General features: G+C 40.3%; 51 protein-coding genes and 2 pseudogenes (1 of these 53 cut by a window edge). 36 read left to right on the plus strand and 17 right to left on the minus strand.

Features of this window, described 5'->3' with window-relative positions; genetic code table 11:
* Positions 1 to 4: 4 nt before the first annotated feature.
* The 6 genes from A4V03_RS14260 (at position 5) to A4V03_RS14285 (ending at position 6,108) form a co-directional block, all read left to right on the plus strand.
* Positions 5 to 439: a hypothetical protein gene (locus tag A4V03_RS14260; protein ID WP_065539387.1), complete on the plus strand. Its 435-nt coding sequence runs from the start codon at positions 5 to 7 to the stop codon at positions 437 to 439.
* 27 nt (positions 440 to 466) lie between these two features.
* The gene (locus tag A4V03_RS14265) at positions 467 to 1,345 is read left to right on the plus strand and encodes a FecR family protein (RefSeq protein WP_065539388.1); all 879 of its coding nucleotides are present in this window, start codon (positions 467 to 469) and stop codon (positions 1,343 to 1,345) included.
* Position 1,346: 1 nt separating this feature from the next.
* On the plus strand, positions 1,347 to 4,049 hold the full coding sequence (locus A4V03_RS14270) for a TonB-dependent receptor (protein ID WP_065539389.1): 2,703 nt from the start codon (positions 1,347 to 1,349) through the stop codon (positions 4,047 to 4,049).
* Positions 4,050 to 4,056: 7 nt separating this feature from the next.
* On the plus strand, positions 4,057 to 5,055 hold the full coding sequence (locus A4V03_RS14275; RefSeq protein ID WP_065539390.1) for a DUF4249 domain-containing protein: 999 nt from the start codon (positions 4,057 to 4,059) through the stop codon (positions 5,053 to 5,055).
* A 160-nt stretch (positions 5,056 to 5,215) separates the two neighbouring features.
* Complete coding sequence (locus A4V03_RS14280) at positions 5,216 to 5,503, plus strand: LysO family transporter (RefSeq protein WP_065539391.1); 288 nt, start codon at positions 5,216 to 5,218, stop codon at positions 5,501 to 5,503.
* Positions 5,500 to 6,108 carry a LysO family transporter gene (locus A4V03_RS14285; protein ID WP_004307956.1) on the plus strand — a complete coding sequence of 203 codons (609 nt, stop codon included), beginning with the start codon at positions 5,500 to 5,502 and terminating at the stop codon, positions 6,106 to 6,108. The genes A4V03_RS14280 and A4V03_RS14285 overlap by 4 nt, the downstream gene beginning before the upstream one ends.
* 80 nt (positions 6,109 to 6,188) lie before the next feature.
* Here A4V03_RS14285 and A4V03_RS14290 read toward each other — a convergent pair whose 3' ends face one another.
* Positions 6,189 to 7,229 carry a DUF2027 domain-containing protein gene (locus A4V03_RS14290; protein ID WP_065539392.1) on the minus strand — a complete coding sequence of 347 codons (1,041 nt, stop codon included), beginning with the start codon at positions 7,227 to 7,229 and terminating at the stop codon, positions 6,189 to 6,191.
* A gap of 185 nt (positions 7,230 to 7,414) precedes the next feature.
* Between A4V03_RS14290 and A4V03_RS14300 the strand changes: the two genes are divergently transcribed.
* The gene (locus A4V03_RS14300) at positions 7,415 to 8,107 is read left to right on the plus strand and encodes an HAD family hydrolase (RefSeq protein WP_065539393.1); all 693 of its coding nucleotides are present in this window, start codon (positions 7,415 to 7,417) and stop codon (positions 8,105 to 8,107) included.
* 74 nt (positions 8,108 to 8,181) lie between these two features.
* Here the strand turns inward: A4V03_RS14300 and A4V03_RS14305 are convergent, their stop codons facing one another.
* Complete coding sequence (locus tag A4V03_RS14305) at positions 8,182 to 8,961, minus strand: response regulator transcription factor (protein ID WP_065539394.1); 780 nt, start codon at positions 8,959 to 8,961, stop codon at positions 8,182 to 8,184.
* Between the two features lie 81 nt (positions 8,962 to 9,042).
* Between A4V03_RS14305 and A4V03_RS14310 the strand changes: the two genes are divergently transcribed.
* Entirely contained in the window at positions 9,043 to 9,714 is a 672-nt protein-coding gene (locus tag A4V03_RS14310; RefSeq protein ID WP_236588626.1) for a DUF1349 domain-containing protein, read from the plus strand.
* Between the two features lie 108 nt (positions 9,715 to 9,822).
* Here A4V03_RS14310 and A4V03_RS14315 read toward each other — a convergent pair whose 3' ends face one another.
* Positions 9,823 to 10,875 carry a winged helix DNA-binding domain-containing protein gene (locus A4V03_RS14315; RefSeq protein ID WP_065539395.1) on the minus strand — a complete coding sequence of 351 codons (1,053 nt, stop codon included), beginning with the start codon at positions 10,873 to 10,875 and terminating at the stop codon, positions 9,823 to 9,825.
* A 248-nt stretch (positions 10,876 to 11,123) separates the two neighbouring features.
* On the opposite strand from A4V03_RS14315, the gene aroA reads away from it, so the two are divergent.
* From aroA to A4V03_RS14330, 3 genes are all read left to right on the plus strand, one after another.
* A complete protein-coding gene (gene aroA / locus A4V03_RS14320; RefSeq protein WP_065540439.1) occupies positions 11,124 to 12,353 on the plus strand; it encodes a 3-phosphoshikimate 1-carboxyvinyltransferase in 1,230 nt (409 codons plus the stop codon).
* A 12-nt stretch (positions 12,354 to 12,365) separates the two neighbouring features.
* Complete coding sequence (locus A4V03_RS14325) at positions 12,366 to 12,935, plus strand: Crp/Fnr family transcriptional regulator (protein WP_065539396.1); 570 nt, start codon at positions 12,366 to 12,368, stop codon at positions 12,933 to 12,935.
* Positions 12,936 to 13,009: 74 nt separating this feature from the next.
* Positions 13,010 to 13,726, plus strand: coding sequence for an SDR family NAD(P)-dependent oxidoreductase (locus A4V03_RS14330; protein WP_065539397.1), 717 nt, complete (start codon positions 13,010 to 13,012; stop codon positions 13,724 to 13,726).
* Here the strand turns inward: A4V03_RS14330 and A4V03_RS14335 are convergent.
* Both A4V03_RS14335 and A4V03_RS14340 read right to left on the minus strand, forming a co-directional pair.
* Positions 13,707 to 14,723, minus strand: a complete 1,017-nt coding sequence (locus A4V03_RS14335; RefSeq protein ID WP_065539398.1) for a M28 family metallopeptidase — start codon at positions 14,721 to 14,723, stop codon at positions 13,707 to 13,709. The two genes, A4V03_RS14330 and A4V03_RS14335, sit on opposite strands and share 20 nt — an antisense overlap.
* A gap of 36 nt (positions 14,724 to 14,759) precedes the next feature.
* Positions 14,760 to 15,884: a leucine-rich repeat domain-containing protein gene (locus A4V03_RS14340; RefSeq protein WP_065539399.1), complete on the minus strand. Its 1,125-nt coding sequence runs from the start codon at positions 15,882 to 15,884 to the stop codon at positions 14,760 to 14,762.
* Between the two features lie 103 nt (positions 15,885 to 15,987).
* Between A4V03_RS14340 and A4V03_RS14345 the strand changes: the two genes are divergently transcribed.
* From A4V03_RS14345 to A4V03_RS14370, 6 genes are all read left to right on the plus strand, one after another.
* The gene (locus A4V03_RS14345) at positions 15,988 to 16,404 is read left to right on the plus strand and encodes a phospholipase (RefSeq protein ID WP_065539400.1); all 417 of its coding nucleotides are present in this window, start codon (positions 15,988 to 15,990) and stop codon (positions 16,402 to 16,404) included.
* Positions 16,401 to 17,210 (plus strand): metal ABC transporter permease, encoded by an 810-nt coding sequence (locus tag A4V03_RS14350; protein ID WP_065539401.1) that lies wholly within the window; start codon positions 16,401 to 16,403, stop codon positions 17,208 to 17,210. The genes A4V03_RS14345 and A4V03_RS14350 overlap by 4 nt, the downstream gene beginning before the upstream one ends.
* Before the next feature lie 13 nt (positions 17,211 to 17,223).
* Entirely contained in the window at positions 17,224 to 17,637 is a 414-nt protein-coding gene (gene tsaE, locus A4V03_RS14355) for a tRNA (adenosine(37)-N6)-threonylcarbamoyltransferase complex ATPase subunit type 1 TsaE (RefSeq protein WP_065539402.1), read from the plus strand.
* Positions 17,634 to 17,861 (plus strand): immunity 17 family protein, encoded by a 228-nt coding sequence (locus A4V03_RS14360; protein ID WP_065539403.1) that lies wholly within the window; start codon positions 17,634 to 17,636, stop codon positions 17,859 to 17,861. The genes tsaE and A4V03_RS14360 overlap by 4 nt, the downstream gene beginning before the upstream one ends.
* A gap of 71 nt (positions 17,862 to 17,932) precedes the next feature.
* Positions 17,933 to 18,226, plus strand: coding sequence for a nucleotidyltransferase family protein (locus A4V03_RS14365; protein ID WP_004299263.1), 294 nt, complete (start codon positions 17,933 to 17,935; stop codon positions 18,224 to 18,226).
* Positions 18,210 to 18,587 carry a HepT-like ribonuclease domain-containing protein gene (locus A4V03_RS14370; RefSeq protein ID WP_004299262.1) on the plus strand — a complete coding sequence of 126 codons (378 nt, stop codon included), beginning with the start codon at positions 18,210 to 18,212 and terminating at the stop codon, positions 18,585 to 18,587. Before A4V03_RS14365 ends, A4V03_RS14370 begins: the two co-directional genes overlap by 17 nt.
* Here the strand turns inward: A4V03_RS14370 and A4V03_RS14375 are convergent.
* The 6 genes from A4V03_RS14375 to A4V03_RS14400 are packed head-to-tail and all read right to left on the minus strand — an operon-like array spanning position 18,582 to position 24,730.
* The gene (locus A4V03_RS14375; RefSeq protein ID WP_065539404.1) at positions 18,582 to 19,892 is read right to left on the minus strand and encodes a DUF58 domain-containing protein; all 1,311 of its coding nucleotides are present in this window, start codon (positions 19,890 to 19,892) and stop codon (positions 18,582 to 18,584) included. The two genes, A4V03_RS14370 and A4V03_RS14375, sit on opposite strands and share 6 nt — an antisense overlap.
* 53 nt (positions 19,893 to 19,945) lie before the next feature.
* A complete protein-coding gene (locus tag A4V03_RS14380) occupies positions 19,946 to 20,920 on the minus strand; it encodes an AAA family ATPase (RefSeq protein WP_065539405.1) in 975 nt (324 codons plus the stop codon).
* Positions 20,921 to 20,931: 11 nt separating this feature from the next.
* On the minus strand, positions 20,932 to 22,218 hold the full coding sequence (locus tag A4V03_RS14385) for a DUF4350 domain-containing protein (RefSeq protein ID WP_065539406.1): 1,287 nt from the start codon (positions 22,216 to 22,218) through the stop codon (positions 20,932 to 20,934).
* The gene (locus tag A4V03_RS14390; RefSeq protein WP_065539407.1) at positions 22,215 to 22,832 is read right to left on the minus strand and encodes a DUF4129 domain-containing protein; all 618 of its coding nucleotides are present in this window, start codon (positions 22,830 to 22,832) and stop codon (positions 22,215 to 22,217) included. The genes A4V03_RS14385 and A4V03_RS14390 overlap by 4 nt, the downstream gene beginning before the upstream one ends.
* A 16-nt stretch (positions 22,833 to 22,848) precedes the next feature.
* Entirely contained in the window at positions 22,849 to 23,787 is a 939-nt protein-coding gene (locus A4V03_RS14395; RefSeq protein ID WP_065539408.1) for a hypothetical protein, read from the minus strand.
* A complete protein-coding gene (locus A4V03_RS14400; RefSeq protein WP_065540440.1) occupies positions 23,768 to 24,730 on the minus strand; it encodes a stage II sporulation protein M in 963 nt (320 codons plus the stop codon). Before A4V03_RS14400 ends, A4V03_RS14395 begins: the two co-directional genes overlap by 20 nt.
* Before the next feature lie 101 nt (positions 24,731 to 24,831).
* On the opposite strand from A4V03_RS14400, the gene A4V03_RS14405 reads away from it, so the two are divergent.
* Positions 24,832 to 25,557 carry an RDD family protein gene (locus A4V03_RS14405; protein ID WP_065540441.1) on the plus strand — a complete coding sequence of 242 codons (726 nt, stop codon included), beginning with the start codon at positions 24,832 to 24,834 and terminating at the stop codon, positions 25,555 to 25,557.
* Positions 25,558 to 26,145: 588 nt separating this feature from the next.
* Here the strand turns inward: A4V03_RS14405 and A4V03_RS14410 are convergent.
* From A4V03_RS14410 to dnaE, 3 genes are read right to left on the minus strand one after another with little or no spacing between them, the layout of a single operon-like run.
* Positions 26,146 to 26,481 (minus strand): hypothetical protein, encoded by a 336-nt coding sequence (locus A4V03_RS14410; protein ID WP_065539409.1) that lies wholly within the window; start codon positions 26,479 to 26,481, stop codon positions 26,146 to 26,148.
* Positions 26,482 to 26,521: 40 nt separating this feature from the next.
* Positions 26,522 to 26,836 (minus strand): thioredoxin, encoded by a 315-nt coding sequence (gene trxA / locus A4V03_RS14415; RefSeq protein ID WP_004306576.1) that lies wholly within the window; start codon positions 26,834 to 26,836, stop codon positions 26,522 to 26,524.
* Between the two features lie 59 nt (positions 26,837 to 26,895).
* Entirely contained in the window at positions 26,896 to 30,702 is a 3,807-nt protein-coding gene (gene dnaE, locus A4V03_RS14420) for a DNA polymerase III subunit alpha (protein WP_065539410.1), read from the minus strand.
* 161 nt (positions 30,703 to 30,863) lie between these two features.
* Here dnaE and A4V03_RS14425 point away from each other — a divergent pair, with 161 nt between their 5' ends.
* From A4V03_RS14425 to A4V03_RS14435, 3 genes are all read left to right on the plus strand, one after another.
* Positions 30,864 to 31,550: a phosphatidylserine decarboxylase family protein gene (locus A4V03_RS14425; RefSeq protein ID WP_065539411.1), complete on the plus strand. Its 687-nt coding sequence runs from the start codon at positions 30,864 to 30,866 to the stop codon at positions 31,548 to 31,550.
* A gap of 10 nt (positions 31,551 to 31,560) precedes the next feature.
* A complete protein-coding gene (pssA, locus tag A4V03_RS14430; RefSeq protein WP_065539412.1) occupies positions 31,561 to 32,268 on the plus strand; it encodes a CDP-diacylglycerol--serine O-phosphatidyltransferase in 708 nt (235 codons plus the stop codon).
* 67 nt (positions 32,269 to 32,335) lie between these two features.
* Positions 32,336 to 32,626 carry a DUF4834 family protein gene (locus A4V03_RS14435; protein ID WP_065539413.1) on the plus strand — a complete coding sequence of 97 codons (291 nt, stop codon included), beginning with the start codon at positions 32,336 to 32,338 and terminating at the stop codon, positions 32,624 to 32,626.
* Between the two features lie 17 nt (positions 32,627 to 32,643).
* On the opposite strand, the gene A4V03_RS14440 is transcribed toward A4V03_RS14435, so the two are convergent.
* Complete coding sequence (locus tag A4V03_RS14440; protein ID WP_065539414.1) at positions 32,644 to 33,081, minus strand: nucleoside deaminase; 438 nt, start codon at positions 33,079 to 33,081, stop codon at positions 32,644 to 32,646.
* A 30-nt stretch (positions 33,082 to 33,111) separates the two neighbouring features.
* The gene (locus tag A4V03_RS14445; RefSeq protein ID WP_004299215.1) at positions 33,112 to 33,345 is read right to left on the minus strand and encodes a hypothetical protein; all 234 of its coding nucleotides are present in this window, start codon (positions 33,343 to 33,345) and stop codon (positions 33,112 to 33,114) included.
* A gap of 68 nt (positions 33,346 to 33,413) precedes the next feature.
* On the opposite strand from A4V03_RS14445, the gene A4V03_RS14450 reads away from it, so the two are divergent.
* The 15 genes and pseudogenes from A4V03_RS14450 (at position 33,414) to A4V03_RS14515 (ending at position 56,891) form a co-directional block, all read left to right on the plus strand.
* Entirely contained in the window at positions 33,414 to 33,779 is a 366-nt protein-coding gene (locus A4V03_RS14450; RefSeq protein ID WP_065539415.1) for a YraN family protein, read from the plus strand.
* Between the two features lie 113 nt (positions 33,780 to 33,892).
* A complete protein-coding gene (locus tag A4V03_RS14455) occupies positions 33,893 to 34,249 on the plus strand; it encodes an MmcQ/YjbR family DNA-binding protein (RefSeq protein ID WP_065539416.1) in 357 nt (118 codons plus the stop codon).
* Positions 34,233 to 34,991 carry a biotin--[acetyl-CoA-carboxylase] ligase gene (locus A4V03_RS14460; RefSeq protein ID WP_065539417.1) on the plus strand — a complete coding sequence of 253 codons (759 nt, stop codon included), beginning with the start codon at positions 34,233 to 34,235 and terminating at the stop codon, positions 34,989 to 34,991. The genes A4V03_RS14455 and A4V03_RS14460 overlap by 17 nt, the downstream gene beginning before the upstream one ends.
* 67 nt (positions 34,992 to 35,058) lie before the next feature.
* Positions 35,059 to 36,363, plus strand: a complete 1,305-nt coding sequence (locus A4V03_RS14465; protein ID WP_065539418.1) for a zinc-dependent metalloproteinase lipoprotein — start codon at positions 35,059 to 35,061, stop codon at positions 36,361 to 36,363.
* Between the two features lie 232 nt (positions 36,364 to 36,595).
* A complete protein-coding gene (locus tag A4V03_RS14470) occupies positions 36,596 to 37,168 on the plus strand; it encodes an RNA polymerase sigma factor (RefSeq protein ID WP_084081208.1) in 573 nt (190 codons plus the stop codon).
* Positions 37,169 to 37,265: 97 nt separating this feature from the next.
* Positions 37,266 to 38,429 (plus strand): FecR family protein, encoded by a 1,164-nt coding sequence (locus A4V03_RS14475; RefSeq protein ID WP_065539420.1) that lies wholly within the window; start codon positions 37,266 to 37,268, stop codon positions 38,427 to 38,429.
* Positions 38,430 to 38,659: 230 nt separating this feature from the next.
* Positions 38,660 to 40,129: pseudogene (locus A4V03_RS21550) on the plus strand (beta-L-arabinofuranosidase domain-containing protein); the annotation flags it as partial.
* A gap of 348 nt (positions 40,130 to 40,477) precedes the next feature.
* Positions 40,478 to 41,431: a glycoside hydrolase family 43 protein gene (locus A4V03_RS21555; protein WP_065540442.1), complete on the plus strand. Its 954-nt coding sequence runs from the start codon at positions 40,478 to 40,480 to the stop codon at positions 41,429 to 41,431.
* Positions 41,432 to 41,609: 178 nt separating this feature from the next.
* Positions 41,610 to 44,972 carry a TonB-dependent receptor gene (locus A4V03_RS14485; protein WP_065539421.1) on the plus strand — a complete coding sequence of 1,121 codons (3,363 nt, stop codon included), beginning with the start codon at positions 41,610 to 41,612 and terminating at the stop codon, positions 44,970 to 44,972.
* A gap of 67 nt (positions 44,973 to 45,039) precedes the next feature.
* The gene (locus A4V03_RS14490; protein WP_228767201.1) at positions 45,040 to 46,827 is read left to right on the plus strand and encodes a RagB/SusD family nutrient uptake outer membrane protein; all 1,788 of its coding nucleotides are present in this window, start codon (positions 45,040 to 45,042) and stop codon (positions 46,825 to 46,827) included.
* A gap of 105 nt (positions 46,828 to 46,932) precedes the next feature.
* The gene (locus A4V03_RS14495) at positions 46,933 to 48,330 is read left to right on the plus strand and encodes a glycosyl hydrolase family 28 protein (protein ID WP_065539422.1); all 1,398 of its coding nucleotides are present in this window, start codon (positions 46,933 to 46,935) and stop codon (positions 48,328 to 48,330) included.
* A 49-nt stretch (positions 48,331 to 48,379) separates the two neighbouring features.
* On the plus strand, positions 48,380 to 50,263 hold the full coding sequence (locus A4V03_RS14500; RefSeq protein ID WP_065539423.1) for a SusF/SusE family outer membrane protein: 1,884 nt from the start codon (positions 48,380 to 48,382) through the stop codon (positions 50,261 to 50,263).
* A 112-nt stretch (positions 50,264 to 50,375) separates the two neighbouring features.
* Positions 50,376 to 53,153, plus strand: a complete 2,778-nt coding sequence (locus A4V03_RS14505) for a family 78 glycoside hydrolase catalytic domain (protein WP_065539424.1) — start codon at positions 50,376 to 50,378, stop codon at positions 53,151 to 53,153.
* 168 nt (positions 53,154 to 53,321) lie between these two features.
* A complete protein-coding gene (locus A4V03_RS14510) occupies positions 53,322 to 55,565 on the plus strand; it encodes a glycoside hydrolase family 3 C-terminal domain-containing protein (RefSeq protein WP_065539425.1) in 2,244 nt (747 codons plus the stop codon).
* A gap of 24 nt (positions 55,566 to 55,589) precedes the next feature.
* Complete coding sequence (locus A4V03_RS14515) at positions 55,590 to 56,891, plus strand: trehalase family glycosidase (protein WP_065539426.1); 1,302 nt, start codon at positions 55,590 to 55,592, stop codon at positions 56,889 to 56,891.
* A gap of 653 nt (positions 56,892 to 57,544) precedes the next feature.
* On the opposite strand, the pseudogene A4V03_RS14520 reads toward A4V03_RS14515, so the two are convergent.
* Positions 57,545 to 57,671, minus strand: a pseudogene (locus A4V03_RS14520) (hypothetical protein); its annotated part runs 101 nt beyond the window's last position; the annotation flags it as partial.

Raw genomic sequence — 57,671 nt, forward strand, 5'->3', positions numbered from 1 at the left:
GAAAATGAAAAAGCTAAATGACGCAAACATGGGAATCTTTGTCCTTCTTTCAGTTTGTCTGTGCCTGTTCTCATGCAACAATGACAACAACAATTTGCCCAAAGACTATGTAGGATTCGAACATTCGAAGGAAACAGTAGAATGTGAAGGAAACAAATCTGAGTGTGAATTGGAAATTAAAATTGTGGCGATGGAAAAAGCGAAAGAAGACCGGACGGTAGTACTTGCCGCACCTCCTCCGTTAATAGGACAAGCAGCAGTCATACAACTGACGGAAAAGAAAGTAATCATCAAAGCGGGCAAGAAGTCGGCTACGACTATCATTAAAATCTATCCCAAACAGATGGTATTGAATAAACAGAATGTTACTTTATCCTGCACTCCCCAATGGAAAGAAGGAGGAATCAGCAAACTGACCATTCTGTTGAAACGAAAATAACAGATCAAAAGTAATACAGAAAGAACTATGAAATTTACCGATACGGAATTAGAAGAAATACTGAACAAACTCGTCGCTTCCACGCGTTCACCGCGAGGGCGGTTTTCAGCAACAGACAGTTACCCGAAACTAGAAAAAAGACTGAAGTCGCATACCCGGCATCTGACTTTGATACGCACCTTCTCGGCAGCAGCGGCAGTTGCTCTACTTTGCCTATCGGTATGGACAGCTTATTTATATATGCAACCTGCTGCAATACAAACGGTTTCCACTCTGGCAGAGACACGTACAGTCCGTCTTCCTGATGGTAGTTCCGTCATGCTCAACCATTATTCTTCGCTTTCTTATCCGGAAAAGTTCAAATCGGACAAGCGGGAAGTGGAGCTAAATGGGGAGGCTTATTTTGAAATAAGCAAGGACAAGAAACATCCGTTTATCGTGCAGACTGAAACGATGGACATTCAGGTGTTGGGAACTCACTTCAACGTAGATGCCTATCAAAACAATCCGGATGTAAAGACAACGTTATTGTCCGGCTCGGTAGCAGTCAGCAATAAAAGCAAGTCAGTTCGTGTGATTTTGAAACCGAATGAGATTGCTATATATAATAAGGTGGAAGAAAAACTCACCCGCAAGGTTTTAGAAAACGTAGAAGATGAAATTTCCTGGCGGCAGGGAGAGTTTATATTCGACGACCTACCTTTACAGGAGATTGCCCGCGAACTGTCCAACTCATTCGGAGCGACGATCCATATAGCCGATACGACTTTACAAAATTACCGGATCACAGCACGATTCCGCGATGGAGAAGATCTGGCAACCATTTTATCTGTATTACACAACGCCGGTTATTTCAACTACTCACAAAACAATAAACAGATTATTATCACTGCTAAACCAGACTAAGATGAATATTATATTCCAAGATCGCTTCCCTATCAGAGCCATTGTTCTGATAGGGGTGGCGCTCCTTATCACCACGCAAATATATGCACAAAATGCAGAAGCCCGGCTTTCGCTGACACTACGAAACGCCACATTGAAAGAATTCGTCAAACGGATTGAGAATTCAACCGGATATTCTTTTATCTACAGTGAGGAAATTACCATCAAACATAAAATCAATTTGCAGGTAAAGGATAAGCCTTTGCGTGAGATACTTGACCTTGCGTTCAAAAATGAGCAGATCAGTTATCAGTTCACCGGCCGCCATATCCTACTGCAAAAGAAAAAAGAATCAAAAACCGTAGGCCGCAAGTTCACTATCAGCGGATATGTCACGGATGGAACGTCTTCCGAGACGTTGATTGGAACCAATATCATTGAGAGTCATCAAAATCAAGGAACAACCACCAATCCTTACGGTTTTTACAGCATCACCCTGCCCGAAGGAGAAACCGAACTGCGTTTCTCCTATCTAGACTATGCCACAGAAGCGCATCGTTTTACGCTCTCACAAGATACATTGCTGAATATCCGTATGCAGGGAAACACGCAGTTGCAGGAGGTAGTGATCGTTTCCGATAAAACTGAAACGGGCACCATAGCTACCCAGATGGGCTCTATCGAAATTCCGATGACACAGATTAAAAATACGCCGAGCATACTGGGAGAAGCAGATGTCATGAAAGCCATCCAGCTGATGCCTGGCGTACAGGCAGGAGTAGACGGTTCAGCCGGACTGTATATACGCGGCGGCAGTCCGGACCAGAATCTTATTCTACTGGATGGAACTCCTGTATACAACGTAGACCACATGTTCGGATTCTTTTCGGTTTTTACTCCGGAGGCCGTCAAAAAGGTAACACTATTCAAAAGCTCCTTTCCGGCACGTTTCGGCGGACGTCTTTCTTCCGTCATTGATGTCCGCACCAATGACGGAGACATGCAGAAATACCACGGTACACTTAGTATCGGATTACTAACCAGCAAAATCAATCTGGAAGGCCCGATTGTAAAAGGAAAAACCTCTTTCAACATTTCCGCCAGACGTTCGTATGTCGATCTCATCGCCAAGCCATTTATGCCTAATGATGAAGAATATGGTTATTACTTTTATGACATCAATGCCAAAATCAATCATAAATTCTCCGACCGGAGCCGTATCTATCTAAGCGTTTACAATGGAAAAGATCATTTTGCCGCCAATTATGATGGAGATACCGACTCCAAGAATGGAAGCACAATGAATTGGGGAAATACCATTGTTTCCACCAGATGGAACTATATATTCAACAACCGTCTGTTCAGCAACACAACCGTCTCTTACAACAACTATTTATTCGACGTCAACTCATACAACAACAATAAATATGCTAACAGCATGGGAACTTCGATAATCAACCGATATTCAGCCGATTATCGTTCGGGAATCAATGACTGGAGCTATCAGATCGATTTCGATTATAACCCGTCTCCCGCACACCACATTAAATTTGGTACAGGATATATCTATCATCGGTTCCGTCCGGAGGTCATGACATCCAAAATCTCCGAAAAAACAGGAGACAAAGTAGATCGCGACACCACTTACCACAGCATCGCCAACAGCCGGATTTACGGACATGAGCTATCGGCTTACCTGGAAGACAACATCAAGGTGAATGACCGTCTGCGTCTGAATCTCGGATTACACTTCTCCTTGTTTCAGGTACAGAAGCAGAGTTATTCTTCTTTGCAGCCACGAGTTTCCGCCCGTTATCAACTAGGAAAAGACGTAACTCTGAAAGCCTCTTATACACAAATGAGCCAATACGTACATCTGTTATCATCCATGCCAATCGCAATGCCTACGGACTTATGGGTTCCCGTGACTAAAAAAATCAAACCGATGCGCTCCCACCAATATTCATTGGGCGGATACTATACGGGAATCAAAGGATGGGAATTCTCGGTAGAAGGATATTATAAGGATATGTATAATGTGCTGGAATATAAGGAAGGCGTCAGTTTCTTCGGTTCTTCCTCTGGTTGGGAAAACAAAGTGGAAATGGGCAAAGGGCGTTCGGCCGGCATTGAGTTTATGGCACAGAAAACATTTGGAAAAACGACAGGATGGTTGTCTTACACCCTATCCAAAAGCGATCGTCAGTTTGCTAAAGGCGGCATCAACAATGGTGAACGATTCCCATACAAATACGACCGTCGCCATAATATCAACTTGACAATCAACCATAAATTCAGCGAACGTATCGACATCGGTGCTTCCTGGGTGTTCTATACAGGAGGAACAAGCACGATTCCCGAAGAAAAGACCGCTGTCATCCGTCCCAATGATGGTACGAATAATGGGTCTTGGGGAGGGTATGGACATGAAGGTGTTTTCGACTCTGCCATGACTTCACCTACCATTGGAGAAGCTTCTTATGTGGAACATCGTAATAATTACCGATTACCCTCCAGTCATCGGCTAAATGTAGGGATCAACTTCAATAAAAGGACTAAACATGGTATGCGTACCTGGAATATCAGTCTGTATAATGCATATAATGCTATGAATCCTACCTTTATATATCGCAGCACTAGCAAAAACGCTCCCTACAAACCGGTTATCAAAAAGTATACTATACTTCCATTAATTCCATCATTCACTTACACTTATAAATTCTAACCCCATTATGAGAACTCGTATATGTTATCTATTTATCCTGTTAATAGCATTGCTGACAACAGTATCCTGCGAAAACGAACTCCCGTTTAGTGTAAAGGACAATCCTCCCAAACTAGTGATGAACGCACTAATCAACGCAGATAGTCTGACCAATGTTCTTTACCTCAATTTCACGGGAAGAGGATACGCCACTCATGTAGAAAATGCCATGGTGGAAGTACGTGTTAACGGACAGTTATCAGAAAGTTTACGTCCGCTCCCACCCCAAACGGAAGGAGATATGCAATGCCGTTTCCATATTTCCAGCAAATTTACTCCCGGAGATGTAGTTCGTATCGACGCCCTCACAGACGACGGACAATATCACGCATGGGCTGAAGTGACTGTGCCACAGCGTCCACATGAAATAGCCGATATCGATACGGTCACCATTCCAATGACAAAGTATTATTATACGCAGAATTTTCTCCGATACAAAATCAATATCAAAGACCGATCCAACGAAGATAATTACTACCGGCTTATCATGGATAAGCAAATGACAGTGAAAGACTATAATGAAGAAACAGGAGAATTTGTCAGCCGGACAATACATCGCTATCATTTTATATCCCGCGAGGATATTGTGCTGACAGACGGGCAGCCCACCAACAGCGATGACGAAGATAACGGCATGTTCGACACCGTAAAGAATATATATGGTGTATTCGACGACTCACGATTCAAAAATACATCTTACACAATGACGGTTTATAACCAGACAGATATTGACGGATTTCCTGAATACGGCACCAATGTAAAGATGGATATTATTGTACGTCTTTTAAGCATCACGGAAACAGAATATTATTATCTGAAAGCACTTAACCTGGTAGATTCCGACGCTTACGATGAAACAATAAATGAACCAATCAAGTACCCCAGCAATGTGCACGGAGGGGTCGGGATTGTCGGGATCAGTACGGAGACAAGTAAGATCATTCATATAGAAAAGCCACAACGATGAAATGAAAACAAATCATATATTATGGATAGGATAGCAGACTGCGATAAACCGTAGTTTTGAAGATTCATCATCTGTCAATGGGCACGAAAGAAATCGTGGAAGAGATTAGCCAAGATTTACATTTAATACTATCTTTGCAGCCAAAAAGCAGGCACTAACTATGTTTATCATTATTGGAATTATGCTGACAGGCATGCTTCTTGGCTACTTGTTACGCAGTAAAAGACTATCATGGATACACAAGATAATCACTCTCTTTATATGGATTCTCCTCTTTCTTCTCGGAATAGATGTAGGAGGTAATGACTCTATTATCAAAGGATTACACACTCTCGGACTGGAAGCGGTTATCATCACGATAGCTGCTGTCATAGGAAGTATTCTATGTGCATGGGGCTTGTGGTACCTATTATATATAAAGAATAGAGGAAAGGAGACAAAAGCATGAAAGGTAGTTTGATTATTGTCTCTTTCTTCATCATCGGCACTCTCTGTGGAGTTTACCATCTCATTCCATACGACTTCACCGACAGCAAACTTAGTTATTATGCCCTCTGCGGACTCATGTTCTGCGTAGGTATCAGCATCGGTAACGATCCGAACACCCTGAAAAGTTTTCGGTCCCTGAATCCCCGGCTTGTATTCCTACCTATCATGACGATACTCGGCACATTAGCAGGCTGCGCCATAGCGGGAGCTTTTATGAGCCAACGAAGTCCATTAGACTGTATGGCAGTCGGGGCAGGATTTGGTTATTACTCGCTCTCCAGCATATTTATCACCGAATATAAAGGTCCCGAATTGGGAACTATCGCATTACTTTCCAATATCATGCGTGAAATCATCGCTTTGCTGTGTGCACCCTTATTAGTAAAATATTTCGGAAAGCTAGCCCCTATCTCTGTTGGTGGAGCTACGACGATGGATACCACTCTTCCTATCATTACCCGATATTCGGGAAAGGAATTTGTAATCATCTCCATCTTCCATGGCTTTGTTGTCGATTTCAGTGTTCCGTTCCTTGTCACATTCCTTTGCTCAATATCATTTTAATAGTAACAAATCCTAAAAAGTAAAATGATTAATGGTATAAAAAAGGTGGAAGCCGGTTGGCTTCCACCTTTTTTATACCATTATTTAATAGTCACCATCGTAGCCCCAAACCCATATTCCTGGAAAGAAGCATCCTGATAACGGCAATTACTATATTTCCGTTTCAATTCATCAATGACAGCCTTTCGAAGTACACCATCTCCCTTGCCATGAATAAAGACAATCTTTTGTTCACGCTTATTCTTATAGGCTTCCATCACTTCGCGAAACTTATCCAATTGATAATTCAGTATTTCAGCATTGCCCATCCCTCGAGTATCATCCAGCAAAGAATCAATATGAAGATCTATCTCAATAATTCCGTTCTTTCCGCCATGAGTAGTATGGTTTGGTTTCACAATAGGTTGTGACTTCGGTTTATCTACAGACTTCTTCTGTAACAAAGCTTTTTGAATTTCCTCCGCCGAAACATATACTTGTTTGGCAGGCATATCATCTTTCACAATGTCATAAATCAAAGCCGGTTCTTCAAAGAAATCAGAATCGCTAAATGTATGGAGTTTATAGAACTTCACGGTATCGATCCGTAACTCCACACTAACAGCCGGTTTGATAGCCGCAGGCTTACCGTCCTTGAAAGCGATCAACTGAACAGCCACCCGCTCCATATCATTCAATACATCTTTGGTGAACTCTTCCAACAGCAATTTTGTATTAGGCTCCACCAAACCATGCGAACGGTTCTTCCATGCTTTCCCTTCGGCACTCAAATAAGTGTAATACAAATAATAATTGCTATCATTTACCAGATAAGTTTCAAAAGGAGTAGTCATCATCGCTTTTGCATCTTCGGGTACATAAGCCAAAAATACATTCAAAGTATCTCCTCCACGCACCTCCGGTTTTACCGGTTTAACAGGTTCTTCCGGTTTCGGAGCAGACGAACTGGGTTTACGCCTCATATTATAGTCATCTGTTTCAATCACTACACACTCGCGTATCGGCATCGGAATATCAAACCCATCTGCATCTTCTACCAACACAAAATCCTTTCCCTGGAATCCAGTTACGATTCCACCGCCTACCTCACTAAGAAAGCGTACTTTATCTCCTATTTTCATTATTGTATATCCAATTAAAATTCAAACTCAAAAAAAACGAGTAACAAAGATAGAGATTTCTATGAAATTAAATGGAGATTCGGTTCTAAAAACAAACCGTCTGCCTTTATTCCTCTTTTTATTATAACTTTGCAATATAAATACGAAACAGATGATCTAAAATTCACCATTAACGACGAAAACCGATGAAAGAACTTATTAAAGTCATTGCTTTCGATGCAGACGATACCTTGTGGAGCAATGAACCTTTTTTCCAGGAAATAGAGAAACAATATACAGACCTATTAAAGCCTTATGGCACTTCTGAAGATATTTCAGCCATTTTATTTCAAACAGAAATGAATAATCTGAGATATCTCGGCTATGGCGCCAAAGCCTTCACCATTTCTATGGTAGAGACAGCTTTGCATGTGAGTGGACAAAAGATTTCAGGTACAGACATTCAACATATTATTGAATTAGGCAAGTCATTACTGAAAATGCCTATTGAACTATTGCCGGGAGTAAAAGAAACGCTTAAAGTATTGAAAGAGAAAGGTAAATACAAATTAGTAGTTGCCACTAAAGGAGATTTACTCGATCAGGAGAATAAGCTGGGACGTTCCGGATTAGCCTCTTATTTCGATCACATTGAAGTGATGTCCGATAAAACAGAGAAAGAATATCAACGAATGTTGAATATCTTACAGATTGCTCCTTCTGAATTTGTCATGATTGGCAATTCTCTGAAATCGGACATTCAACCTGTTCTATCGCTGGGAGGATATGGCATACATATTCCTTTTGAAGTGATATGGAAACATGAAGTAGTAGACACATTCACACATGACCATCTGAAACAGGTGAAAAGATTTGATGAGTTGCTGCTTTTGTTTTAAATAAGTTCTGTTCTTTCTTCAGATAAGCTTCAAATCTGAAGAAAGAAATCAGTAAACAATGCCATCTTATTGGATTACAAATCCAACAGTTTCATCAATTCAGCAGCCCGACACGCTTCTATCGAATTACCGACAGAGAGTTTCTCCAAAATATTCTGCCGGTGTCGATTGACTGTATTCACACTAATATAAAGGGCAGCTGCTATTTCTTTACTAGATAGTCCTTTACGTATACAGCGAAGTATTTCCTTTTCGCGTTCGGATAGGATATTGCGATGTTCTTCCGAAAGAAAGAGCGTTTCGACCTCTCCACGTTCCATATGGGTAATAGTGGGATATATCCCCTGCTCCGTTCGTTGATCTGCAGACAAGGTATAAAGACAAAAAATCAACCATACACTTCCGGAAGGAGTATTTTCCATAATCTGCACTAAATTATCAATATACTGATAGACTCCTTTCTCATTCATCATACGTATTCTGCATCTTCCCCGGTACTTCAACCGTTCTTCAGAAGACATCGAAAAGGTCTTCTGAAAAAACTGATACTCCAATAACCGCTTTTCTACCAAGTCTTCAGGATGAATACGCCGATAAATACAATCTTCATCCATAGAATCAATCACACTCAAAGCAGCTTCTTCGGGAGTTAAGCCTAGAAAATGCGCCCAAGGATGAACGGCAATGTAACTTTTCCTATTCGAAAGATCTGAAATAACAGCACATCCACCATTAATCTCCGTCAATGAATGAATAAAGCGTTGATGTTGCTCTACAACTCCATTGTCCAATATTTCATCGGCTATCGGTTGTGTCGCATAAACTTCATCTATTTCCTTTTGTAATACGTCCATCTTATAAAATGGTTATTATTCAGTATTGTTGCACACGGAGGTATGACCTATCTTTGCACCACAAAGATAATCAAATAAGAAATGATCATGAAACATTTAAAAATCAAAATCATGTCAATAGCCTTTATGGCAGTAGCAACTTCTTCTATGGCACAAAGTTTGAATAAAATGAATTGGCTGAACGAGCCTCAACAATGGGAAATAAAAGATGGCAAAACCTTAGTGATGGATGTTCCTGCAAAAACAGACTTTTGGAGAATTTCCCATTATGGGTTCACAGTGGATGACGGACCTTTCTATTATGCGACTTATGGTGGAGAATTTGAGGCCAAAGTAAAGATAACCGGCAACTATGTCACCACCTTTGACCAAATGGGATTAATGCTGCGCATCGACCATGAGAACTGGATAAAAGCAGGTGTGGAATACGTCGACGGCAAACAGAATGTAAGTGCTGTAGTTACACACCGAACCAGTGACTGGAGTGTAGTACAATTACCGGATGCTCCCCGTTCGATATGGATAAAAGCAGTCCGTCGCCTGGATGCAGTAGAAATATTTTTCTCACGTGACGACAAAGAATATATTATGATGCGCACGTGTTGGTTGCAAGATAATTGTCCTGTCATGGTAGGATTAATGGGAGCTTGTCCGGACGGCAAAGGTTTCACTGCTATATTCGAAGATTTTAAAGTGACTCCACTGGCCGATCAAAGAAGACTGGAATGGGCCAAGAAGCAAATGAAGAAATAAAAACATATTATACATCATGTGCTCTATTTCCTTTATAAGCAAATAAAGCACATGATAAATTCCCTACATATTCGAATTTATACAACAACAGAGAATACACTTTCCATATTATCGCCAGAACCGTATATACTTATCTTTCTCACGGTCCAACACACCTTCATCGACACAATCATCCAACCGGAACCATGAATGTTCTATCAATGAGCCTCTCTTTTTAGCAGAGTTATCCCAGTTGCCTATCACTTGTCCTTCATGAAGAACAATCGGATAAAACAGCCCATTATTGGTAAATGCTTTCGAGTAATGCTCTTTAGGCAAAACGTCTGTCCGGTCTTTATAGCCAAGCAAATATTCATCATAAGAAGGAAGAAGATGCAAACTGCCGGTAACTTTTCCACGAGTCCGGCAATCTTCATGAATATACCATGTCTGTCCATTCCATTCTTCTGCCGTCAATTCCGAATCAATCAAGTAAATAGCTTGACGTGCATCTGTAATAGGCAACCCCGACCACCAGACAAAATCTTGCAAAACAGCAGGAGCATGACTACGAAAATAGCTTCTAGCCAAACGAGCCAAAGATTCATCTTTGGTCAATTCCGGCATCGGCGGAACACGCTCTTCCAAAAGCGCATACGTACATTTACTTCCTTTATCTTCCCCACTACATACAATCCCCACCTGCTCCGCACGAACCATAAAACGGGTCATACGATGATTATCCGCTACAATCCCCGAACGGTTAAAATACTCGGCAATCTCCTGCCTCGTCAGGCTTTTCTTCCCACAAAGAATTTTCTCCAACAGATTATGACTTTTCGTATAGAGTTCTTCAGAAATTTCCAAGTCATGCCCTTTCGCATAAGACTCATTAGCAGATATAATGCGCCCAGCGGAAAGTTTCAACATCCACCGGATATCTTCTGCTGCTACAAGATGCCATGTCGGACGCATTACATGAGTCCGCAGGATTTCACCGTCACGCAGTGCTTTTTCCACAGTTTGAATCGTCGCCGACTTCAAACGCATCCCCACTGCCCATTTCACCATGGAATAATTCTGTGCCTGCATAGCTCCCATCCAGGACACAAGTTCCTTGGGTTGAGAGAAAAGAGGACTTAATAACTGTTGGTTGAGTAAACGTATATTCGGTATTTTCATTTTAATTTATTGCTATTTTATCAATATAAAACAATAAGGCACACAACGATTTTAGTTTCGTGAGCTTATTATTAGTATATTGCAAATATAAAATTTCTTTCCATACAAATCATTGTTAATGATAAAAAGAATAAATAAGAAGATACAGATATTGACTCAACTCCCTAGTCAAGAGTCAAAGCTAGTTGGAAGTCTCCGAATAAATCTCTACTTTTGTACTCCATAACAAAAGAATAGATCAAGAAATGATGCTCTATAAACTCATCCCTCCTTCAGTAGTAACAGCAACTATCCAGTTGCCGGCTTCTAAAAGTATCAGTAATCGTGCATTAATCATCAATGCGCTGGGCAAAGGTATTTATCCTCCTGAAAACCTGTCCGATTGTGACGATACACAGGTGATGATAAAAGCTCTCACCGAAGGGAAAGAGACGATTGACATTATGGCTGCGGGCACTGCTATGCGTTTCCTTACCGCCTATTTAAGTGTGACTCCGGGGGAACGGACAATCACAGGAACAGCCCGTATGCAGCAACGCCCGATACAGATATTAGTCAATGCGCTTCGTGAGTTAGGAGCTGAAATAGAGTATACCCGCAATGAAGGATACCCTCCCCTCCGCATCAAAGGTGCAGAATTGAAAGGAAACGAAATAACACTGAAAGGAAATGTCAGTTCCCAATATATATCTGCTCTATTGATGATAGGTCCGGCACTCAAAGACGGTTTGACTTTGCATTTAAGCGGTGAGATAATTTCCCGTCCTTATATCAATCTTACATTGCAACTGATGCAGGACTTTGGAGCCAAAGCCGCATGGACTTCTCCCAATAGCATTTCCGTTGCCCCACAGCCCTATCAGAGTATTCCTTTCAAAATAGAAAGTGACTGGAGCGCAGCTTCCTATTGGTATCAGATTGCCGCCTTATCTCCCAAAGCAGAAATTGAATTATTGGGGTTGTTTCATAACAGTTATCAGGGAGATAGCCGGGGAGCAGAAGTTTTCTCACGCTTAGGTATAACTACCGAATTTACATCACAAGGTGTGAAACTGAAAAAAACAGGCAAAGCGCCGGAAAGACTGGAAGAAGACTTTGTCGACATTCCGGATTTGGCACAGACATTCGTTGTTACCTGTGCCTTGCTGAATATCCCTTTCCGCTTCACCGGATTACAAAGCCTGAAAATAAAAGAGACTGACCGTATTGCCGCCCTGCGAGCCGAACTTAAAAAGCTGGGATATGTGATCGAGGAAGAAAATGACAGTATATTAATGTGGAACGGCGAACGATGTGAACCGGAAGAAACTCCGGTGATTGAAACCTACGAAGACCATCGGATGGCAATGGCATTTGCACCGGCAATTATCCGCCATCCCAATTTACTCATTGCCGACCCGCAAGTCGTTACCAAATCATATCCCGGATACTGGGAAGATTTGAAACAGGCTGGATTTCAGGTTATAAACGAAGGCTAATTTTCATACGCTTTGGAAGATTTCAACAAATACACTTCCCACATCAACTACTCCCCTATTGTAGATTTTGTATTACAACAGGGGAAGCAGACCTATTATAAGAAAGGAGACTACTTTTCCCGCCAAGGAGAAGTATGCAAAACAATGGGGTTCGTCAGTTCCGGTTCTTTCCGGTACTGTTGCACCAACAGTGTAGGCGAAAACAGCATTGTAGGCTATACTTTCGATCATTCTTTTGTTGGCAACTATCCGGCTTTTCAGTTACAGAACCAATCAAATGTAGATATACAAGCCTTGTGTGACTGTTCGGTATACGTAATCAATTACCAGCAAATGGCAGACTTCTACGATACCAACGACGCTCACCAAAAATTGGGGCGTCGCATTGCAGAAACTTTGCTGTGGGAAGTCTACGACCGGATGATTTCGATGTACAGCCTGACACCGGAAGAACGCTATCTTGAAATTATCAACCGTTGTCCCGACTTACTGAAACTGATAACTTTAAAAGAACTAGCTTCCTATCTTCTGATTCGTCCCGAAACATTAAGTCGTATCCGAAGAAAAGTCGTACAAAAATAAATTCTTGATTTCAATCAAGAGTTTATTTATTCCCTACCCTTACTTTTGCGGGCAAACAAAGTATACGGTATTTCATGAAAAAAATTATAATTATAGGTGCAACTTCCGGCATCGGTCGTGGATTGGCAGAAGTCTATTCTCAAGAAGATTATCTTATCGGCATTACCGGTCGCAGAGAAAATCTATTAGAAGAGGTATGCGCCCAGGACAAAAACAAACTATTCTATCAAGTGTGCGACATCACCGATACACAAGCTACCATTTCATCCCTCGAAACTCTCACTCAAAAGATGGGTGGAATGGATATATTGATTATCTGTGCCGGGACCGGAGAACTAAATCCCGAACTCTCCTACCAATTGGAAGAACCTACCTTACTAACGAACGTGATAGGATTTACCAACATCGCAGACTGGGGTTTCCGATATTTCGAACAGCAAAAAAGCGGGCATCTGGTTACCATTTCCTCTGTTGGAGGTACGCGCGGCAGTGGCATCGCTCCTGCCTACAACGCGTCGAAAGCCTATCAAATCAACTATATGGAAGGACTACGACAAAAAGCAACTAAATCTCCTTATTCTATTTACACTACCGATATTCGTCCCGGATTTGTAGACACCGCTATGGCAAAAGGAGAAGGATTGTTCTGGGTTACTCCCGTTGAGAAAGCCGTGAAACAAATTAAAAAGGCTATTTCTAAAAAGAAAAAAGTAGCTTTCATTTCCAAAAGATGGAGATATGTAACTATCCTGTTTCGTCTGTTGCCATCTGCTATTTATTGCCGGATGTAAAACTCTTCTCATTTGCCATCTTCCACATATTGAGAAAAGAGGCTTTGGTGATTTCTACAACCTTATCCCAATTCAGCTGGTCTGCATGATCGGAAGGCTGGTGATAATCAGGATGCCCGTCTGTATGATACCAGATGATCGGAATACCTACTTTGGCAAACGAACCGTTATCACTTCCTCCTATCGGATTTTCCCAAGCACGGTAATCCGGTTCCAATTGCAAACCGTATTTTCTGATATCCTCTTTCAACCAATCCTCAAAGACCGGATGGGCGGCTGTGTAGAAATAAACGACCTGTTTGGGCTGTTGAGGTTTGTTGTTACGGCCAATCATGTCAAAGTTCAGATAGCCTTTGATTTGAGACAGGAAAGGACAAGTTTGTACAAAATATTTAGAGCCAAGCAGTCCTTTTTCTTCTCCATCCCAAAAAGCAAAAATTACATTTCTTTCGGGTTGCTGCCCACTGGCTAAAAAGGCTCTTGCTATTTGCAACACTGCCGATACACCGGAAGCATTATCGTCAGCCCCATTGTATATTTGGTCGCCATCGAGTGCAGGATCAATACCTAAATGGTCGAAGTGAGCCCCCACAATCACATATTCTTTGGTGTTTTTGCCGGGAATCATACCCAACACATTCCTCATGGAAAGCTTTTGGTGAACTTCCTGTTTCAGTTTAGCTATAGAATCTGGATGCACTTCCAGACGTCCTTTTTTCTGACGTTCTTTACGGTAAGCATCAAAAGGCTGGAAATAGCTGTCAGCCAAAGGTGATACTCCCATCCATTGCAACAAAGAAACAATATATTCCGAAGTCACACGCGAACCGTGAAACCCAGCCTCACGCCCTTGCAATTCATCACTAGCCAAAAAATTGATAGTAGCCTCGGCAGAGAAACGGTTGATACTCTGCAACCCTTTTTCTACGTTAGTTTGGGCCGATAACAACAATGGAAAATTACACAAGAGAGAAAGAAGCAAGATATTTTTCTTCATGATGTATATAAGATAAAAAAAACAATCGCCTATACTTTACTTATTTTCAATTATCCAGTTTTTATCATTCAAGATATTTCTATTACAATCATCTGCTCCCGGATTATCATTAAAAGAAATCCGATATTGGCGGGGAGGAGTCGGATAATAAATAGCAGGTTCCGGCACTTGCCCCAAGGAATCAAACAGGGTATTCAAAGCATCCTCATCCAACTGATTCGAGTGACAATAAAGATGTCCCAACAGACTTCCTTGCGGTACCATTAAACGAGTTAGCTGATTATGTTCACAACGCAATTCACTGATATTAGGATGATCGGATAGATCAAGTTCGGTCAATTTATTGTATGAACAACTTAATTCCCTTAAAGAAGGGCAACATTTCAATATATCAGTAATTGATTGGAAAGCACACCCTTGTATCAATATCGCAGAAATTGAAGTATTCTCGTTCAATTCCAAATGGGACAATACTTCATTAGAACTCAAATCAATATCGCGCAATGCCGGCAAGTTTTTAAGGGAAAGGGAAGAAAAACCATTATAAAAACAATATAAACTTCTCACTTCCGGATGATTGCCAAACTCTATTGAAGCCAATTTGGGATTAGAATAAACGTGTATAGACTGCAATCGGAAACAATCCTCAATCTCCAAATGCTCCAAATCAGCGAAACTACCGATATTAATACTTTCCACATTAGGACAGAAGGTATTCAAGTCCAATTCGCGAGTATCAGAAATGCTATTCAAAGCTAGAGATTTCATTCGCGGCATATTTCCCAAATAAAGATTACTCAAAGGAAGAAGCAAACCACTTATATCGATAAGTTGCAGCTCTTCAGCCCAAATCCTCACTTCATATACTCCTTTATTTCCATATTTATATCTCACTCCGCCATTCATTGAAGAAGGATCTTCTATTTTCTGTATACGACCGTTTCCCCAATCTATCACCATTCGTCCCCCACTTGCTACGATGTCCAACTGCCGCCAGTCTCCTACAACATTTACTGTAAAGCGAATCGTGTTTTCATCTGTCAATGCCGGAAAATCAAAATCATCTCCAAACACTCTGTTATCAGTATCTTTACAGGCAGCAAGAGTAGTGAATAAGATAACCACCCACATACTCCGAACGAATACACTCTGTCTTTTCATCTTGTATTTAAGTTGGTAACATACAAAAGTACGAAAGAAATAGATAGCATACAAAATTTATAAGTAACTTTGCACAGAATTGATTGGTAACTGTTATATTATCATGTGGATACTTATTATAAGTCTGGTGTTGCTGGGTGTCATTGCACTGATAGCCGGGATCATCCGCAACAAAAGACTGCAAAAGAAAATAGAAAAAGGCGAACTGGACCGTATGCCGGAAGTGAAGGAAGTAGATGCGGAATGCTGCGGACAACACGAAGTATGCGAACGGGATAGCCTGCTGGCAGCTGTCAGCAAAAAGATAGAATACTACGATGACGAAGAACTGGACCAGTTCATTGGCAGGACAGGAGATGCGTATACAGAAGAAGAGACAGAAATGTTTCGGGATGTATTGTATACGACACTGGATGTAGAAGTGGCGGGATGGGTACGTAGCCTTCAGCTCCGTGGCATTGAATTACCGGATGATCTCAAAGATGAGGTCTTTCTGATTATCGGAGAAAGAAGAACATGAATCTACTACAATATACATTCTTTCAACATGCCCTGCTGGGAAGTCTGTTGGCGAGCATCGCCTGTGGGATTATCGGTACATACATCGTAACCCGCCGCCTAGTATTTATCAGCGGAGGAATCACTCATGCTTCTTTCGGAGGAATCGGATTAGGATTGTTTGCCGGAATTTCCCCGATACTCTCGGCAGCCGTATTTTCGGTATTATCTGCTTTTGGTGTCGAGTGGCTTAGCAGGAGGAAAGATATGCGCGAAGATTCTGCCATTGCAGTATTTTGGACGTTAGGGATGGCACTCGGAATTATGTTCAGCTTCCTGTCACCGGGATTTGCGCCCGACCTGTCGGCTTACCTCTTCGGCAATATCCTGACCATCAATCCAATCGACTTATGGATGCTCGGTATATTGGCACTGATACTGACCGGATTCTTTTATTTGTTTATCCGCCCTATCGTATATATTGCCTTTGACCGTGAGTTTGCACGTTCGCAAAAGATTCCGGTAGAGATATTCGAATATGTGTTGATGATGTTCATTGCGCTGACCATTGTAGCCTGCCTGCGTATGGTAGGCATCGTACTCGCCATTTCTCTTCTCACCATTCCACAGATGACAGCCAACTTGTTCACTTATAGTTTCAAGAAGATTATCTGGTTATCAATCGGCATCGGTTTCTTGGGCTGCCTGGGTGGATTATTTATTTCTTATCACTGGAAAGTTCCTTCGGGAGCTTCCATCATATTCTTCTCTATCCTGATTTACGCCGTTTGTAAAATCGGAAAGAGTTGTTGCAGGAAAAAGTCATAATAATAGATAGTATATGGAAATCAAAATTCAATCACTGGAAAGTATCCATGAAGCAGCCCGTGAATTTATCGCTGCTATGGGCGACAACACTGTATTTGCTTTATACGGAAAGATGGGTGCCGGCAAAACGACATTTGTCAAAGCGCTTTGCGAAGAATTGGGCGTAACGGATGTTATCACTTCTCCTACTTTTGCTATTGTCAACGAATATCGTTCGGACGAAACCGGAGAATTAATCTATCACTTCGATTTTTACCGTATCAAGAAACTAAGCGAAGTGTATGACATGGGGTACGAAGATTATTTCTACAGTGGCGCTCTCTGCTTTATCGAATGGCCGGAACTTATAGAAGAATTACTTCCGGGAAATGCCGTAAAAGTAACGATTGAAGAACTGGAAGACGGAAATAGAGTAATCAGACTATGACCGGACAATATATCGTACAAGGAATCTTTGCGCTAGCAGGAATCGTCTCCCTGCTGGCGTCATTGTTGAACTGGAACTGGTTCTTTACAACGCGCAACGCACAAACCATTGTCCGGAATGTAGGACGCAACCGGGCACGACTCTTCTATGGAATACTGGGAATTATCATCATTGGAATGGCTATATTCTTCTTTGTGGAAACACGGAAAGCCATAGAAGGATAATATGTTTTTAAGAGAATCCTTTTGTTTTCTTCCCTTTTTTTACTATTTTTGTATGAAAGGAGGATAGAAAAGTGAAAACTACCAATGAATATCTTACAAAAATTCGCCAATTCAAACAGCAGTTTGCCGAGAAATATGGAATTATTTCTATCGGTATCTTTGGTTCTGTTGCCCGTGGAGAGCAACATGAAGAGAGCGATTTGGATGTTTTTGTTGAACTAAAAGATCCGGACCCTTTTATTATGTTTGATATCAAAGAAGAACTGGAACGTATATGTAACTGCAAAATAGACCTCCTTCGTTTGCGTAAAAACCTCCGTTCACTTATTTCCCAAAGAATAGCAAGAGATGGAATATACGCTTAAAGAAGAAATCCAAGACAAGTTTCTCCAAATATCAGAATCAATATCTATCATTGAAGAAAGGTGTAAGAACATTCAGAATGTAGATGATTTTTTGTTATCACCTTGGGGAATGACCATCTTGGACGCATGCATCATGCGAATCCAAGTGATAGGAGAAACAATTAAAGCTGTTGACGACAAAACACAAAAGAACTTTCTTAAAGATTATCCCCAAATCCCATGGGCAAAGGTTATTGGATTAAGAAATATCATTTCTCATGAATATGCCAACATTGACTACGAGATTATCTGGGTAGTCATACAAAAACATCTTCCTCCTTTAAAAGAGACAGTTGAACAAATTATAAAAGACTTATCATAACAGTTGTCGTGACTTCATCTCCAGATACTTATTAATCACATCAATCGAAAGATTCTCCGGTGTAGTTAATAAAGAATAGATTCCATGTTGTTTCAAAGTAGATACAATCAGCCGCTTCTCATAAGCGAACTTTTCTGCAATCACGTGCCGATAATACCCTTCCGTATCTTTTGCCGGTTGAGCGATATATTCCTTCAAATCGGCATCTTCAAAAAAGACTACGAGCAAACGGTGTTGGCGGTTTAGTTGTTTCAGGTAAGATAATTGACGGTTCATTCCTCCTATACTCGAAAAGTTAGTATATAGTACCAGCAAGCTACGTTTACTGACATGTTTGTTCAAATGAACGCAAAGAGCCGAGAAGTCTGTCTCCCCAAAAGTGGTCTGCTGGCTATAAAGACTTTCCAGCAATGTCTGCATATATCCCGATTGCTTCGAAGCAGGCACAAAAGTATCAAAGTGTTCATCGAAAGTCACTAATCCGGCTTTATCTTCTTTCCGCATGGTAACATACGAAAGCACCAGCGAAGCATTAATTGCATAATCCAGCAAAGTCATTCCACCGAAAGCTTGCTGCATCACTCTACCTTTATCGATCACATTATAAATCTGCTGCGAGCGTTCGTCCTGGTACACATTCACCATAAGTTCATGCCGACGGGCACTTGCTTTCCAGTTAATCGTACGATAATCATCCCCCTTTACATACTCTTTAATCTGCTCAAACTCCGTATGATGCCCAACCCGGCGAATACGTTTTATTCCCAGTTCTGTCAGATTATCACTTATTGCCAGCAATTCATATTGATGGAGCATCAGATATGACGGGTACACTTTGATGTCCAAAGGTTCTGCACAAGTATAGCGCCGAGACACCAAACCAATTTTTCCGGTCACAAAAACTCTGATATGCCCGAAAGAATAAACACCACGATGAGTAGGTCGAAGACGATAAGTAACTGTTTTTCCCTCGTTTGCTCCAAGCTTCACCTGAAAGTCGACATCACGTTTCTGAAAGATAAAAGGTATCTCATCTATGATTTCTAAAGATACAGGATGCGGATAACTACTTTCTACCCGAATACTTACTTCATTTTCGTCGCCATTAGAGAAACGGTCGGCACACTGGCGGAAAGCACGGATTCCACGAATACGATAAAGAGAATATACGTCTGCCAGTACCACCAAAAGCAAGACAAAGAGTGACCACTGCCCGATAACAAAGAACGGAGCAAAAACATATCCGCTACCCAACAACAGGATAACCAGGACAAGGGCAATATAAAAACGACGAGCTAGAAACAAATGATTTATGATTTATAATTTCTTGGGTTTACGATTTCTTTGGACTTATCTTTTCATTTTGGTACTTCCACTTTATCAATTAAGCGTTGCGTCACTTTCACTGGAGAATAGCCTTCCATTTCAGCTTCCGCAGTCAGGATCAGACGGTGCTGAAGTACATAAGGAGCTACAAACTTGATATCTTCCGGTGTCACAAAATCACGTCCCTGCAAAAGAGCATACGCTTTCGACGATTGCAGCATGGCTACAGATGCACGTGGAGAAGCTCCCAAATATACAGCTTTGCTGGTACGAGTCTGCTGTACAATCAATGCGATATATTGGAGCAACGTGCGGTCTACAAATACCTGATTCATGAAAGCACGGAGCGACAGCAGTTCTTCTTTGGTAATAGCAGGAACGATGTCGTCCAACTTCACCAATGCGGCATTGGTATGATGACGTTCCAGGATATTCACTTCCTCTTCCAATGAAGGATAATCCATCGTTATCTTCATCAGGAAACGGTCGAGCTGTGCTTCGGGAAGTTTGTATGTTCCCTCCTGCTCTACCGGATTCTGGGTAGCCAAAATCGTATAAAGATTTCCCATCCGGTGAGTCGTTCCATCAATACTGATCTGGCGCTCTTCCATTACCTCAAACAAGGCAGCCTGTGTCTTGGCAGGAGCACGGTTGATTTCATCGACCAATACAATATCCGCAAAAATCGGTCCCTGATGAAAATCAAAACCATTGGTTTTCATATTAAACACAGTCGTACCTAATACGTCACTCGGCATTAAGTCCGGAGTGAACTGGACACGACTGAAGTCTGCATCAATCAGCCGAGCTGTCAAACGTGCCAACAGTGTCTTCGCAACTCCCGGAACACCTTCTATCAATACGTGTCCATTCGCCAAAATCGCTGTCAGTACCAAATCCACTGTCTGCTCCTGTCCTACTATGACGGAAGCAATCCGGTCTTTCAACTCTTGTATCTTCTCGGAAAAGAGAGTTAAATCTACTCGCTGTTCTGTATTCTCTTCCATAAATTTCTTCTTTAGATATGATGGATTATTTCATTCATTTTATCGATATATACCTTCATCTGCTCCGCATCAATAACACGTCCTCCGTAAATCACGGGTCTGACTTCGCAGATAAATTTAGCAATCTCTTCGGCATCCATTCCGGTTTTCCGGGCAATCCGGTGGAAAGAGCGTTCATCGTCGGCCACTTCCTCAATATCCACCTGAATCTCTCTCCGCAGTTCTTCGGCCAAATAGGAAAACTTCTTGCGAACTAAATCCGCATGGTCTTTCTTCTGAAAGTAAAGCGTTCCTATCAGTTCGGTAAATTCAAGAGATTTATTCGCCGGCTCGTGCATAACAGGGATCACCCGTTGCCGCCTCTTCGCTGTGAATATCATAAAGAGTATGATGGTAATTATCGTCAGATACAAAGCCCAACGAAGCGGTTCATGTGCCAGAAAATAACGGAAAGGTGATTGCTGCACCTGCGCCGTTTCTTTCATGTACCCCTCCGTGCGAACGATAGGAAGCTTTCCCATCTGCGACAACAAACGGAAGATATAGGTTGCATTCTTGCCATCCAACATTCCGTAATTGGTAAAAATCAAAGGAGTGGAAACTAAAATAACTTCTCCTTTCTCCCACCGACGGGACATCGCTACAGGCATATAAACAAGACTATCCGTTGTCAACGAATCCACTTCTGTTTCATACCGGAACTCATTCGACTCAAAAACTCTTTGTGCCAACACCCTTTGTGCCAACACCCTTTCCGGGAGTGAATCTCCCCAAAAATAAGAGGAACACAACTGGGGATAAAAATAGAAAGTCTGACGAGGATAAACCGTCGAATCTCCTATCCAATGCAAGCTATCCTTTTTCAAAAATGAAGTTGCATATTTCTTCAAAGCCATCGGACTGAAGTAAGAACAGTAAGACCTGAACCGCAAAGTATCTTCCAAATATCTGCCGAACAAGGTACTCACCAACATGATCTTATCTCCGCGTTCCGCCATTTTCAACAGAGCGTTTACATCGACGTCCGACAATCGCAAATTATCAGAGATAACCAATATACCTCTGCGCTGCGTCGTATCTTCCTGTTCCAATTGATAGAGGCTTTTCCTCGAAAAAGTGTAGCCCTGTGGCAAAGAAGAAGACAATACGCTATCGAATACTGCACATCCGAAAGGTTGCTCGTCATAATGACTGAAAGTGGGCTTCCACACAAAATTCTTCGGCAAATGATATTCTATTGCAAACATGATGGATAGAAAAGCGACAATAAAGACAATGAACCAGCGACTTCCTTTCATAAGACGCCTCCTTTCCCTATTTCTTCCTGCAAGATCTGCATTGCCCGGAAGAGTTCTTCCGTCGCCTCAAAGTTGCCATAACGTACCCTCAGGAAATGATTGGTCAGTTGCCTGAAAGCCGGTAGCCGGACTTCATTGATATACTGGGTAGGCGTTTTATAAAGTTGCCAGTCAATACGTTCAGCATCACTAAGTTGTTTCAAAGTTTGCAGATAAAGCAGACGTATTGCTTCCCGGTAATTCTGACGGGAAAGCGCTTCCGCAATCCCTCCCGGAAAATCCACACCGTAAATGGTGTCCTCTTCAACTGTATAAGGCAACGCATTTTTATGCGAGGTCATAAACAATTCCGGGCGTTTCCGGTAGACAAACCAAACAATCAGCAACAAAAGAAGAATGGCAATACATACCAGGATAAGCCCTGAATACTCTTCAGCAAAATGACTGCCGAATATTTTGCGCAACAACTCCCCAAACTGCCGACTGATCCACTCAAAGACATTCATCTCCGGAGTAATCAGTTCACGGTTATAGTTGTATGCCGAATCAGACTGCCAGAGGGCAATCTGCACCGTATCACAGACTAGTGTATCAGCCGGGGAAGTGAGATTCATCTAGTGGAGGTTCGTTTTAGAGTTTATCAAAATTGTCAATATCACTTTCTACCGTTATGCTGTCTACCACTTCCGATGCATGGCCATACTGATAAACCAGACCGACGATACCGAATATAGCCGATAAGTAAGAACCATACAACATCAGAATAGAGAACAAATATTGCGCAAAGTTCAGTCCGACTGATGAAGAGGTCGCACCTCCGTCACTCATCGTAAAGATCATTTTTACAATATAGATCACATACCAAGGTATAGAAACGATTCCTTGTAACACACTGGCAATAATCCCCATCACAATTAAAATTAGAAAGACGCCTCCCCAGGTAGCGAATCCCAACCGGAATGTTTTTGCAAATGCCTTACCCAACGAAATGTCTTCAAATAAGTAGATGGGAGCCATTAATGCCAAAGGAACCATAAACGCGAATAAAAGCGGGATGGTCAGAATGAGTGTGAAAGGTGTCAATACAGCCAATAAGACAATAAAGATCACCGCAAAGATGAATAAAAAGCCGCAGGCGATCCCCATCAAAAACAGTCTTTTAATATTACGGAGTAACAACGATTTTATATCGCCGAATACAACCCCGTTCAGGCGTTCTTCCCGTTCATTATACAATCGTACCATCGCATAAATCAAGGAAGTCATCAACAAAGCTCCCAAACATGAAAAAAAGACAACTCCTGCATAATTGAGTGCAAACGAAGGTCCCAAAGCAGCTAAAGGATTATCACTTATTCCTCCGGACGTCTGCATAGCAGTAAGATCTGTCATACTTCCCATTAAACCGCTAAAGTTTGCAGCTTGAATTAAGCATATAGGGAGTATCAGATAAGTTGAATACTTAAACAATTGTTTCCAATTCTCTTTTATAAAATCAAAAGAAGCGTTCAACTTCTCACCGAAAGGACGTTTCACATACATCGCAATCTTAGGTTTCTGTGATTCCATGTTTTTTTCTATTTGGTAAATAAATATAGTAGAATATAATAAATGCCAGAGAAGTGAATATCACGCCAAGTCTCAACACATCGGGAAGCTCTGTGTGCCGGGTAAGAAAACCTTCTATAAAGCCTGCCATAATGAACACCGGAACAGTGCCGATCACTATTTTCAAGCCTCGCTTCGCTCCTCTTCTGAAAGATTCCAAGCGGGAATAGGTGCTGGGGAACAACCAGCCGTTGCCCAAAGCCAATCCGGCGGCACCGGCCACGATAATCGCCCAGATTTCAAGCGTTCCGTGCAACCAGATGGCAAGACTGGATTCCCACAACAAATCGTGTTGATAAAAGAATGTTTGAAAAGCTCCTACCATGATACCATTGGAGAGAAGCATATACCCTGTTCCAAAACTAGTCAGCAATCCCATTGCAAAGCAGTTGAAAGAGACCATCACGTTATTAAGTGTAATGCCCAAGAACATCGGTACTTCGGAAGAACCATTATATACGGCCATCGGCTCCCCATTGGCAATATTGTCGAGTGTCATATCCACATAACCGTTTCCCAATATCAGCCGGACAAAATCCGGGTCATTCGCTGCTGATAATACGCCGATTAATGCGCTGGCAACAAAAATCAAAAAGGAGGTCAGCAATTCGCGCCGTGCATCGTGCATGGTTCGTGGCACTTCCTGTGTCCAGAAGGTAATAATCCGTGTCCACTTCTCGCGTTTATTGCGGTAGATTTCGTTGTGCAACGCTGAAGCCAGATTATTCAGATAAATAGTAATACGGGAAGTTGGGAAATGTGTTTGGGCAAATGCCAGGTCAGCTGTCAAGTCCGTATACGCATCGGCTAGTTGGTCGGGGGACAGACTTGCCGCCCGCTCCACAACTTTCTCTGTCTCCTTCCATTTTTCAATGTTCCGACGAATAAACGTTACTTCTTTCATGCTTTTCAATAGATTTCGGATAAGTTTTGTCCGAAACCGGAAGCAAAAATAAGAGAATTATGATATATTTGCAACGGAATCCTAAAAATGTTTATCCTGAAATGGCAGAATCTACGATAATAACCGGACAATTCGTTCGTATCAGCCAAACGCCCGCCAGTATCGGCGAACGACTGATGGCTTTAATCATCGATTATTTTCTGATCGGGCTTTACATCTTGTCCACAGCTACGCTCTTGTCCAAATTAAGTTTGCCGTCAGGATTCAGTTTGTTCTTTTTTCTGTGCGTCGTTTATTTACCGGTTCTCGGTTATTCTTTTCTTTGTGAGATGTTCAATCACGGACAAAGCTTTGGCAAAAAACTCATCAATATCCGTGTCGTAAAAGTAGACGGTTCTACTCCTAGCATCGGCTCTTATCTGTTACGGTGGCTTCTTTTCTCAATTGATGGTCCCATCACAAGCGGTCTTGGACTTCTGGTCGTTTTATTGAATAAGAACAATCAACGATTAGGAGATCTGGCTGCCGGTACGATGGTGATTAAAGAGAAAAACTATCGCAAGATACATGTCAGCCTAGATGAATTCGATTATCTGACCCAAAATTATCATCCGGTATATCCGCAGTCGGCAGATCTATCTCTCGAACAAGTGAATGTTATTACCCGGACTTTGGAATCAGGTGAGAAAGACCGGGCAAGACGTATCACGGCACTTGCCAAGAAAGTACAGAAATTACTTTCCGTTACTCCTCGTGACGATAATCAGGAAAAATTTCTTCAGACTGTACTTCGCGATTATCAGTATTATGCATTGGAAGAAATATAGGGTCCCAGGAAAGATTTATAACTTCATTTCTCATATTCTCATCATTTTTCATCAAATATCACATTATCTTAGTATCTTCATTCATTTCTCATAACCAGATACCTACTAGTCTATTATCAATCTATTCTCATTTTACATGACGTCCTGCTATCTCCTTCACGTAAGCAACTGCTGAATCACTTGTGTTCCACTTGATAATGCCACATTTTTGAACGAACATCATAATCGTTCCACTCCAATGCACAGGTCTGTTCACTAGAGTGGAAGGATCTGTCTACTAGAGTGAAAAGAACCGTTCACTCTAGTGGAACGAATAGGATGTTGATTCGACAATAAACGAATAAAGACAAGATGTACTAAGGATACCAGTACATAACATACCAATAACCATTAAATGGAAAATAGAGTTATGTAATTTGAAGTTTAAATCCTCCACAAGGAAAAGAAGAATAAGAGCCTGGTTATCATTCACAGGTAGCTATGTATACATATACTTTATATATTTTTCTATCAACAAAAAAAGAGATATACTTATTTACAAAGTATACCTCCTTTTTTGATTTTATCTACAATGAGACCGTACATCGTTTAGTCCACCTGACCCAGAGAGTTTCCGTATTCCATTTCTCCCTGAACCACAAAGAGGACTTCTTCAGGATCGTATTCTCCCATTTCATCCTTTTTGGCTTCCTTTACAATGTAAGCCACAACCTCTTCCAAATCGATGTTAACATAACCGTCTTCATCGGGTTGAGCGTCAAGAATGCCACTTTCAGAGTAATACTCGTCGATTAAATCGAGAAAATAATACAATTCATCGTCCGAGAACTTCTCTTTCAGTTCTTGAGGCAGATAGTTTTTGATAAACTCGATGGTCTTTTCGTCATCGGCATCTGCTAATAAAAAATCGTCTTCCAGTCCCATTTTTTTTAAATATTAAGTGATAAGTATTAAGCATTATCGACTATAAAAGCTTCTTCACCTTTTCTGCGAATACCGGTTTGCCAACTGCACCTACCTGTTTGTCTACTATTTCACCGTTCTTGAAAAACAATACAGTAGGAATATTACGGATACCATATTCAGCAGCCATATCACCATTTTCGTCTACATCGCACTTACCGATGATTACTTGTCCTTCAAACTCCGCAGCCAATTCTTCAATGATAGGAGCCACCATCTTACAAGGGCCACACCAAGGAGCCCAAAAATCTACAACAACCGGTTTTCCTTCTGCAAGAACCTCTTTATAGTTGCTGTCTGTAATTTCTAAAGCCATTTTTTTAAGTATTAATTGTTAAATGTTATTTCGTTAGCTTATTCTCGCCACAAATATAATCAATTTATATGAAATCCCAGTTCCGGACGTTCCTTTAAATATGTTATTAAATCCCGCCCCACTGAAAGCTTGATCGGACGGGAAATCAAATCAATTGACATGTGGCTTACATCGGCATCATCCGTCACTTTAAAATACAATTCCGTATTTCCCGGATGTTCCTTGGTCAGAGTGGCAAGCTCTGTAACCAAAGCCGAGTTCAAGACTGACAGAGGAATGATAATCGTGATCTTCTGCACCAGTCCTTCTTTCACATCGGGAAGAAGTTCCATAGAAGTGATTTTCACTTCCAATTCATCCTGTCGCCATTGTTTCGCTTGGCAACGGGCTTTAATATATAGGAACGTTCCTTCGTTGAGATATCCCTGATAAGTCACCCAGTCATTTCCCCAGAATGGGATTTCGGTAGAACCGGAATAATCTTCAATCTTAGCAATACCATACGGATTTCCATTCTTGCTGACTCCGCGACGAACACTAGTCACAATCCCTCCCATCGTTATTTCACGACCAACAAGTGCAGCTTTATCTTCCAAATCCGCCATCCGTGTATTGCAGACATGTTCCAATACGATAGAAAATTCATCCAACGGATGAGCAGAAAGATAGATACCTACCAAATCACGCTCACGATTCAGACGATCGAGATCACTCCAACGTTCTACACCTTGAGGAATTTCAGGAGTTGCAACATCAATAACGTTTTCACCACCGAACAAAGAATTGACAGCAGCTGCCTTATCTGCCTGATAGCGGTTACCATAGCGCATCAATGTTTCCAGAAATACTTCACCCTTAGAATTTACAGCAAAATATTGCTCCCGCTTCAGTTCAGGGAAACTATCAAACCCTCCGGCTAATGCCAGACACTCCATATTCTTCTTGTTGCAGGCATTCAGGTTGACACGTTGCACAAAGTCGAATATACCGAGGAAAGGACCATTCTTACTACGTTCCTCCATAATGCTATGGACGGCAGCTTCACCTACACCTTTGACAGCCCCTAGTCCGAAACGGATATTACCATCATGGTTTACTGTAAACTTCAGGTTACTTTCGTTTACATCTGGCCCCAGCGTCTGAATACCCATTGCCTTACATTCGTCCATCAATTTCGTAATATCGGTAATGTTCGACAAGCTTCGGCTCATCACAGCAGCCATATATTCAGGAGGATAATTAGCTTTTAGATAAGCTGTTTGGTAAGCTACCCACGAATAACAAGTAGCATGTGATTTATTGAAAGCGTATGACGCAAACTTTTCCCAGTCGGTCCAGATTTTTTCAAGAACTTTCGGGTCGTGTCCGTTCTTTCGTCCACCTTCAATAAATTTAGGTTTCATGTGGTCTAGCTTGTCACGCAACTTCTTACCCATCGCTTTACGGAGTGCATCAGACTCACCGCGGGTAAAGTCCGCCAATAAGCGCGACAGAAGCATCACCTGTTCCTGATAAACCGTTATACCATACGTATCCTTCAAGTATTTTTCCATTACCGGAATATCATACTCAATCGGCTTACGCCCATGTTTACGGTCGATAAAATCAGGTATATAATCCATCGGTCCCGGACGATAAAGGGCATTCATGGCAATCAAATCTTCGAATGTAGAAGGCTGCAATTCGCGCAGATATTTCTGCATGCCGGCAGATTCAAACTGGAATGTACCAATCGTCCGTCCGTCACTATATAATTTATAAGTAGCCGGATCGCAGATGTCTATCGCATCGACGTCTACTTCAACATTACGGCTTAAACGGATATTTTCAACGGCCTCTTTGATAATAGACAAAGTTTTCAGACCAAGGAAGTCCATCTTAATCAATCCGGTATCTTCAATCACCGAACCTTCATACTGGGTAACAAGCATTTTTTCGCCCGTTTCCTTATCATCAGCAGTGCTGACAGGTACCCAGTCGGTGATATCGTCACGACAGATAATCGTACCACAAGCATGTACACCTGTACCACGTACGTTACCTTCGAGCATCTTAGCGTACTTGATCGTATCCCGTACCAACGGATCGGATGATGCTTCCGCAGCTTGTAGTTCGGGAACATATTCAATCGCATTCCGCAAGTTCAGTTTCTTATCAGGAATCTTATCCGGCACTAATTTAGCCAGTCGGTCAGACTCCGATAGAGGCAGCTTTTGCACACGGGCAACATCCTTGATAGCCAACTTAGTAGCCATTGTACCATAAGTGATGATATGAGCTACTTTTTCCTGACCATATTTATTCGTTACCCAACGAAGTACCTCTCCACGACCGTCATCATCAAAATCCACATCGATATCGGGCAAGGAGATACGGTCCGGATTCAAGAAACGCTCAAACAGCAAATCGTACTGGATAGGGTCGATTTTCGTAATTCCCAGACAATAAGCCACTGCCGAACCGGCAGCCGAACCACGTCCCGGACCGACCGACACACCCAATTCCTTACGTGCCGCATTGATGAAGTCCTGTACAATCAAGAAGTATCCTGGGAAACCCATTGTTTTCATGATATACAGTTCGAAGTTCATCCGCTCTTTAACTTCTTCGGACAGAGGTTCACCATAAATTCTTCTGGCTCCGTCAAAAGCTAGTTTCGCCAAGTAATCTCCTTCAAGTTTAATACGATAGAGTTTATCATAGCCACCCAAGCGTTTGATTTTTGCCTTCCCTTCTTCTTCACTCAACACCACATTACCATGCTCATCTTGGGTAAACTCATCATAAAGGTCCTTTTCCGTATATTTAGCCCTATATCCCTCTTCCGTCCCAAAGTCTTCGGGAATAGCGAAAGTAGGCATGATAGGCGCATGGTCGATGGAGTAATATTCTACTTTGTCGAGGATTTCCAACGTATTGCTCAAGGCTTCCGGCACATCGGCAAAGAGTTCATTCATCTCCTCCCGTGTTTTCATCCATTCCTGTTTGGTGTAAAGCATACGGCTTGGATCATCCAGGTCCTTACCGGTGCTCAAACAAATCAGGCGGTCGTGCGCTTCGGCATTCTCTTCATCCACAAAGTGGACGTCGTTCGTACAAATCAGCTTGATGTTGAACTTCTGAGCATATTCCATCAGGTATTTGTTCACATTCACCTGCAATGGGTAACATTCGTGATTGGCACGGGGAACAGTTGCCTTATGGCGCTGCATCTCAAGATAGAAATCATCACCAAACAAGTTCTTATACCATTGTATAGCTTCTTCAGCTTCCGCAAATTGTCCGGCAGTAATCCGTTTTGGTATCTCACCACCGAGGCAGGCGGAGCAGACAATCAGTCCTTCATGATACTTTTCGAGTTCGCTGCGGTCCGTACGCGGACGCATATAATATCCGCGCGTCCACGCGTGCGATACTAATTTAATAAGGTTATGATAGCCTTTTTCGTTCTTAGCCAATACAATCAAGTGATAACCGCTTTGGTCCGGCTTTCCTTCTTTCAAATCCATTGTGCGGCGCGCCACATACATTTCACAACCGATGACGGGTTTGAAAAGTTTGTTTTCCGCTTCCACTATCTTGGCTTTGCAAGCGGCAATCTCCGCTTCTTTGTCCTCACACTCTATGGTACCGGCTTCAATTCCCGCTATCCGCTTTTTCAAGTCCTTGACTTCACCTTTCGGACCGCTATTCTTCTTATTGACGTAGTTCGTAAATTCCTTGATACCGAACATATTCCCATGATCGGTCACGGCAATACCCTTCATTCCATTCTTCATCGCCTTATCGACCAGACGAGCCACGCTTGCCTGACCATCCAAGAGAGAATACTGGGTATGGACATGTAAATGAACGAAATCCTGCATAATGATAAGTAGTTAATTTGAAGGCATAAAAGTACGACCTCTTGGGTTATAAACAAAAATAATCCTCAAAAAGTTATCAACATTCACATTTCTATGCTCATTTACTTGCTGATTTTTTAAATTAAGTATATTTTTGCAGACAATATCATTAAACAGCACTCATGGGTCGACTAAAGAAATTGAAGAAAATACGTATCCACCGCGAAGGAACACATATATTATGGGCTAGCTTTTTGCTATTGCTACTGATGAATACAGCTCTTTATTGGGGAATCGATTGCAAAATTCCATTTTATGTGATAGCAGTAGCGAGTATCGCAATCTATCTGCTAATGGTGAACTTCTTCCGTTGTCCGATCCGTCTTTTCGGGCAGGACACCGAGAAAATAGTCGTGGCACCTGCCGATGGTAAAATCGTTGTTATCGAAGAAGTCGATGAGAACGAATATTTCCACGACCGCCGATTGATGATTTCTATCTTTATGAGCATTGTGAATGTTCACGCCAACTGGTATCCGGTGGACGGTACCGTCAAAAAGGTGGCTCACCATAACGGCAACTTTATGAAAGCCTGGCTTCCGAAAGCCAGCACAGAAAACGAACGTTCTACGGTAGTGATCGAAACTCCCGAAGGAGTGGAAGTACTCACCCGCCAAATCGCCGGTGCTGTAGCACGCCGTATCGTAACCTACGCGGAAGTAGGCGAAGAATGTTATATTGACGAACACATGGGATTCATCAAATTCGGCTCCCGCGTGGATGTATATTTGCCTATCGGCACAGAAGTATGTGTCGGCATGGGGCAATTAACAACCGGTAACCAAACGGTTATCGCCAAACTTAAATAATCCTGTCACAATGACAAACGTTATTAAAAACAGTATTCCGAATACCGTCACCAGCCTGAACCTTTTCTCCGGTTGCATTACTTGCGTCATGGCTTTTGAGGCAAAATACGAGCTGGCATTGCTTTTCATTATCCTAAGTGCCATTTTCGATTTCTTTGACGGATTGTTGGCCCGTGCGCTCAATGCACATTCCGTTATCGGAAAAGATCTGGACTCATTGGCAGATGATGTCAGCTTCGGTGTGGCGCCTTCACTGATTGTATTCTCTCTGTTCAAAGAGATGTATTATCCGGAAAATATAGAATTCATCGCTCCTTTTCTACCCTATTTAGCATTCCTGATTTCCGTTTTCTCAGCATTACGCCTAGCAAAATTCAACAATGACACACGACAAACCAGCTCTTTTATCGGGCTGCCGGTACCTGCCAATGCTCTGTTTTGGGGATCATTAGTAGCAGGGGCACATGAGTTTCTCATATCAGACAACTGCCATCCTGTCTACCTTCTTATACTTGTCTGTCTGTTTTCATGGATGCTGGTATCAGAAATACCCATGTTTTCCCTGAAATTCAAAAATCTGTCATGGGCTGACAATAAAGTCAGCTTTATTTTCTTGATTATTTGCATTCCTTTCCTTGTTTTTCTGGGAATCAGTAGCTTTGCAGCCATTATTGTATGGTATATTTTACTTTCACTTTTTACAAGAAAAAGTAAATAAACAATCTCTTGGCACATTTGTTGTACTATGAGTCTTATCAAAGTTACAACGTAAAAATCATAGCCCGATGCATATACTTTTATTCATACTTATCTTTATTATTGCCATTGTCGTATTTGGCCTTTCTATTGTCGGCTTCATACTAAGAACGATTTTCGGATTAGGACGTGGTTCTTCATCATCCCGCCCGCAACAAACGGAATCCAAACGTACGAGTCAACAGGATTATGACCAGGCAAGTCGCCGTTCAAATGATGATGAAGAAGAAATATATTCCGAGAATGTTCCAGGAAAAAGACATAAAAAAATATTCACCCAAGATGATGGTGAATATGTAGATTTTGAAGAAATCAAATAAGCATCATGCTGCCACTTTCATCTTCGCTTCGCAGCAAAAAACTCTTTCATAAGCGTGGCACATTCATCGGCCATCAGTCCTTTAACGACAACAGTTTTAGGATGCAGAGCCGAACCGGCATATTTCTGATAGCCACGTTTCTCATCTTCGGCGCCAAACACAAGTCTGCCCGTTTGTGCCCAGGCGACAGCTCCGGCACACATCACACAGGGTTCAACTGTGACATACAGAGTACATTCATTGAGATATTTACCCCCAAGAACATTGGCTGCGGCAGTAATCGCCTGCATTTCGGCATGGGCCGTCACATCATTCAATGTTTCCGTGAGATTGTGGGCACGCGCAATAATCCGCTCTTTACAAACCACAACAGCCCCCACGGGCACTTCCCCCCGCTCGGCAGCCTTACGTGCCTCCATCAAAGCCTGTTTCATGAAATAAGTATCGTCCAGCACTCTCTTTAATTTTTAATCATAAACTATCCTCTATCGTCTCATATCGTGCTCACCGAAAAGGGTCGGATAATCTTCTTCCATATTCTTATGGATAAACATGAGAATGGTTTCGCGAAGCCAACGTGACTTATTCGTTATCTTGTACTTTTCAAGATAACGATCTACAATCAGTTGCTCTTCATCGCTCAACAAAATGCTCATCCGTCGTTCTCTTTTAGTACATTCGACGTGCATTTTCAGGCACTTCTTACTTCTTTTTCTCATATCTTCTGCAAAATTACTTTTACTTCTGTAAAAACAAAGAATAAAAGCAGTAAATTTGCAAAAAAAAGATGGCTGAACATAATGATTTAGGAAAATCCGGAGAAAATGCCGCTGTAGCTTATCTGGAGCAGAAAGGTTATCTTATTCGTGACCGGAATTGGAGAAAAGGACATTTCGAACTAGACATTGTAGCTGCAAAAGACAATGAACTGGTTGTAGTAGAAGTGAAGACGCGCAGTGACACTCTGTTTGCGGCACCGGAAGATGCTGTAGATTTACCCAAAATAAGACGCACAGTACGTGCGGCGGATGCCTATATCAAATTGTTCCAGATTGACAATCCTGTACGCTTCGATATCATTACCGTAGTAGGCAACGACGGGAATTTCAAGGTTGAACACATAGAGGAAGCGTTTTATCCTCCTTTATATTAAAATGCTGTGGCTTTCATATTTATCATTATTAAAAGCCGTAAGCTTCATGCAATCCGTGCTTAAATTTATGATATAAACTAATTATGAAAACATACTATAATTATTAATTTATTATGAACGTAGAAACTGTCAGAGAATATTGCTTAAACAAGAAAGGAACTACCGAATCTTTTCCTTTTGATGAGGTATCACTTGTTATAAAAGTAATGAACAAGATGTTTGCCCTTATTGACCTGGAAGAAGCAAATCACATCTCATTAAAATGCGATCCGGAAAAGGCGATTGAACTACGCGAACATTATTCCGGAATTGAAGGAGCTTACCATTTCAACAAGAAGTACTGGAATAGCGTCCGCTTTGACAGTGATGTAGATGACAGGCTTATGAAAGAACTCATAGACCACTCTTACGATGAAGTAATCAAAAAATTTACTAAAAAATTACGTGCAGAATATGATGCTCTCCCCTGATTTATTTCCGGTTCCATTGATTCATATCAGCGAAACAAATTCTACCAATAGCTATTTACAAACCTTTTGTGCCAAAGAAAAAACAGAAGAGTTTACAACCGTAGCTGCCGACTACCAAACCTCCGGACGGGGACAGCGTGGAAATTCATGGGAATCGGAGCCGCACAAAAATCTCCTTTTCAGCTTTGTGCTTTTTCCCGAGTTTCTGGAAGCACGCCGCCAATTTCTTATTTCCCAAATTGTGTCTTTAGCTATCAAAGAAGAATTGGATACATATACCGATGATGTTTCTATCAAATGGCCGAATGATATTTACTGGAAAGAGAAGAAAATATGTGGCATATTGATAGAGAATGATTTGATGGGGCGGAATATCAGCCGGAGTATTGCGGGAATCGGAATCAATATCAACCAGGAAGAGTTTCACAGCCCGGCTCCCAATCCTGTCTCATTGTACCAAATCACAGGAAAGCAATATGATATTTATGAGGTATTGAAGAATATTATGTTGCGCATACAGTCTTATTATAATCAGCTTAAAAAGAATGATACTTCATCAATTGTTGCCCACTATGAAAAATCGCTTTTCAGAAAGGAAGGGATGCATCGGTACAAAGATGCTGACGGAGAGTTCCTTGCACGGATTGTATGTGTAGAACCCGAAGGAAGATTGATTCTGGAAGATGAAATGCAGACAAAAAGAAGATATATGTTTAAAGAAGTAGAATATTTATTGAAATAAGTAATCTACTAATTGATTAAAAACATTATCTTTGAAACCTATGTTTATAGAAAAAACTCTCTCATTTATGAAAACAAGATTAATTCTCCTGCTTCCGTTATTATGGATATTAATAGGCTGTAGTGATTCAAACTCTGATTCAGCAACTTTAGAAATTTCCCAATCTACATTTGATGATGTCAGTCCGGAAGGAGCTACCATAAAAGTATCCATCACATGCAGTTCTACTTGGAGAACAAGCAGTAACCAAAATTGGTGTATTCCAAATTTACAAAATGGTAGTAATGATGGAGAACTCGTCTTGACTATACATGCCAACAATACGTCAGAGGAAAGGAATGCGACAGTCACCATCATGGCAAAGAAAACGAACAAGACTATAAAAATAACTCAATCCCCTTCTACAAGTACAGCCAATGAACATCATTATAAATTGCCCGTTATATTCCACGTCCTTTATAAAAGCCGCAATGATAGAAACCAATATGTAACCAAAGGCCGTCTCGCCCAAATCATTAACGCTTGTAACTTGACGTATAAGAATAAGATATATCAAGATTCAAAATATAACATCAGCCAAGATATGAATCTTGAATTTGTCATGGCAACAGAAAAGCCGGACGGGACAATTTTGGAAGAAGCAGGAGTTGAACGAATAGAATGGGATGAAGTTCCGATGTCTTGCGAACAATTTATGGATGGAAAAGATAAAAACCAAGCTAAGAAATATGCGGAAATGCTCTGGAATCCTAAAGTATATATCAATATTTTTGTATATCCATTTAGCGAAAACAACATTTTAGGAATTGCACATTTACCTTACTGTTTATCATCATATCCGTTAGATGGTTTAAACAATGGAAATTATTTCTTAAGCCATGAGGTAGAATACCCTCATTGTGTGTCTATCAATAGCAACTATATTTATGTAAACGGTGACAATAGTTCCTACTATACGGCTGATGTTTACAATACTCTTGCACATGAACTAGGACACTACCTTGGATTACATCATGCCTTTTCCGAAGATGGAGATAATACTGATTTGTGTAAAGACACCGATTATTGCACCGACACCCCTACCTACAACATTACTGAATATACAGAATGGGTTAACGGCATAGACGATTTCAACAAGTATTCATTCGATGAATTGTGTACAAGAACAAACTGTGAGGGCGACACCTTTATTTCTCACAATATCATGGACTATGCTTTTTGTTATTCAGACCAATTTACATTCCAGCAACGCAAACGTATCCGCCACGTATTATCTTACAGCCCTCTTATTCCCGGGACAAAGGAATACACATCAGCAGATACCCGTTCTTTAAGTTGTGACGAACAACCACCAATACAGTTTAGATATTAGTATTTGAAATAAGCTAAAAGAGGTACATTGTAAGTATCCTTTATTTTCGAAGGTTAAACTATCCTGTCCCTATCAATTTGTAACTTGATAAATAGCAAAATGCATATTGATAGTAACAGATGGAGAGGAAATTATTTTTTTTCTTGAAGATTTAATTATATTTGCAACGAATTACTAATTTATAAACACAATATCTTCTGCTTTTCTGATGCAATATACCTTATATCAAAATATGAAAGATGTGGCTTTATGGAACCTTGTATTGAAGGGCGATATGAAAGCTATGTCTTTATTGTATAAGAAACATTACGAATTATTACTTAACTTTGGTCTGAAATATACTTCAGACGAAGAATTCGTAAAGGATTGCATTCAGGATGTTTTTGTAAAACTTTGTACAAGTAAACGATTGTCATCGACGGAGTATGTACGTTCTTATCTTTTAACTTCTTTGAAAAATGTTATATCTGATAAATTGTCATCAATGAGATTGACGGAAGATCTGAATGAACATTTCTTTGAACTGAAAATAGAAGATGCTGCTTTAGAATCCCTTTTTAATGGTAATGATGAAGAACTTCAATTAAGCAAAAAATTGATAAACGCCTACAAAAGTCTGCCTGAGAACCAGCGGGTGGCAATCTATCTTCGTTATGTCAAAGGATTGTCCTATAAAGAAATGGCAGCTGTCTTGAACATAAATCCCCAGTCTTCCATGAATTTGGTTTCTCGTGCATTGACCAGTTTACGGTCAAAAATGACTTTGGATGAGTATTTACTATTTATTATTTTATTCTTTTCCTGACTATATTACTCTTTTTTTTATAAATACTCTATTTTTTTTCGGAAAAAGTGAGTAGACATTTGCATTATCATCGTTTTAAAGATAAAGACGATGAAAAATGGAGAAAAGAAAGTTTAAAATACGCCACCATGTTGCACGAAAATTGATCGAGCACGCCAGAGAACAGGAGAGACATGTCACTCCTGAAGAACTGGACGACTTGTGGAAACGTGTAGAAGAACAAGTATTCATAGAGAAAAGAAAGAACTCACGACGCCGTATCCTGTATGACACCATGGCTTTATCGGCTGCGGTTATCTTCTTCTGCATGTTCTGGTTAGGCAAACAATTCATTGCTTATTATGCGGATGATGATTCAATTGTTGATTTTGCCCAATACACACAAGCCGAAGAAGCAACCAACAAGGATATTCGATTACTGATACCAGGCAAGAAGGAAGTAGAAGTGAAAGAAACAGATGCAAATATCATCTATTCGCAAAATGGAACGGTGGTAGTCAATTCTGATACAATTACTCAGCGAGAAACACAGGAGAAAGAAAGAGAGTTCAATCAATTGATAATACCGAAAGGAAAAAGAACCCGATTGACCTTGGCAGACGGAACACGTTTATGGGCAAATTCAGGGACACGCGTCGTTTATCCCGGTCATTTTGAAAAAAATCGCCGTGAGATTTATGTAGAAGGAGAAGTCTATCTTGACGTGTTTCGTAATGAGAATGCTCCTTTCATCGTCCGGACTAAAGATTTTCAGATACAGGTCTTGGGGACATCTTTTAATGTCTCTGCATATCCGTCGGAGGGCGTTTCATCTGTCGTGTTGGTTGAGGGAAGTGTGAATGTAAAGAATCAGCAGAAAGAACAAGTGATACTTGCTCCAGGGCAACTGGTTGATATAGAAACGGGACGGTTGCATTCTCCCCGCAATGTAGATGTTGAGCCATATGTATGCTGGGTGAAGAATATGCTGATGTATGTAGATGAACCTTTGGATAAGGTATTTAGAAAATTAAATTTGTATTACGGCAAAGAATTTATCTTGGAATCCGGCGTGGCAGAGCTGCTAGTTTCCGGAAAACTGGATTTGAAAGAAAAATTAGAAGACGTTTTACATACTATTTCTTTTTCTGCTCCTATATATTGCGAAGAAATAGAAGGGAGAATATTTGTAAGAAAAAAAAATAGATATGAATCATTTATAGTTAACCCTTTAATGTATAATTTTATGAGAAACAAAAGTTCTGAAGAAAAGGTTGGATGATACTGCAATTATCATTTTGTCCTAAAATGATTAATTATTATTTTATAGACAATTGTTATTTTCCCATTTTTTAATATCAGTCCATTTGTACAGATATAAGTAAGATTTAGAGTTATGAAGGGATTATTTGATATTTTTCAATAATAATAGAAGAAAATTAATAACAACCATTCATTCTATAGCAGAAATACATTATTAAAATTAGATATACAATGAAAGTGATTAAGTGGATGTTAACCTTAGGTATATTGTTACCGACGTATGCCTTTTCACAATCCGGAATCGAACGAATTAAAATTGATGGATTTATTGGAGAACGAATTAATACCTGTATCGAAAAGCGGGTAAAGGCACAGAACGTGCCAGAATTGATACATCCTTTCCGGCATATGACAGAAGGCGGATGGTGGCAATCTGAATTTTTCGGCAAGTGGATGCTTGGAGCTACTGCTTCCTACCGATACACTGCCGATCCAGAATTGCTTCAAATAATCAAAGATGCCGCATCGGATTTTATGGAAACACAGCAATTGGATGGCTACATCGGAAACTATAAACAGGAAGACAGACTGACCAATTGGGATATTTGGGGACGTAAGTACTCATCTCTTGCCTTATTGGAATATTATCGGCTGACCAAGGATGGAAAGGCTCTGAAAGCTGTGGAACGGCTGATCGACCATTTAATAAAAGAACTGGAAGAAAGGAATGTCAATATTGCAGCAAGCGGATTTTATTACGGCATGGCAAGTTGTTCCATATTAGAACCTGTAGTCTATTTATACAAGGAAACAAACAAGCCCCGATATTTAGATTTTGCAAAAATGATTGTTGGGGGCATTGAGCAAGCAGGAAGTTCGCAGCTCATCACCAAGGCACTTCAAGATATTCCCGTATCTCACCGTTCTCCATTTCCTAATCAATGGTGGTCTTTTGAAAACGGACAAAAAGCCTATGAAATGATGTCCTGTTATGAAGGACTGGTAGAATTAGGAAAAGTGCTGAATGAACCGCTTTATTTGGAAGCAGTCCAAAAAACAGTTGACAATATCCTTCAGGAAGAGATAAACATTGCAGGCTCCGGTGCAGCTTTTGAATGTTGGTATGAAGGAAAAAAGAAACAGACAATACCTACTTATCACACAATGGAGACTTGTGTGACTTTTACTTGGATGCAACTTTGTGCACGTTTGTGGCGGGAAACTGCCAATCCGATGTATATGGACGAGTTCGAACGCACGATGTATAATGCATTAATGGCGTCCATGAAGAGAGATGGTTCGCAAATTTCGAAATATAGTCCGTTAGAAGGACGGAGGCAACCGGGTGAGGAGCAGTGCGGAATGCATATAAATTGTTGCAATGCTAACGGACCGAGAGGATTTGCGTTGATTCCGGACATTGCCTACCAAGTAAAAGACAATCAAATATATGTGAATCTATATTTGAATTCGGATGCTGTTGTTGCTTTAAACAAAAACAAGATAGCGCTCCATATGCAAACTCAATATCCTTTGGATGGGAAAATCGAGTTGGCAATCAATCCTCAAAAAGAAACGACCTTTGGATTTGAAATCCGTATTCCTTCGTGGGCAGGCAGAAATTTCCGTATTTTGGTAAATGGTGAGCAGCAGAGATATTTCCATAAAGGCAGCTATCTTTCACTTTATCGAAAATGGATGAAAGGTGACCGGATTACCATGGACTTTGATTTGGAAACCCGTGTAGTACATCATGAACATTCGCAGGCTGTGACACACGGACCGCTTGTATTTGCCAGAGACAGTCGTTTTAATGATGGTGATGTAGATGAATGTGCAGTTATTCAGTGTGACCGGGAAGGAGTCGTCCAAGCAACACTCAAAAACACCTTTGAAAGCTCATTCGCATGGATAACAATGGAAGTTCCCATGATTTTGGGCACTGACTTGGAGAATCCGGGAAATAAGGCTGTTCGGATGATTCATTTTTGCGATTTTGCTTCATCTGGCAATGACTGGGCAACTACAGGACGTTATCGGGTATGGATTCCTGAAACACTTCATGTTATGTCCGAACCTTTTTACAAATATTCGGAGTTGCCAAACAAGAAAGAAAAAAGTGGCAATCCGATATTCAGTGGTTGGTATGCAGACCCTGAAGCGGTAGTGTTTGATAATAAATACTGGATTTACCCAACTTCATCGCTTCCTTTCGAACAACAATTATATATGGATGCTTTTTCATCTGAAGATCTTGTTAATTGGGAAAAGCATCCTAAAGTCCTTTCTATAGAAAATATCAGTTGGCTAAGAAAGGCACTATGGGCACCTGCTGTCATTGAAGCAAATGGCAAGTACTATTTCTATTTTGGAGCAAATGATATAAAAAATAATGAAGAAATCGGTGGAATTGGCGTTGCGGTTGCCGATACTCCGATAGGACCGTTCAAAGATGTATTGGGCAAGCCGTTGATTGGTAAAATTGTCAACGGTGCCCAACCGATTGACCAATTTGTCTTTAAAGACGATGACGGGCAATACTACATGTATTATGGTGGCTGGGGACATTGTAATATAGTGAAAATGGGAACTGACCTAATTAGCATAGTGCCTTTCGAAGATGGCAGTATGTATAAGGAAGTGACTCCTGAAAATTATGTGGAAGGTCCGTTCATGCTGAAACGAAACGGTAAATATTACTTTATGTGGTCGGAAGGCGACTGGAACGGTCCTGATTATAGTGTTGCATACGCCATTGCTGATTCACCGTTTGGTCCTTTTAGAAGAATGGGACAAATATTAAAACAGGACAAAAACATTGCTACAGGTGCTGGACATCATTCAATTATCAAAGGTCTGGATAAAGATGAATGGTATATCGTCTACCATCGTCATCCTTTGGGGGATACCGATGGAAATCATCGGGTGACTTGCATTGATCGGATGTATTTTAGTCAGGACGGAAGTATTTTACCCGTTGAAATGACTAATACAGGCGTAAAAGCCGCTTCATTAAGATGAACTTAATATTTAAATAAAAATCACAAGAAAAAAGTAGATATGATTTACAGTTAATTAATACGTATTTATGAAAAACAGAAGTCCTTAAAAAATAGGCTGAATGGTAGTTGCGATATCATCCAGCCCTAAAATTAAACAACAATTGATTATTTAATTTTATAAAATTCGTTGCTAATATATGAAAAATAACAGTAGTATATTTTCTGCGGGAACGAGAGTTACTCGCATATTATTTCTTTTTAGTTTTTGTTTTCTTTCTTTGTATACCTATGCTATAAACGCAAGTAAATATGCTCAAGAGAAAACGCTAACAGTAAAGGTACAAAATAAAACTGTCAAGGAGGTACTCGATTATATAGAAAAAAACAGTGAGTTTATTTTCTTTTACTATAACAAAGCGATTGACACGAAGCGAAGTGTCAGTATGCATGTAAAAGACAAACCTATCACGACAATCTTAGATAGGTTGTTTGAGGGGACAGATGTGCAGTACGAGATAAAAGACCGCCAAATTTCTTTAAAAAAAGGATCTGTACAGCAACGTCCACAGGATAAGAAGCAACAGAAACGTAAATTGACAGGGAAAGTAGTGGATGAAGAGACAAACGAACCTTTAGTTGGGGTTAGTATTGTTGCTGTAGAAGAAAACAGAGGTATCATCACAGGAATAGATGGAAGTTTTTCAATAGAGGTATATAATAATACAAAATTACAGTTTTCATACATCGGATATAAAAAACAGATCCTTTTAATAGAAAACCAACCAATATTAAATGTTAGGATGCAACCAGACAATGCAATGCTGAATGAGGTGGTTGTTGTGGGTTACGGAAGCCAAAAGAAGGGCAATTTGACAGGATCGATATCAAGTGTAAAATCAGAAGACCTGACAGTAGCTCCTATAGCAACAGTTTCCAACTCATTGGCAGGACGGTTGCCAGGATTGATTGCCACTCAATCCAGTGGACAGCCTGGTTCTAATTCAGCTGCACTGAATATTCGTGGATTTGGCAATGCCTTGGTTATTGTTGATGGAATTGAAGCGTCTCTTGACAACATTGATGCTAATCAGATAGAGTCTGTATCTATACTGAAAGATGGAGCTGCATCGATTTACGGCGCCAGAGCTGGTAATGGTGTTATATTGGTTACAACAAAGCGAGGTATTAATCAGAAACCCATAATCACGCTTAACAGTACATTCACTTGGCAAGGGGCAACCAGTATGTTGAAGCCTGCCAGTGCGGGACAAAGAGCAGAAATGGAAAGAGAGAAACATCTCCAAGCCGGATTGCCGGAATCTTCTGCTCCTTTTACGGAAGAAGCCGTGCAGAAATATTACGATGGTACAGACCCTCTCTATCCTAACACTGACTGGTATAAAGTGTTAATTAGAGATTGGGCACCCGAACAGCAGCATAACATCTCAGTCCGTGGTGGAAGCGAAAAAATTAAATACTATGGATTTTTCGGTTACTTGAATCAACAAACAATGATTAAGAAAAATGGAGGTAAATATGAAAGGTTCAATTTCCAATCCAATGTTGATGCCAAAATATTGGATAATCTGACTTTACAAATAGACCTTGGATACACTCAAGAGCAGCGTGACTATACAACACGCGATATGTCTCCGGGGTTGAATAATATGTGGCAGGATTATTGGAACACATTACCTTATTATCCTGCCAGTCTGCCGGATCCGAACAAGGTATCATACGCTTACGGAGCAGGAACAGGTGGTCTGCATGTTAGTTCTAATAGGGAATTAAGCGGATATTCGGATACTAAAAATGAAGATTTGCGTGGTACAGCCTCATTGGAATATAAGTTTAAAGCAGTGAAAGGGTTGTCGTTGAAAATATTTGAAAGTTACAGGAAGGTTAATATGTTTGGCAAGACGTTTACTAAGCCAGTGCAGCTTTATACATATGAACCCAACAGTGATACTTATACATTGGCTGGAACATCTGGTGGAAACAAGGCTACTTTGAGTCAGTCTGTGGTGCAGGAGTCTACGTTTACTCAACAATATTCTCTTAATTATGATAACCATTTTAAAGATCATCATTTAACGGCAATGGCATTGTTGGAATGTATTGATTATTCAAGCAATACATTACTTGCAGGAAGAAAAGACTTTATGACTACTGCCATTGACCAAATGTTTGCAGGAAGCGCAGTAGGAATGACCAACAACGGATATGCATCGGAGATGGGACGGATGAGCGTTGTCGGACGAATCAATTACAGTTATATGGATAAATACTTGTTGGAAACCATTCTTCGGGCCGATGCTTCAGCTAAATTCCCTCCTGGAAAGCGGTGGGGATATTTCCCAAGCGTTTCTTTGGGATGGGTTATTTCCAAGGAAAAGTTTATGTCCGGTATTGATTTCATCGACAATCTGAAGCTGCGTCTTAGCTATGGACAGTCGGGAAATGACGGAGTGGGAAATTTCCAATATTTGTCGGGCTATAGTTATGGGCACGCTTATTTATTTGGTGACGAATCTATGCAAGGCATTTCTCCCACAGGGCTGGCAAATCCTAACTTAACGTGGGAAAAAATCAAGATAAGCAATGTCGGCATTGATTTTTCTTTCTTCGACCGAAAACTTTATGGAGAAATGGATGCATTTTATCGTGAGCGCACAGGGATTCCGGGAAACCGACTTGCTTCTTTGCCATCAACCTTTGGCGCTGGTCTGCCCCCAGAAAACCTGAATAGTCTCAACGATAGAGGATTCGAGATAAAATTGGGAACTTCGGGACAGTGGAACGAACTGCTTTATGATATAAGTGGAAACATATCATGGTCGCGTGCGAAGTGGAAATATCTTGAAGAAGCAGAATTGACCGATCCTGACCAAGCAAGAATTTATTTGAAGAGCGGAAAATGGACTGATCGCGTATTTGGATATGTATCTGACGGATTATTCACCAGTCAAGAAGAAATTATGGAAGCACCACATTATGAGTCCTTAAACGGAAACGCTACTCTTCGTCCAGGAGATATACGGTATAAGGACTTGAATGATGATGGAATTATTAACTGGAAAGACCAAACTGATATAGGAAAAGGTACTACTCCCCATTGGATGTATGGTTTTAATGTAGCATTGGCATATAAAGGATTTGACCTCAGTGCACTTTTTCAAGGAGCTTTCGGTTATAACCAGCTTGTGGCAAGCAATCAATTATCCACTCTGCTTTATGAAGAAAGATGGACTTCAACCAATAATAACTCTAATGCTTTGTTCGCTCGTTTAGGTGGTTCCTCAAGCAATAGTTGGCAATCCGATTTTGCTTCTAAAAAAGCCGGTTATCTTCGTTTGAAGGTTGCATCTTTAGGATATAATTTGCCGAAACATTTTATAGAAAAGTGCAAGCTAAGTAATGTAAGACTCTATTTGTCGGGAACAAACTTACTGACATTCAATAAACTTGGTAAATATGGAATTGACCCGGAAGCGCCGAACGTTGGTTGCTATTATCCGCAACAACGTACTATCAGTCTTGGAGTAAATGTTTCATTTTAGAATAATAGATGCAATGAGAAATTACAAAAAAAGTATATTGTTAGTCTTTTTTACAATAACTACCACAATGACATCCTGTTTGGATGTACTTGACAAGGAACCGTTGGATATGATTTCCGATAAGGCTGTTTGGAATGATCCTGTATTGATAGAAAGTTATCTTTCAGAGTGCTATTATCAGACTTCAGTATTCGTAAACGAAACACCCACTTATTTTTCCAAGGACTTTGATAGTTTTTGGCAAAGTGAAGCAGGAATGGGAATGCATTGGATTAATGAGATTGCTGACGAGGCTATGGCGCATTGGAAATACAATACAGATGCTGCTCCTGTTTTTAAAGCCGGCGGATTGAATATAGGAGGCGGGCTACTGGAATGGTGGGAACATTCTTACGTTATTATCCGTAAATTGAATGAATTTTTGCAACGGTTATCTTCATCTCCGATTGATGCCAATCTAAGAAACCAACGAATGGCGGAGGCTCGTTTTCTAAGAGCATTCAATTATTTTGCAATGGTAAAGCGATATGGTGCGGTTCCATTGATTACAGTTCTTCAGAATATGGATGATCCGAAGGAAGAGTTGTACGTCAAACGCACCCCGGAAAAAGATGTATATGACTTTATACTTTCCGAAATGGACGATATCATTAATAATAACTATTTGCCTGATGTGGCGGATTCAAAAACAGGGCGTCCCACTAAGTATGTTGCATTGGCATTGAAAAGCCGTGCGGCTTTATATGCCGGAAGTATTGCACAATTCGGTAAAGTGCAATTAGAAGGTTTGCTGGGGATTCCTTCTTCGGAAGCAGAAGGTTATTATCTTCAATCGTATCTTGCTTCGAAAGAGATAAAAAAGAAATTTTCTTTATATAACTCTGACTCCGATAAGGTAACGAACTTCAAGAATATATTTCTTGTGAAAAACAACAACGAGGTGATTTTTGCCAAGCATCATAATAGTTCACCAGCTTCTATTGATTCAGGTCAGTATAGTGGAGGACACTGCTGGGGATATGATTTTGCTCAGTGCCCGAAACCACACGCATGGAATGCCGGAAACAAAGACGCTCCTTACCTTGAAATGGCAGAGGAATTTGAATATACGGACGGACGCCCCGGCACGTTGAACAGACAACAAATTACGAATAGAGAGTGGACTACAGAAGAACTTTGGAAAGATAAAGATCCACGCTTTTTTGCCACCATTTATACACAAAATACCGAATGGAAAGGAACAAAAGTTGATTTCCATAACGGACTGCGTTTGTCAAATGGAACTATCCTCACCGAAGGAAGCTATGAGGGTGTACAAGCATTGGGCACCCAGTCTGTTGACAACAGTTTTGGAACAGGTTTCGGAGTGATGAAATATCTGGATGAAAACAGTAATACGCTTCAAATGCCGGGAATTTCGAGTACCGACTATATTATTTTCAGGTTTGGAGAGATTCTACTAAACTTTGCTGAAGCTGCTTTTGAACTGAATAAGCCGGAAGAAGCTTTGGATGCAATTAATGCCCTGAGAACGCGGGCAGGTATTGCAGAATTGGAAAACATCGATCGCGATAAAATACGTCACGAACGAAAAGTGGAGTTGGCTTACGAAGGGCATCGATACTGGGATGTAAGACGTTGGAGAAAGGCTACAGATGTTCTATCGAGGCCCAATTCCGGATTACGTTATATATTGATACATGGTACAAATCCGCCCAAATATAAGTTAGAGGTATTGGATAATATAGATGGTGCTGCAAATGCTCCCAAATTTTATGAACATCAATATTATTTCCCTATTACGTTAGGACGCACAGGTAATAACTCTAATTTAGTGGAAAATCCTGAATACTAGCAAATTGAAAAATAAACAGAGTGTCTGAAGTTCTGTTATACAACTTCAGGCACTCAAATAAATCTAAAAAACATGTTGAGAACAGTAGTAATTTTTTTTAAGTATATGCTTATTGCAAGTTGCTGTTTGCATATCACGAGTTGTGAAAGTAAGACAAAAGATGAGGCGGTCGACAAACTTTTAGGAGAATTGAAGGTTGAAGTTAACGGCACTTCGGTGACGGTCCATCAGGCGCGAGTTTCCAAATATCCTATGAATATGGTTTGGGAAGGGTATCAACGTCCTGTTAATCAGACGGAAATTGCAAATTTTGCTTACTTCGATTTCAAAAAGAATGCGGTGGTGAAAATTACCTCTTCAGAAGATATAAAAGACTGTAAAATACGTCCTACAGAATTCGGTATTACTCCCGTGGTGAAAGGTAAAAGTGTTGAGTTTACATTAACAGAGCCCTGCCAGTTTGTAGTTGAATTCGATGGACATCATGAAGCCTTGCATCTGTTCGTCAATCCAGAAAAACTGACTGTCGACAGAGATGCTAATGCGCGTTATTTCGGTCCAGGTATCCATGAAGCCGGCGTTATTACAATGAGAAGCAATGAAATGGTATATATTGACGAAGGGGCAATAGTTTATGGAGCCATTCAAAGTGAAAACGCTTCCAATATAAAGATTGTAGGGAAAGGAATTCTTGATTCGAGTCATATGAATTCCGGACATATAGTTTCTTTGAAGGGCGTTAGTAACGCACATATTGAAGGTGTAATTTTGAAAGACCCGGCCGGTTGGGCGGCAGTTCCCTATTATTGTAATGGAGTAACTTTTGATAATGTCAAGTTGATAGGTTTCTGGCGATACAATGCAGACGGAATAGATATCGTTAATAGTAGCAATGTGACAATCAAGAACTCTTTTCTCCGAACATTTGATGATTGCATAGCAATCAAAGGGCAGAAAGCAGTTTATGACAAACAAAAAATTATAGAAAATATAAAAGTGGATAACTGTGTACTTTGGAATGACTGGGGGAAATGTTTTGAATTTGGAGCTGAAACAGTAGTGGATATTATTCGTGATGTCACTATTTCGAATTGTTATATTCCTCACTTCACAATGGTGGCAATGTCTATGCAGAATGGCGATAGGGGGCACATTGAAAATGTTCGTTTTGAAAATATCTCCATTGAGGAGCCAATAAAAGAAAATGCTATGTTAAAAGATGAACCTATGGATACAAGCTGGTGGGGAAAAACGATTGGTTTAGGAATTACCGGTACTCAATGGTCTCAAGATAACATCCGAGGAAGTATAAATAACGTAAGTTTTCAGAATATTCGTCATATAGGTTCCGGTTGCACCGGAGTCGACTTGTCCGGATATGACAAAGACCATAAAGTGACCAATATAAATATAAAAGACTATTATGTGAATGGTACAAAAGTAACTAAAACGTCAAATCTCATCCATACAAATGAATTTGTATCCGGTGTTACTGTTGAATAAGGGAGTCTTTAACAGTCCCAAATATCAAAAATTTTAATCATTAATTATTATGAAAATGAAAAAAATAGTTTTTTACTTTTCAATATTTGCTGCTATTGCATTAAATTCTTGTAATAAAGAGAATGAATCTGATATATTGCCTCCTGATGCTCCGAGTATTCTGACCGGTGATTATGAAATTATAGCCAATGGCAATTGGGAAGCCGAAGATCAGGTTTATGTTTGGCATGGCGGTTCGAAGGGGTTTGTCGATGATGGCAAGTTTACGCTTTCAGATCCATCAACCTCGACTTTCAAGGGCACTTTAGCTGAATCTCTTGTTAGCGGAACCGAGTACAACTGGTATGTGGTAAGTCCTTCTGCCGAAGGTTCTCCAGCTTCATGCACTATCCCTGTATCAGAAAAATCCCAATACGGCAAGATAAAAGCTATTGCTGGTGAGAATGCTCCTTCTGTTAATATGCTTTCATTAGTAGCATTTGCTAAGGTCAATATCAAGAACACTACCAATCAGGCTATCATATTCAACTCTGCATCTCTTTCCTGCGGAAATCCCGTATTTGGGAAAATGTGTGTGGATTTTACTGATGAAAAAGTAAAATACATCGACTGCCCCGCTGCATCCCAATCAGTATTGATTTCAGAAACAGAAAGTCGTTTGCCTGCAGGGGAGACTATGACATTTACTATCGCTGTAAAGCCTTTTACCGCAAATGAAGAGGTATTAAAACTCGAACTAGATAACTTTGAACTAACTAATGCATTAAATGAAATTTCCTTTGAAGCAGGTAAAACAGTTGATGTGAATTATGAAATCAATGCTCCAGATGTTCCAGAAATTGAAGAAGGAACAGTATTAGCAGCATCAGGTACAGCCTCACCGGTAGCGGATGATCTCATTCAAGATTGGATGGCTTTTCAGTTGACTACCGGTGTTTATGAATATGTTTATAGAGGATGGCTAAATCAGGGAACATTCTTCTGTTTTGGCAAAAATAATGAGTCTATAAAGTATGTTTTCAGTGCAACAGACAATGGCGCTGAATTTGGAGAACAGGGAGGTGAGAGTGCAATGACGATTACGGAAGCATTATCCGAACCGTCAACATACAACAAATGGACTGTGACCAAAGAAGGTTATTATGAAATAGTCCTTGATTGTTATACTTCAAAACTTAAGGCAACTTATCTCTGTGATGCCGCTTCTGTATTTTCCAAAATCGAAGTAGAAAAACTCTATTTGAACGTTAAATACAATGATCAAGAACAGTTTGGAATACGTGCTGACCAAATGATTGAAATGGAAAAAACAGGAAATGGAGTATTCAAGGCCAAGGTTTCTGTTCCAGAAGACAAAATATCCGGGCAGTTCAGATGCCAAATGGATCTTGGTGGGCATTCACTTCCGGTCATTCTTCCTTCTGACAGTGATAAATCGGTTGCTGAGTGTGATGGAGGATTGGCCAAAACGCCATTTGTGCTCACGATGAATGGAACTACAAACTTTTGGCTACATACTGATACTCCGGGACATTCGTATGTGATTACCGTTGATCTTAAACAGGGATTGATTTGGGCCAACTGTGACCAGCCTTCTATAGAAGCTTCAGACATTCTTTTGTCAGGACCAGCTATTGGGTATGACTGGGGGAATTTTGCTCACATGAAGAAGACGGATAATCAATTTGTTTTTGAATTTGAAGTGGAAATATCGGGTAAAGATGAAATGTTTACCATACATCTTGATGGTGAACAAAGGTCTCTTATACCATTCAGTGGTGGAAATGAGGTGTTGAGTTTGGGCGAAAATAAATTCAAATATCGTGATGCAGCGGCTGATTGTGGATGGTTTGTTCCTAATATTCCTGCTGGGAAATATAAATTGACAGTCAATCTTCAAGATTATACATTGACCGTGACGAAAGTAAATTGAAAAGTTTATATTCCTAACAACATTGTAGTCTGCCCTATCTGTAATGATAGGGCAGATGATAATGAGGTCGTAACTGCAAAAAAGAAATTACCGATATATTGAATGCAATAAAATGAAAAAGAAGATACAGAAAATAGTTTTTATATTCGTTTGGTTTATTACTGCAAGTGCGTCGGCTACCCCTTCATTCTCGGTATACGACCTTATGGTAGAACTGGCGGAAAGGCCTATTGGAATAGAAACCTTAGAACCGCATTTCAGTTGGAAAATATATGCACAAGAACGAAATTTTAAACAAAGTGCTTATCGTATATGTGTTGCAGATTCTCCTGTAAAATTGGAGAATGGTGATCCCAATGTATGGGACAGTGGTAAAGTTCTTTCTGACAATTCAATTTTTAATCCATTTAAAGGAAAAAAATTGTGCTCTTCAACCACCTATTATTGGAAGGTAAAGGTTTGGAATGATAAAGGAGAAGAATCCGTATGGAGTCGAGCAAATACTTTTACGACAGGACTTCTGAATGAAAGTGATTGGGGAACTTCCAGTTGGATTTCAATGGAAGCAGACCAACTGAAAATAAAGGGAATTCATTATCAAAACAAGGATGCCTTGCCCGCTTCTAAAACAGGTATGTATAAAATGCCTCAGTTTCGCAAAGAATTTCAAGTAAAGAAAAATATACAGAAGGCTTTTATCTATATCTCAGGTGTAGGACATTTTGACTTATTTTTAAATGGATCCAAAGTAGGAGATCATTTTTTGGATGCAGGGTGGACTTTGTATGACAAGGAGGTCTTCTATGTTTCATTTGACGTAACAGATCTGTTGCAGAAGGAAGATAATGTTCTTGGAGTTATGCTTGGAAATGGTTTTTATAATATGCCACAAGAACGTTATTTCAAATTATTAGTATCATATGGCTCTCCCAAACTGAAATTAATACTAAAAATAACATACAATGACGGTACATCGCAGGAGATTGTTTCGGATAACTCTTGGAAAGTAACAGAGAGCCCTATCACATACTCCAGTATATATGGTGGAGAGGATTATGATGCCACTAAACAAAAACAAGGCTGGATGCAAGTAGGTTATGACGATGAAAATTGGGAAAATGCCCTTGAAGCAAACTATCATCCTAAAATGATTTCTCAACAAATAGAACCACTAAAGGTAAAAGAAGAAATTCCAGTAGTCAGATGTTATAAGAATAGTAAGGGGAATTGGATATACGATTTTGGACAGAATTTTTCGGGAATAGTCCGTCTTCATGTATCGGGGAGAAGATTCCAGAAGCTTAGTCTTGTTCCTGCCGAACTGCTAAACAAGAACAATACCGCCAATCAGACAGCTTCCGGACATCCTTTTTGTTATAATTATACATTGAGGGGGGATAGCATTGAAATTTGGCAACCGCAATTTACATATTATGGGTTTCGCTATGTAGAAGTAAAAGGTGCCGTTCCTGCGGGAGAAAGAAATCCAAGGAACCTTCCTGTTATAACCGAACTTGTAGGATTACATACAAGTTTATCTGCTTCTCAATCCGGAACTTTCTTTTGCTCCAATCCATTGTTCAACAAGATACATAACCTTATTGATTGGGCTATGCGCAGCAATATGGCCAGTGTATTAACCGATTGTCCTCACAGGGAAAAATTAGGATGGGTAGAACAGGCATACTTGATGCAATATTCATTGCAATACCGCTATAATATGTCAAGGATGTATAATAAGATTATAAAAGATATGTATCTGTCGCAGACCGAACAAGGCATGATTCCGTCCATTGCGCCTGAGTATGTGAGGTTTAAAGACGGTTTTGAGGATACACCAGAATGGGGAAGTGCTTTTATTATTTCCTCTTGGTATACATATTTATGGTATGGCGATGATAGATCGTTGAAAAAATATTATCCTATGATGAAAAAATACATGGATTACTTAGCTTCCCGCGCAAACGACAATATCATAGCATATGGATTGGGTGATTGGTTTGACATAGGTCCAGATGTTCCTGGAAATTCCCAGCTGACTTCAAATGGTTTAACCGCAACTGCAACTTATTACTATAACGCTACTATTATGCAAAAAATCGCACATTTATTGGCCCAACCGGATGATGTGGAAAAGTATGGAAGATTGGCAGTTGAAATTAAAGAATCATTCAATCGCAGTTTTTTCAATTCTTCCACTAATACTTATGACCGTAATAGTCAGACTGCAAATTCGATAGTGCTATTTATGGGATTAGCAGATGAAACATATAAACAATCAATCATTAACAATCTGGTTTGCGATATAGAGAAACGAAATTATTCGTTAACTGCGGGTGATATCGGTTATAGATATGTATTGCAAGCTTTAGAAACCAACGGTTTGTCAGAGTTGATTTATAAGATGAATTGTAAATACAATGTACCAGGATATGGTTGGCAGTTAGCACATGGAGCAACGGCACTTACTGAATCATGGCAAGCGTTTGGATTTGTATCCAACAATCATTTTATGTTAGGACATTTGATGGAGTGGTTATATGGTGGCATAGGAGGAATACGTCAGACAGAACAATCATTGGCTTATAAAACAATACAGATTGACCCTCATGTCGTTGGAAACATCACTTCTGCATCAGCTTCTTATGAGTCACCTTATGGTCGGATTTGTAGTGAATGGAAGAAAAAGCAAGAAGGTTTCGAATTGAAAGTTTCTATTCCTGCAAATAGCGAAGCGGTGATTCTTTTACCAACGAGAAACATTGAGAATATAACAGATTATGGAGTATGTTTGCATCTGTCTAAAGATATCGTTTTTTTAGGAGTCGAAAGTAATAAAACAAAAATAAAGATAGGTTCCGGCAACTATTTGTTCTTCGTAAAAAACTGAGAAAACATGTAGTAAATCAGAGAGTACAAGCTACTCTTCATGATGCACTTGTTGTGTGGTAAATCACACAACAAGATGACTTTAGAATCATTCTCGTCAATGAACATTGAAAAGAAACTTCAAAAATAAATATATAATTAGAAAACAAATCTTATATCAGAAATAAATATGAAATTTAAAGCAATGCTATTGGGCTTGGCTTTAATGCCTGTATTGTCAGTTTTGGCACAAGTACCTGTGTATCTGAATGCAGACAAGCCTATTGAAGAGCGAGTAAAAGATGCGCTGAGTCGTATGACTCTTGAGGAAAAAGTGAAGATGCTTCATGCACAGTCAAAATTCAGTTCGGCAGGCGTAGCTCGGCTTGGAATCCCCGAGATATGGGCTACCGACGGTCCTCACGGTATCCGTCCGGAAGTGTTGTGGGATGAATGGAATCAGGCCGGATGGACAAATGACTCTTGTATCGCTTACCCTGCATTGACTTGTCTTGCTGCCACATGGAATCCGGAAATGTCTCATCTCTATGGAAAAAGTGTAGGTGAAGAGGCTCGCTACCGCAAGAAAGATATCTTGTTAGGACCCGGTGTGAACATCTATCGTACTCCTCTGAATGGGCGTAATTTTGAATATATGGGTGAAGATCCGTACCTGTCCGCCACTATGGTAGTTCCTTATATCAAAGGAGTACAGGAAAATGGTGTAGCCGCTTGTGTGAAACATTACGCTTTGAATAATCAGGAAACCAATCGGCACACTACTAATGTATATCTGAGCGACCGTTCCCTTTATGAGATATACCTACCTGCGTTCCAAGCCGCTGTTCAAGAAGGTGGAGCATGGGCAATTATGGGTTCTTATAATCTTTATCAAGGAGAACATGCTTGCCACAACAAACGTTTACTTAAAGATATTCTTCGTGACGAATGGAACTTTGACGGTGTGGTTGTATCCGATTGGGGCGGAGTACACAGTACGGAACAAGCTGTTTACAATGGCTTGGATCTCGAATTCGGGACTTGGACAGACGGTCTGTCAAACGGTACACGAAATGCTTATGATAATTATTTTCTTGCTTTCCCTTACCTGAAGCTGATAAAAGAGGGCAAGATTGAAACAAAGGAACTGGACGAAAAAGTAAGCAATATTCTCCGACTGATTTTTCGGACTTCAATGGCTTCACATAAACCATTCGGTTCTTTGGGGTCTCCTGACCACGGGAAGGTCAGTCGTAAAATAGCTGAAGAGGGAATCGTTCTTTTACAGAACAACAACAATATACTGCCTATCGATTTGAATAAAACAAAGAAAATAGCCGTTGTTGGTGAGAATGCAATCAAGATGATGACAGTGGGTGGTGGTAGTTCTTCCTTGAAAGTAAAATATGAGATTTCTCCGCTGGACGGATTGAGAAACCGTGTGGGAGATAAAGCGGAAGTGGTTTATGCACGTGGATATGTAGGAGATTCATCGAGTGAATTAAATGGAGTAACAACAGGACAGAACTTGAAAGACGACCGTTCGGAAGACGAACTTCTCGCTGAGGCTCTGCAAATGGCCGAAAACGCGGATTATGTTATTTTCTTCGGTGGGCTAAATAAGAGTGAAGGACAAGATTGTGAAGGTTCAGACCGTATTTCTTTGGGATTGCCATATGCGCAAGACAGAGTAATCCGTGAATTGGCTCAGATTAATAAGAATTTGATTTTTGTCAATATTTCCGGTAATGCAGTAGCCATGCCTTGGGTGAACGAAGTTCCCGCCATTGTTCAAGGCTGGTTTTTGGGTTCGGAAGCCGGAACGGCCCTCGCTTCTGTATTAATCGGAGATATTAATCCTTCCGGTAAGTTACCTTTTACTTTTCCCGTAAAATTGGATGATGTAGGTGCTCATAAATTAGGCGAATATCCAGGCAATAAAAAAGAATTGGTAACCAAGCATCAAGGTGACACAATAAACGAAACTTACCATGAAGGCATCTTTGTAGGTTACCGTTGGGCGGATAAAGAAAAAATCAAGCCATTGTTTCCGTTTGGACACGGATTAAGCTACACCACTTTTACTTATAGCAAACCTGCTGCGGACAAGAAAACAATGACCGCCGATGATACGATTTCGTTTACCGTCAACATAAAAAATACAGGAACCTATGAAGGTCAGGAAATTGTTCAGCTTTATATCAGCGATAAAAAATCTTCCCTGCCGCGTCCGTTGAAGGAGCTGAAAGCTTTCCAAAAAGTTAAATTGGCTCCGGGAGAAGAGAAATCGGTAACACTGACGATTGATAAAAAAGCGTTGAGTTTCTTTGATGATGCAAGACATGAATGGGTAGCCGAACCTGGTAAGTTTGAAGCGATGATTGGGAGTTCCTCCCGGAATATCAAGGGAACAATAGTATTTGAGTTAAAATAAAACATTATTAAAATACAATATACTATGCGTCAATTATTAACTGCAATATTTATTTTCATATTTTCTCTCTTTATAAATGCCCAACAGCAATCGCTTGAAGACATACGAAATGTACGTTTATTCATTAAAGAACATATGGGACATACTGTAAAAGAGTGTAAAAAGGATACATTGGGATATATTGCTTTGCCAAAACCCTATAGTGTTCCAAGTTTGAGTGGTGCATTTCAGCAAGATATGTATTATTGGGATACATATTTTACCAATATAGGGTTGATATTGGATGATGACTTTGAGCAGGCATTGAATAATGTAGATAACATCCTTTACTTAATAGATAAGTTTGGATTTATGCCTAATGGTTCTAATGTTTCATATTTGAATCGTTCACAACCACCATTTGCCAGTATGATGGTTCGGGATATTTACGAAAAGAGCAGGGATAAAATATGGTTGGAATCTGCCTGTAGAATATTAGAAAAAGAGTACACATTCTGGATGACTCAACGAATTACACCTACAGGACTAAACCGATATTCGAACAGTGCAACAAGAGATGAACTGGTTTCATTTTATGAATATATGAGAACACGTTTCACTGACTTGCCTGTTTTAACAGATTCTTTGAAGTTATTGAAACAATCTTCTCATTTAATTGCAGAAGCGGAGTCCGGTTGGGATTTTTCCCCTCGTTTTGATTTTCGTTGTGAAGATTTTAATCCTGTGGATTTAAATGCAAATCTCTATTTATATGAACAGAATTTTGCTTTTTTCTATAAAGAATTGAAAAAGAAAGGTTCAAACAAATGGTTGGATGCAGCCCAAAAAAGGAAAAATCTGTTGAATAAATATTGTTACAACTCTCAAGACGGCTGCTTTTATGATTATGACTTTATAAACGATCGACTAAGCCCCATATATTCTGCGGCTGTTTTTAATTTACTTTGGGCAGAGGTCTTAACCAAACATCAAGCTAAGAATGTGGTTGTTCATCTTCAAAGATTAGAATATCCTTGGGGCATTGTCGCTTGCAAACAAGGGAAACGCAAGAGAACCTATCAGTGGGATTTTCCTAATGCATGGGCGAGTTTTAATCTTTTATCAATAAATGGTCTGGACCGCTATGGATTTAAAAAAGAAGCTCGTCGCATAGCTCAGAAATATGTTAGTAGTATTGTTAAGATTTACCAATCTTCAGGTAATCTATGGGAGAAATATAACGCTGAATTAGGAAATTTGGAAGTGAATAATGAATACGAAATGCCTCCATTTATGGGGTGGACAGCCGGTGCTTTTATCTACGCATCTGATTATCTGATTAAATAAGAAAAATAAAAACACATATAAGAGCCTGTTTAAATTCTCTTCAGTCATAATTTTATAGCTGATATTTTAACTTAACCCGGCTCTTCTTGTCGCGCCCGTCTGTAGTTGGCGGAAGGGGTATTAACAGTTGCGCTCTTGGCTATTAATAGAAAACTTCCCGCCCATTAAGTATAAAGTTCCTTCGGACAGGAAGGAAACTTTCTTTTCATTCGATGCAAACTATAAACGCAAGCTTTGATTATATAATTGCAAGCTTCGTTTTTATAATCAAAGCCTTTGTTTTTATAAACGAAGCTTGCGTTTATAGATTACGGTTAATGAAAAATAAGTTTACATACTGATAATAAGAAGTTTACAATTAATGAAAGAGAACTTTTCTATTAATGAATGAAAAGTGGGTTATTAAGAGCCTGCTCCGAGTTTTGCCCGACACAGTTTTGAGAGTTGCTTTCGAGTATATTTTCTGTTGTTGTGAGCAGCAGCATGACGGAGACTATGTGACGAATAAAAACTGGTCGGTAAAGCCTATCTAACATAATCTCAGGAAAATTTAAACAGGCTCTAAGAATTTGATAGTAAAAAGATGTATCCACAAGGCTACGTCACTGCCAGACGGTCAAATTCACACATACCGAATATATACGGTGAATCGCTTAGCGATTCACCTCTTTTTCTATTCTCAATATCTTATCCAACGTCTTTTGAGCCTCTGTCGACGGAAACCTCAATACAACCTTCCGCAAGGAGTTCCGTGCCTTTTCGTATCCCGTAGCAAACACT

The organism is Bacteroides caecimuris, from assembly GCF_001688725.2.
Lineage (GTDB): Bacteria > Bacteroidota > Bacteroidia > Bacteroidales > Bacteroidaceae > Bacteroides > Bacteroides caecimuris.

Bases quoted from the DNA above. Each gene is read 5' to 3' on its own strand.
- A4V03_RS14315 (WP_065539395.1), bottom strand. From the start codon at position 10,875: ATGAAAATACCGAATATACGTTTACTCAACCAACAGTTATTAAGTCCT.
- A4V03_RS14485 (WP_065539421.1), top strand. From the start codon at position 41,610: ATGAAAAATAACAGTAGTATATTTTCTGCGGGAACGAGAGTTACTCGC.
- A4V03_RS14470 (WP_084081208.1), top strand. From the start codon at position 36,596: ATGAAAGATGTGGCTTTATGGAACCTTGTATTGAAGGGCGATATGAAA.
- A4V03_RS14435 (WP_065539413.1), top strand. From the start codon at position 32,336: ATGCATATACTTTTATTCATACTTATCTTTATTATTGCCATTGTCGTA.
- A4V03_RS14455 (WP_065539416.1), top strand. From the start codon at position 33,893: ATGAACGTAGAAACTGTCAGAGAATATTGCTTAAACAAGAAAGGAACT.
- A4V03_RS14445 (WP_004299215.1), bottom strand. From the start codon at position 33,345: ATGAGAAAAAGAAGTAAGAAGTGCCTGAAAATGCACGTCGAATGTACT.
- A4V03_RS14300 (WP_065539393.1), top strand. From the start codon at position 7,415: ATGAAAGAACTTATTAAAGTCATTGCTTTCGATGCAGACGATACCTTG.
- A4V03_RS14500 (WP_065539423.1), top strand. From the start codon at position 48,380: ATGAAAATGAAAAAAATAGTTTTTTACTTTTCAATATTTGCTGCTATT.
- A4V03_RS14370 (WP_004299262.1), top strand. From the start codon at position 18,210: ATGGAATATACGCTTAAAGAAGAAATCCAAGACAAGTTTCTCCAAATA.
- A4V03_RS14290 (WP_065539392.1), bottom strand. From the start codon at position 7,229: ATGAAAATAGGAGATAAAGTACGCTTTCTTAGTGAGGTAGGCGGTGGA.
- A4V03_RS14460 (WP_065539417.1), top strand. From the start codon at position 34,233: ATGATGCTCTCCCCTGATTTATTTCCGGTTCCATTGATTCATATCAGC.
- A4V03_RS14330 (WP_065539397.1), top strand. From the start codon at position 13,010: ATGAAAAAAATTATAATTATAGGTGCAACTTCCGGCATCGGTCGTGGA.
- A4V03_RS14275 (WP_065539390.1), top strand. From the start codon at position 4,057: ATGAGAACTCGTATATGTTATCTATTTATCCTGTTAATAGCATTGCTG.
- A4V03_RS14510 (WP_065539425.1), top strand. From the start codon at position 53,322: ATGAAATTTAAAGCAATGCTATTGGGCTTGGCTTTAATGCCTGTATTG.
- A4V03_RS14390 (WP_065539407.1), bottom strand. From the start codon at position 22,832: ATGAATCTCACTTCCCCGGCTGATACACTAGTCTGTGATACGGTGCAG.
- A4V03_RS14450 (WP_065539415.1), top strand. From the start codon at position 33,414: ATGGCTGAACATAATGATTTAGGAAAATCCGGAGAAAATGCCGCTGTA.
- A4V03_RS14425 (WP_065539411.1), top strand. From the start codon at position 30,864: ATGGGTCGACTAAAGAAATTGAAGAAAATACGTATCCACCGCGAAGGA.
- dnaE (WP_065539410.1), bottom strand. From the start codon at position 30,702: ATGCAGGATTTCGTTCATTTACATGTCCATACCCAGTATTCTCTCTTG.
- A4V03_RS14360 (WP_065539403.1), top strand. From the start codon at position 17,634: ATGACCGGACAATATATCGTACAAGGAATCTTTGCGCTAGCAGGAATC.
- A4V03_RS14490 (WP_228767201.1), top strand. From the start codon at position 45,040: ATGACATCCTGTTTGGATGTACTTGACAAGGAACCGTTGGATATGATT.
- A4V03_RS14405 (WP_065540441.1), top strand. From the start codon at position 24,832: ATGGCAGAATCTACGATAATAACCGGACAATTCGTTCGTATCAGCCAA.
- A4V03_RS14410 (WP_065539409.1), bottom strand. From the start codon at position 26,481: ATGGGACTGGAAGACGATTTTTTATTAGCAGATGCCGATGACGAAAAG.
- A4V03_RS14395 (WP_065539408.1), bottom strand. From the start codon at position 23,787: ATGGAATCACAGAAACCTAAGATTGCGATGTATGTGAAACGTCCTTTC.
- A4V03_RS14505 (WP_065539424.1), top strand. From the start codon at position 50,376: ATGAAAAAGAAGATACAGAAAATAGTTTTTATATTCGTTTGGTTTATT.
- A4V03_RS14270 (WP_065539389.1), top strand. From the start codon at position 1,347: ATGAATATTATATTCCAAGATCGCTTCCCTATCAGAGCCATTGTTCTG.
- tsaE (WP_065539402.1), top strand. From the start codon at position 17,224: ATGGAAATCAAAATTCAATCACTGGAAAGTATCCATGAAGCAGCCCGT.
- A4V03_RS14400 (WP_065540440.1), bottom strand. From the start codon at position 24,730: ATGAAAGAAGTAACGTTTATTCGTCGGAACATTGAAAAATGGAAGGAG.
- A4V03_RS14475 (WP_065539420.1), top strand. From the start codon at position 37,266: ATGGAGAAAAGAAAGTTTAAAATACGCCACCATGTTGCACGAAAATTG.
- pssA (WP_065539412.1), top strand. From the start codon at position 31,561: ATGACAAACGTTATTAAAAACAGTATTCCGAATACCGTCACCAGCCTG.
- A4V03_RS14260 (WP_065539387.1), top strand. From the start codon at position 5: ATGAAAAAGCTAAATGACGCAAACATGGGAATCTTTGTCCTTCTTTCA.
- A4V03_RS14345 (WP_065539400.1), top strand. From the start codon at position 15,988: ATGTGGATACTTATTATAAGTCTGGTGTTGCTGGGTGTCATTGCACTG.
- A4V03_RS14380 (WP_065539405.1), bottom strand. From the start codon at position 20,920: ATGGAAGAGAATACAGAACAGCGAGTAGATTTAACTCTCTTTTCCGAG.
- A4V03_RS14350 (WP_065539401.1), top strand. From the start codon at position 16,401: ATGAATCTACTACAATATACATTCTTTCAACATGCCCTGCTGGGAAGT.
- A4V03_RS14280 (WP_065539391.1), top strand. From the start codon at position 5,216: ATGTTTATCATTATTGGAATTATGCTGACAGGCATGCTTCTTGGCTAC.
- A4V03_RS14515 (WP_065539426.1), top strand. From the start codon at position 55,590: ATGCGTCAATTATTAACTGCAATATTTATTTTCATATTTTCTCTCTTT.
- trxA (WP_004306576.1), bottom strand. From the start codon at position 26,836: ATGGCTTTAGAAATTACAGACAGCAACTATAAAGAGGTTCTTGCAGAA.
- A4V03_RS14285 (WP_004307956.1), top strand. From the start codon at position 5,500: ATGAAAGGTAGTTTGATTATTGTCTCTTTCTTCATCATCGGCACTCTC.
- A4V03_RS21555 (WP_065540442.1), top strand. From the start codon at position 40,478: ATGTCCGAACCTTTTTACAAATATTCGGAGTTGCCAAACAAGAAAGAA.
- A4V03_RS14385 (WP_065539406.1), bottom strand. From the start codon at position 22,218: ATGAAAGGAAGTCGCTGGTTCATTGTCTTTATTGTCGCTTTTCTATCC.
- A4V03_RS14265 (WP_065539388.1), top strand. From the start codon at position 467: ATGAAATTTACCGATACGGAATTAGAAGAAATACTGAACAAACTCGTC.
- aroA (WP_065540439.1), top strand. From the start codon at position 11,124: ATGCTCTATAAACTCATCCCTCCTTCAGTAGTAACAGCAACTATCCAG.
- A4V03_RS14305 (WP_065539394.1), bottom strand. From the start codon at position 8,961: ATGGACGTATTACAAAAGGAAATAGATGAAGTTTATGCGACACAACCG.
- A4V03_RS14465 (WP_065539418.1), top strand. From the start codon at position 35,059: ATGAAAACAAGATTAATTCTCCTGCTTCCGTTATTATGGATATTAATA.
- A4V03_RS14495 (WP_065539422.1), top strand. From the start codon at position 46,933: ATGCTTATTGCAAGTTGCTGTTTGCATATCACGAGTTGTGAAAGTAAG.
- A4V03_RS14335 (WP_065539398.1), bottom strand. From the start codon at position 14,723: ATGAAGAAAAATATCTTGCTTCTTTCTCTCTTGTGTAATTTTCCATTG.
- A4V03_RS14310 (WP_236588626.1), top strand. From the start codon at position 9,043: ATGATCATGAAACATTTAAAAATCAAAATCATGTCAATAGCCTTTATG.
- A4V03_RS14340 (WP_065539399.1), bottom strand. From the start codon at position 15,884: ATGAAAAGACAGAGTGTATTCGTTCGGAGTATGTGGGTGGTTATCTTA.